The sequence below is a fragment of the Pseudomonas sp. UBA6323 genome (genome assembly GCF_002439135.1).
GTDB lineage: Bacteria > Pseudomonadota > Gammaproteobacteria > Pseudomonadales > Pseudomonadaceae > Aquipseudomonas.
On record NZ_DJSX01000015.1, the window covers coordinates 57,135 to 114,805 of the forward strand.

General features: G+C 64.3%; 48 protein-coding genes and 1 pseudogene (2 of these 49 cut by a window edge). 21 read left to right on the top strand and 28 right to left on the bottom strand.

Features of this window, described 5'->3' with window-relative positions:
• Together B3P22_RS04300 and B3P22_RS04305 are read left to right on the top strand one after the other, a co-directional pair.
• A protein-coding gene (locus B3P22_RS04300) for a PQQ-dependent sugar dehydrogenase (protein WP_296270030.1) crosses the window boundary here: on the top strand, nucleotides 1-137 show its end. The gene continues 964 nt to the left of window position 1, outside the view; only the last 137 of its 1,101 coding nucleotides appear in the window; its start codon lies beyond the left edge, outside the window; the stop codon is at nucleotides 135-137.
• A gap of 39 nt (nucleotides 138-176) precedes the next feature.
• Nucleotides 177-677, top strand: a complete 501-nt coding sequence (locus B3P22_RS04305) for a YgjP-like metallopeptidase domain-containing protein (protein ID WP_197858119.1) — start codon at nucleotides 177-179, stop codon at nucleotides 675-677.
• Between the two features lie 25 nt (nucleotides 678-702).
• Here the strand turns inward: B3P22_RS04305 and B3P22_RS04310 are convergent, their stop codons facing one another.
• From B3P22_RS04310 to yccS, 4 genes are all read right to left on the bottom strand, one after another.
• Nucleotides 703-936, bottom strand: a complete 234-nt coding sequence (locus B3P22_RS04310) for a DUF2789 domain-containing protein (RefSeq protein WP_197858030.1) — start codon at nucleotides 934-936, stop codon at nucleotides 703-705.
• Between the two features lie 62 nt (nucleotides 937-998).
• Complete coding sequence (locus B3P22_RS04315) at nucleotides 999-1,481, bottom strand: transcription elongation factor GreAB (protein ID WP_296270031.1); 483 nt, start codon at nucleotides 1,479-1,481, stop codon at nucleotides 999-1,001.
• A gap of 43 nt (nucleotides 1,482-1,524) precedes the next feature.
• Nucleotides 1,525-3,330: a diguanylate cyclase gene (locus B3P22_RS04320; RefSeq protein ID WP_296270032.1), complete on the bottom strand. Its 1,806-nt coding sequence runs from the start codon at nucleotides 3,328-3,330 to the stop codon at nucleotides 1,525-1,527.
• A 57-nt stretch (nucleotides 3,331-3,387) separates the two neighbouring features.
• On the bottom strand, nucleotides 3,388-5,559 hold the full coding sequence (gene yccS / locus B3P22_RS04325; protein ID WP_296270033.1) for a YccS family putative transporter: 2,172 nt from the start codon (nucleotides 5,557-5,559) through the stop codon (nucleotides 3,388-3,390).
• Nucleotides 5,560-5,842: 283 nt separating this feature from the next.
• On the opposite strand from yccS, the gene B3P22_RS04330 reads away from it, so the two are divergent.
• The 6 genes from B3P22_RS04330 to ald all read left to right on the top strand — a co-directional run bounded on the left by B3P22_RS04330 (nucleotide 5,843) and on the right by ald (nucleotide 11,209).
• A complete protein-coding gene (locus B3P22_RS04330) occupies nucleotides 5,843-7,159 on the top strand; it encodes an NfeD family protein (RefSeq protein ID WP_296270034.1) in 1,317 nt (438 codons plus the stop codon).
• Nucleotides 7,159-7,920: a slipin family protein gene (locus B3P22_RS04335; protein WP_296270035.1), complete on the top strand. Its 762-nt coding sequence runs from the start codon at nucleotides 7,159-7,161 to the stop codon at nucleotides 7,918-7,920. The genes B3P22_RS04330 and B3P22_RS04335 overlap by 1 nt, the downstream gene beginning before the upstream one ends.
• A gap of 91 nt (nucleotides 7,921-8,011) precedes the next feature.
• A complete protein-coding gene (locus tag B3P22_RS04340; RefSeq protein ID WP_296270036.1) occupies nucleotides 8,012-8,551 on the top strand; it encodes a TetR/AcrR family transcriptional regulator in 540 nt (179 codons plus the stop codon).
• A 62-nt stretch (nucleotides 8,552-8,613) separates the two neighbouring features.
• Nucleotides 8,614-9,315, top strand: coding sequence for a glutathione S-transferase family protein (locus tag B3P22_RS04345; protein ID WP_296270037.1), 702 nt, complete (start codon nucleotides 8,614-8,616; stop codon nucleotides 9,313-9,315).
• Entirely contained in the window at nucleotides 9,312-9,995 is a 684-nt protein-coding gene (locus B3P22_RS04350; RefSeq protein WP_296270038.1) for a glutathione S-transferase N-terminal domain-containing protein, read from the top strand. Before B3P22_RS04345 ends, B3P22_RS04350 begins: the two co-directional genes overlap by 4 nt.
• A 92-nt stretch (nucleotides 9,996-10,087) precedes the next feature.
• Complete coding sequence (gene ald / locus B3P22_RS04355; RefSeq protein ID WP_296270039.1) at nucleotides 10,088-11,209, top strand: alanine dehydrogenase; 1,122 nt, start codon at nucleotides 10,088-10,090, stop codon at nucleotides 11,207-11,209.
• A gap of 33 nt (nucleotides 11,210-11,242) precedes the next feature.
• On the opposite strand, the gene B3P22_RS04360 is transcribed toward ald, so the two are convergent.
• Together B3P22_RS04360 and B3P22_RS04365 are read right to left on the bottom strand one after the other, a co-directional pair.
• Nucleotides 11,243-13,054 carry an SLC13 family permease gene (locus B3P22_RS04360; protein WP_296270040.1) on the bottom strand — a complete coding sequence of 604 codons (1,812 nt, stop codon included), beginning with the start codon at nucleotides 13,052-13,054 and terminating at the stop codon, nucleotides 11,243-11,245.
• 111 nt (nucleotides 13,055-13,165) lie between these two features.
• On the bottom strand, nucleotides 13,166-14,350 hold the full coding sequence (locus tag B3P22_RS04365) for an NAD(P)/FAD-dependent oxidoreductase (RefSeq protein ID WP_296270041.1): 1,185 nt from the start codon (nucleotides 14,348-14,350) through the stop codon (nucleotides 13,166-13,168).
• A gap of 203 nt (nucleotides 14,351-14,553) precedes the next feature.
• Here B3P22_RS04365 and B3P22_RS04370 point away from each other — a divergent pair, with 203 nt between their 5' ends.
• Complete coding sequence (locus B3P22_RS04370; protein WP_296270042.1) at nucleotides 14,554-15,285, top strand: substrate-binding periplasmic protein; 732 nt, start codon at nucleotides 14,554-14,556, stop codon at nucleotides 15,283-15,285.
• Here the strand turns inward: B3P22_RS04370 and B3P22_RS04375 are convergent, their stop codons facing one another.
• From B3P22_RS04375 to mdtD, 3 genes are all read right to left on the bottom strand, one after another.
• Nucleotides 15,286-16,521 (bottom strand): diguanylate cyclase domain-containing protein, encoded by a 1,236-nt coding sequence (locus tag B3P22_RS04375; protein ID WP_296270043.1) that lies wholly within the window; start codon nucleotides 16,519-16,521, stop codon nucleotides 15,286-15,288. It abuts the gene before it with no gap.
• A gap of 100 nt (nucleotides 16,522-16,621) precedes the next feature.
• On the bottom strand, nucleotides 16,622-17,998 hold the full coding sequence (dbpA, locus tag B3P22_RS04380) for an ATP-dependent RNA helicase DbpA (protein WP_296270044.1): 1,377 nt from the start codon (nucleotides 17,996-17,998) through the stop codon (nucleotides 16,622-16,624).
• 49 nt (nucleotides 17,999-18,047) lie between these two features.
• Nucleotides 18,048-19,472 carry a multidrug transporter subunit MdtD gene (mdtD, locus tag B3P22_RS04385; protein WP_296270045.1) on the bottom strand — a complete coding sequence of 475 codons (1,425 nt, stop codon included), beginning with the start codon at nucleotides 19,470-19,472 and terminating at the stop codon, nucleotides 18,048-18,050.
• 419 nt (nucleotides 19,473-19,891) lie between these two features.
• Between mdtD and B3P22_RS04390 the strand changes: the two genes are divergently transcribed.
• A complete protein-coding gene (locus B3P22_RS04390; RefSeq protein ID WP_275545538.1) occupies nucleotides 19,892-20,356 on the top strand; it encodes an REP-associated tyrosine transposase in 465 nt (154 codons plus the stop codon).
• 74 nt (nucleotides 20,357-20,430) lie between these two features.
• Here B3P22_RS04390 and betA read toward each other — a convergent pair whose 3' ends face one another.
• The 10 genes from betA to B3P22_RS04440 form a co-directional block, all read right to left on the bottom strand.
• Nucleotides 20,431-22,128: a choline dehydrogenase gene (gene betA / locus B3P22_RS04395; protein WP_296270046.1), complete on the bottom strand. Its 1,698-nt coding sequence runs from the start codon at nucleotides 22,126-22,128 to the stop codon at nucleotides 20,431-20,433.
• Nucleotides 22,129-22,273: 145 nt separating this feature from the next.
• Nucleotides 22,274-23,746, bottom strand: coding sequence for a betaine-aldehyde dehydrogenase (gene betB / locus B3P22_RS04400; protein WP_296270047.1), 1,473 nt, complete (start codon nucleotides 23,744-23,746; stop codon nucleotides 22,274-22,276).
• Between the two features lie 195 nt (nucleotides 23,747-23,941).
• Nucleotides 23,942-24,532: a transcriptional regulator BetI gene (gene betI / locus B3P22_RS04405; protein ID WP_275545535.1), complete on the bottom strand. Its 591-nt coding sequence runs from the start codon at nucleotides 24,530-24,532 to the stop codon at nucleotides 23,942-23,944.
• A gap of 84 nt (nucleotides 24,533-24,616) precedes the next feature.
• Nucleotides 24,617-24,973 (bottom strand): hypothetical protein, encoded by a 357-nt coding sequence (locus B3P22_RS04410; RefSeq protein ID WP_296270048.1) that lies wholly within the window; start codon nucleotides 24,971-24,973, stop codon nucleotides 24,617-24,619.
• 10 nt (nucleotides 24,974-24,983) lie between these two features.
• Nucleotides 24,984-25,343 carry a hypothetical protein gene (locus B3P22_RS04415; protein WP_296270049.1) on the bottom strand — a complete coding sequence of 120 codons (360 nt, stop codon included), beginning with the start codon at nucleotides 25,341-25,343 and terminating at the stop codon, nucleotides 24,984-24,986.
• 148 nt (nucleotides 25,344-25,491) lie between these two features.
• Nucleotides 25,492-26,343: a glycine betaine ABC transporter substrate-binding protein gene (locus B3P22_RS04420; RefSeq protein ID WP_296270050.1), complete on the bottom strand. Its 852-nt coding sequence runs from the start codon at nucleotides 26,341-26,343 to the stop codon at nucleotides 25,492-25,494.
• Between the two features lie 349 nt (nucleotides 26,344-26,692).
• Nucleotides 26,693-27,637: a choline ABC transporter substrate-binding protein gene (locus B3P22_RS04425; protein WP_296270051.1), complete on the bottom strand. Its 945-nt coding sequence runs from the start codon at nucleotides 27,635-27,637 to the stop codon at nucleotides 26,693-26,695.
• Between the two features lie 29 nt (nucleotides 27,638-27,666).
• Nucleotides 27,667-28,545 carry an ABC transporter permease gene (locus tag B3P22_RS04430; protein WP_197858007.1) on the bottom strand — a complete coding sequence of 293 codons (879 nt, stop codon included), beginning with the start codon at nucleotides 28,543-28,545 and terminating at the stop codon, nucleotides 27,667-27,669.
• Complete coding sequence (locus tag B3P22_RS04435) at nucleotides 28,538-29,743, bottom strand: quaternary amine ABC transporter ATP-binding protein (RefSeq protein WP_197858006.1); 1,206 nt, start codon at nucleotides 29,741-29,743, stop codon at nucleotides 28,538-28,540. Before B3P22_RS04435 ends, B3P22_RS04430 begins: the two co-directional genes overlap by 8 nt.
• A gap of 956 nt (nucleotides 29,744-30,699) precedes the next feature.
• Complete coding sequence (locus tag B3P22_RS04440) at nucleotides 30,700-31,596, bottom strand: glycine betaine ABC transporter substrate-binding protein (protein WP_197858005.1); 897 nt, start codon at nucleotides 31,594-31,596, stop codon at nucleotides 30,700-30,702.
• Nucleotides 31,597-32,224: 628 nt separating this feature from the next.
• Between B3P22_RS04440 and B3P22_RS04445 the strand changes: the two genes are divergently transcribed.
• A complete protein-coding gene (locus tag B3P22_RS04445) occupies nucleotides 32,225-33,322 on the top strand; it encodes a GlxA family transcriptional regulator (protein WP_197858004.1) in 1,098 nt (365 codons plus the stop codon).
• 162 nt (nucleotides 33,323-33,484) lie between these two features.
• On the opposite strand, the gene B3P22_RS04450 is transcribed toward B3P22_RS04445, so the two are convergent.
• The 8 genes from B3P22_RS04450 to B3P22_RS04485 all read right to left on the bottom strand — a co-directional run bounded on the left by B3P22_RS04450 (nucleotide 33,485) and on the right by B3P22_RS04485 (nucleotide 43,109).
• Entirely contained in the window at nucleotides 33,485-33,736 is a 252-nt protein-coding gene (locus B3P22_RS04450) for a hypothetical protein (protein ID WP_275545528.1), read from the bottom strand.
• Nucleotides 33,737-33,813: 77 nt separating this feature from the next.
• Nucleotides 33,814-34,587: an electron transfer flavoprotein subunit beta gene (locus B3P22_RS04455; RefSeq protein ID WP_275545527.1), complete on the bottom strand. Its 774-nt coding sequence runs from the start codon at nucleotides 34,585-34,587 to the stop codon at nucleotides 33,814-33,816.
• 116 nt (nucleotides 34,588-34,703) lie between these two features.
• A complete protein-coding gene (locus B3P22_RS04460) occupies nucleotides 34,704-35,933 on the bottom strand; it encodes an electron transfer flavoprotein subunit alpha/FixB family protein (RefSeq protein WP_296270052.1) in 1,230 nt (409 codons plus the stop codon).
• 85 nt (nucleotides 35,934-36,018) lie between these two features.
• On the bottom strand, nucleotides 36,019-37,980 hold the full coding sequence (gene dgcB / locus B3P22_RS04465) for a dimethylglycine demethylation protein DgcB (RefSeq protein ID WP_296270053.1): 1,962 nt from the start codon (nucleotides 37,978-37,980) through the stop codon (nucleotides 36,019-36,021).
• Between the two features lie 101 nt (nucleotides 37,981-38,081).
• Complete coding sequence (gene dgcA / locus B3P22_RS04470; protein ID WP_296270054.1) at nucleotides 38,082-40,142, bottom strand: dimethylglycine demethylation protein DgcA; 2,061 nt, start codon at nucleotides 40,140-40,142, stop codon at nucleotides 38,082-38,084.
• Nucleotides 40,143-40,226: 84 nt separating this feature from the next.
• Nucleotides 40,227-40,757, bottom strand: a complete 531-nt coding sequence (locus B3P22_RS04475; protein WP_197857998.1) for a 4-vinyl reductase — start codon at nucleotides 40,755-40,757, stop codon at nucleotides 40,227-40,229.
• Between the two features lie 189 nt (nucleotides 40,758-40,946).
• Nucleotides 40,947-41,924, bottom strand: coding sequence for a dipeptidase (locus B3P22_RS04480; protein ID WP_013713683.1), 978 nt, complete (start codon nucleotides 41,922-41,924; stop codon nucleotides 40,947-40,949).
• Between the two features lie 240 nt (nucleotides 41,925-42,164).
• Nucleotides 42,165-43,109, bottom strand: coding sequence for a GlxA family transcriptional regulator (locus tag B3P22_RS04485; RefSeq protein ID WP_296270096.1), 945 nt, complete (start codon nucleotides 43,107-43,109; stop codon nucleotides 42,165-42,167).
• A gap of 280 nt (nucleotides 43,110-43,389) precedes the next feature.
• On the opposite strand from B3P22_RS04485, the gene choX reads away from it, so the two are divergent.
• From choX to B3P22_RS04505, 4 genes are all read left to right on the top strand, one after another.
• A complete protein-coding gene (gene choX / locus B3P22_RS04490; RefSeq protein ID WP_296270055.1) occupies nucleotides 43,390-44,322 on the top strand; it encodes a choline ABC transporter substrate-binding protein in 933 nt (310 codons plus the stop codon).
• A gap of 99 nt (nucleotides 44,323-44,421) precedes the next feature.
• Nucleotides 44,422-45,306: a 3-keto-5-aminohexanoate cleavage protein gene (locus tag B3P22_RS04495; RefSeq protein ID WP_296270056.1), complete on the top strand. Its 885-nt coding sequence runs from the start codon at nucleotides 44,422-44,424 to the stop codon at nucleotides 45,304-45,306.
• A gap of 124 nt (nucleotides 45,307-45,430) precedes the next feature.
• On the top strand, nucleotides 45,431-46,396 hold the full coding sequence (locus B3P22_RS04500; RefSeq protein WP_296270057.1) for an L-carnitine dehydrogenase: 966 nt from the start codon (nucleotides 45,431-45,433) through the stop codon (nucleotides 46,394-46,396).
• 184 nt (nucleotides 46,397-46,580) lie between these two features.
• A complete protein-coding gene (locus B3P22_RS04505) occupies nucleotides 46,581-47,054 on the top strand; it encodes a thioesterase family protein (RefSeq protein ID WP_296270058.1) in 474 nt (157 codons plus the stop codon).
• Between the two features lie 20 nt (nucleotides 47,055-47,074).
• On the opposite strand, the gene B3P22_RS04510 is transcribed toward B3P22_RS04505, so the two are convergent.
• A complete protein-coding gene (locus tag B3P22_RS04510) occupies nucleotides 47,075-47,470 on the bottom strand; it encodes a YkgJ family cysteine cluster protein (RefSeq protein ID WP_061238470.1) in 396 nt (131 codons plus the stop codon).
• Between the two features lie 226 nt (nucleotides 47,471-47,696).
• On the opposite strand from B3P22_RS04510, the gene B3P22_RS04515 reads away from it, so the two are divergent.
• The 6 genes and pseudogenes from B3P22_RS04515 to B3P22_RS04545 form a co-directional block, all read left to right on the top strand.
• Entirely contained in the window at nucleotides 47,697-51,293 is a 3,597-nt protein-coding gene (locus B3P22_RS04515) for a DUF2339 domain-containing protein (RefSeq protein WP_296270059.1), read from the top strand.
• Nucleotides 51,290-52,639, top strand: a complete 1,350-nt coding sequence (locus B3P22_RS04520) for a DUF3999 domain-containing protein (protein ID WP_296270060.1) — start codon at nucleotides 51,290-51,292, stop codon at nucleotides 52,637-52,639. The genes B3P22_RS04515 and B3P22_RS04520 overlap by 4 nt, the downstream gene beginning before the upstream one ends.
• Nucleotides 52,640-52,862: 223 nt before the next feature.
• Nucleotides 52,863-54,506 carry a histidine kinase N-terminal 7TM domain-containing protein gene (locus B3P22_RS04525; RefSeq protein WP_296270097.1) on the top strand — a complete coding sequence of 548 codons (1,644 nt, stop codon included), beginning with the start codon at nucleotides 52,863-52,865 and terminating at the stop codon, nucleotides 54,504-54,506.
• A gap of 90 nt (nucleotides 54,507-54,596) precedes the next feature.
• Nucleotides 54,597-56,441 carry an esterase EstP gene (gene estP, locus B3P22_RS04530; protein WP_296270061.1) on the top strand — a complete coding sequence of 615 codons (1,845 nt, stop codon included), beginning with the start codon at nucleotides 54,597-54,599 and terminating at the stop codon, nucleotides 56,439-56,441.
• Between the two features lie 157 nt (nucleotides 56,442-56,598).
• Nucleotides 56,599-57,496: pseudogene (locus B3P22_RS23715) on the top strand (class 1 fructose-bisphosphatase).
• Nucleotides 57,496-57,671 carry the beginning of a DUF924 family protein gene (locus B3P22_RS04545; RefSeq protein WP_296270063.1) on the top strand. 427 nt of this gene lie beyond the right edge of the window, so only the first 176 of its 603 coding nucleotides appear in the window; the start codon lies at nucleotides 57,496-57,498; its stop codon lies off the right edge, out of view. The pseudogene B3P22_RS23715 and the gene B3P22_RS04545 overlap by 1 nt, the downstream one beginning before the upstream one ends.

Sequence of the window (57,671 nt, forward strand, 5' to 3'; positions counted from 1 at the left end):
TGCTGGCCGGCGAGGAGGCGCTGTTCGAAGAGCTGGACGAGCGCATTCGCGACGTGCGCGGTGGGCCGGACGGCGCCCTCTACCTGCTTACCGACAACCCGCACGGGCGTCTGTTGCGTGTGGTGCCCAGCGAGTGATGCGCCATCCGGTACACTGACGGTCCAGATGAAAGCGGGATCGTATCGTTGAAGTATCTACAGGGTTATCCGGTTGCCGTGCAGCAGCAGGTTCGCCAGCTGATCGCCGATGATCGGCTGGGCGGTTACCTGGCGCAGCGTTATCCGGGGCGACACGAAGTGCAGAGCGACAAGGCGCTGTACGGCTACGTGATGGCGCTCAAGCAGGAACACCTGAAGAACGCACCGGCCATCGACAAGGTGCTCTACGACAATCGCCTCGACCTCACCCATCGCGCCTTGGGGCTGCACACGGCGATCTCGCGCGTGCAGGGCGGCAAGCTCAAGGCCAAAAAGGAGATCCGCGTCGCTTCGCTGTTTCGCGACGCCGCGCCGGCCTTTCTGCAGATGATCGTGGTGCACGAGCTGGCGCACCTGAAGGAGGCCGAGCACAACAAGGCCTTCTACAAGCTTTGCGACCATATGCTGCCGGGCTACGCGCAGATCGAATTCGACCTGCGCATGTTCCTGACCTGGCGCGAGATGACGGCGGCTAACTGAGCCGCCGGTGCGCTGCCCCGCGAGCTCAGCCGTGCAGGCGCACGTTGAGCTGGTCGACCACTGGCGCCCAGTCGGCGTCCTCGAGAATCTCGTCGCGCAGCAGCGCGGCCTGCGCAGGCGTCCAGAACGGGGCTTCGGACAGCTTGCAGGCGTCCGGCAGCGGCGAATGGGTGCTGATGAAGGCGTTGATGCTGGCGGCATCGTCGGGCAGGCCGAGCTGCTTGAACAGGGCGGGCAGGCTGTGCACGGGGTTTTCCATGACGAACTCTCCAAACGTAAGGGTCATCGATAATTACCCTGCTTTGGCCCGGATAGTTCCGCTCACTCGACCATCACGACCTCGAAGGTCTGCAGCCGCTGGCCCATGGGCAGGGTGATTTCGTCGCCGGGGTGCTTGCCGAGTAGCAGGCGCCCCAGCGGCGCAGCATTGCCCAGTACCTGGATGCTCTGCCCGGCATGCTGCAGCTTCATGCTAGCGCCCTGCGGGCCGAGAAACAGCCACTGCTGGTGATCGTCTTCGCTGGCAAGCAGAATCAGCGCACCCAGTTCGATGCCTTGCGCCTCGTCGAATGGCCGCGGGCGCAACTGGCGCCAGGTGATCAGGGTCTGGCGCAGTTCTTCGACTCGGCGTGCCTGGCCGCTGGCCAGATAAGCGGCCTCCAGGCCCAGGGTGTCGTACTTGTTCTCGGCGACGTTCTCCTCATGGGTGGCCGCTTCATGTGCGGTGAGGGCGGCGAGGCTGGCCTGTTCGAGGTCGGCCAGCAGATGGGTAAGCACGTCTTGCAGCAGCAGATTCTTGTCCATGGAGCGTTATCGGTTCGGGTGAGGAGATGGGGCATTCCCATCTTCAAGGATGCTGGGTAGCCAGCTGTACACGGTTGCGCCCTTCGGCCTTGGCCCGGTACATGGCCGCGTCGGCCAGGCGAATCAGCGTGGTGGCATCGTCGCCGCCGCGGGTCAGGGCGATGCCGATGCTGGCACCGACGCGTACGGCACGATCTTCTAGATACATCGGCGTGTCCAGCCCTTCCAGCAAGCGCTTGGCCAGGTCCTGGGCATCCTCGGCCGACTGCACGTTCTCGCAGATCACCACGAACTCGTCGCCGCCCAGGCGCGCCGGCAGGTCGGCGTCGCGGATGTACTGGCGCAGGCGTCTGGCGATCTCGGCCAGCACTCGGTCGCCAAAGCCGTGGCCGTGCTGATCGTTGATCGGCTTGAAGCCGTCGAGGTCGATCAGCATCACGGCGAGCAGTTCGTCACGGCGCAGGCTGCGTGCCAGGGCCTGGTCCAAGTGCTGCTGCAGTGCGGTGCGATTGGCCAGGCTGGTCAGCGGGTCCTGCAGCGCCAGTTCGCTGAGGCGCTGGTTGGCCTGCTCCAGCGCCACGGTGCGTTCGGTGACGCGCTTGGCCAGGACCTGCTCATTGAGTTGCAACGCCGCCTCGCGCTGGCGCTTGAGTTCGTTGAAGCGCGCAGCCAGGGCGAAGGACAGCAGGATCATCTCCAGCCCCGAACCGATCTGCATGGCGTACAAGGTGAGGAAGTTCGACGGGATCAAGGCGAAGTTGCGCAGCGCCAGCAGCACAGCGCCGGTCAACAGCATCAGCCAGGCCAGGGCGAACAGGCGCGCACCGGGCACCCGGTAGCCAACGCAGACGAAGCTGGTGACCAGCAGCGTCAGGGTGGCGACCAGGCCGGTCAGCGACATCAGCTGCAACGCGCGCTGTACCGGCAGCAGCAGTGTCGCCACCACGGCGGCGCCGATAGCGATGCACAGTATCAGCAGGCCCCTGTCCCAGCGCGGCAGCCACTGGCGGGTATCGAGGAAGCTGCGGGCGAAGATCACCGACAGCAGGGCCGCCGACGTCAGGCTGACCGGCAGCATGCGGTTGCTCCAGGGCGCGGCGTCGGACCACAGATACTGCGCGCCAAGGCCGTTGAGCGAGAGCACGCTGAGGGCGAAGGCGCACATGAACAGCACGTAGTTGAGGAAGGGGCGTTCGCGCAGGGCGAGAAATAGCAGCAGGTTGTACAGGCCCAGCGCGATCAGGACGCCGAAGTAGATGGCATGCACCAGGTAACCGTTCTGGCTGTGCTGCTCGAATTCGCGCGCGGGCATCAGCGCACCGCTGAGGGTCATGCTGCCGCGCGAATCGACGCGCAGGTACAGCGTGCGCAGCTCGCCAGGTTGCAGGGTGATCTCGAATACCGGATAGCGATGACCGACGGCGCGCTCGGCGTAGGGCACGGTATCGCCGCTGCGTGACTCGCGCACGCCATCGGCGCCAACGTCGTACAGGCGCACTTCATCCAGCGAGGCGTAGTTCAACTCCAGGCGCCAGGCGCGTGTCTGCTGGGCGTCCGATTGCAGCGCCAAGCGCAGCCAGATCACCCCCGGCACGTAGCCGAAGCTCAGATCGCGGCGCTTCAGTGAGGACTCAAATGGCGCGTCGGCGGCGCGAACGTCGTCCAGGCTCAGGGTGCCCTGAGGATCGGCGAGAAAATCCACCAGGCCATGAAGATCCTGCGCCGCGCTGTCATCGCCCAGACGCGTGGCTGCGAAGGAGAGCTGGCTGGCCAGCAGCAGGCAGCACACCAGCAGCAGACCCGGCAACGAGACCGGAAAGGCGAGGGCGGCGTGTCGGTTGGCTGGCATGGGCAAGGCCTGGGAAATAGGCGTCGTCAGATAGTGGCAGAAAGCCCCATGAGCCTGCTAGTGGCGATCCTTCTGCAGGTGCGCCGCCAGGGTGCGCAGCGGCGCGAGCTGGCGGCAGATCAGCGCCAACTGCGTTTGCACCAGACGCTGGCGCTCATCGACGTCATCGGCGATCTGCTCCAGGCTTTGCGCCAGGGCCTGTTCCTCGTCGCTGTGAATGGCCAGCGGTTGCTCCCCGCGCAGGCCAGTGGCGATTTCATCGAGACTGCTCGCCAGCGCTTCGGCCTGTTCCAGCAGCTGTGCCTGGGCCGCCTGCGGCAACTGCTCGCCGCGATGTGCGCCGAGTGCGGAGAGGTAGCTGAGCAGGGTGTGCGACAGCACCAGGAAGCGAAAGCCGAGGTCGGCGTCCTTACGGAAGTGGCCCGGCTCCATCAGCATGTTGCCGAGGGTGGTGGACAGCGCCGCGTCGGCGTTGTGCGCGTTGCGTCGGGCCAGGCGGTAGCCGAGGTCGTCACGCTTGCCGCGCGCATACTGGGCGATGATCTGCCTCAGGTAGGCACTGTTGCAGCTCAGCGTGCCGGCGAGCATGCGGCCCAGGCGCCGGCCTTGCCAGTCCGGCAGGATCAGGAACACTGCCAGCCCGGCGATCATGCCGCCGAGCAGGGTGTCGACCAGGCGCGGCAGGAACAGGCCATAGCCATCGCCGACCTGGTTGAAGCAGAACAGCACCAGCAGGGTGATCGCCGCCGTGGCCAGGGTGTAGCGGGTGGCGCGTGTGGCGAAGAAGGCGACCCCGGCGACCACGGCGAACAGCGCCTGGATACGCGGATCGGGGAACAGGTCGAACAGCGCCCAGCCGATCCCCAGGCCGAGCAGGGTGCCGACGATGCGCTGCACCAGCTTCAGGCGCGTGGCGCCGTAGTTCGGCTGGCAGACGAACAGGGTGGTCAGCAGAATCCAGTAGCCCTGGGTCGGGTGAATCAGGTGCAGCAGGCCGTAACCGGCGGCCAGGGCGATGGACAGGCGCAGCGCGTGGCGGAACAGCAGCGAGGTGGGCGTCAGCTGCTGGCCGATGCGCTCGGCGACTTCGCGCAGCGAATGCGGTTCGCGATCGAGCAGGCTGCTGTCCTGCTCATCGGCCAGGGCATCGGGATTGCTGGCGTTGCCCAGCAGCAGGTCGAGGCTGGCGAGGTTGCCGGCCAGCGCGCCGAGCGAGCGCAGCAGGCGGCGCCAGGCCGGGTTGCTTTGCAGATGCAGGTGGTCGAGCGACGCATGCAGGTCTTCCAGCGCCTGGCTGCACAGTTCGCGATACTCGAACGGCTGGCGCAGCTCGATGGCGCTGCCCAGGCGCTGGCAGGCTTCACCGTGCAGACGCAGCAGGCGCTGGCAGCGGAACAGCACGTCGCTGTGGAAGAAGGCCTCGGCCAGCTCGTTGTAGGGGTAGTGCGAGGAGCTGGCGCGTTCGTGAATGTCCTGGGCGAGGAAGTACAGCTTCAGGTAGCGATTGACCTTGGGCCCGGGACGGCCATTGCCGACCCGGTGCAGGATGATCTCCTTGGCCGCGTTGAGCGCCGATACCACGCGCCCGTTCTGCTGCGCCAACTCCAGGCGGCGCTGCTCGACATCCAGCTGGCGTACGGGTTCGAACAGTGCCGCCTTGAGCTTGAGGTACTTACCCAGTTCGCGAAACAGCCTGGCCAGACTCTGCTGCACCGGCTGATGGGCGAACAGGCCATGCCAGATCACCGACAGCAGGCCGTACCAGGCGGCGCCAGCGACCAGCAGCAGCGGCTCCAGCCATAGACCGGCGACGCCGCCGCGCTGCTCGACGCCGATCATGCTGTACACGGCGAGGATCAGCGTGCCGGAGCCGAGCGTGGCGAAACGCTCGCCCAGGGCGCCGAGCAGCGTCAGGCAGAACGCCGACAGCGCCAGGGCGATGACGAACAGCCAGGGGTAGGGAAAGAGAAACTCCACAGCGTAGGCCGCTGCACTGAAGCAGCCCAACGTGACCAGCACCGCGCCGAGGCGGCCCTGCCAGCTGTCGTCGGTCTCGGTCAGCGCACTGGCGATAATGCCGAGAAACAGCGGGATCAGCCCGTGCGTCCAGCCCTGCCACCAGCACAACGCCAGGGCTCCGGCCAGGGCGATGAATACCCGCAGGCTGGCACTGAACTTGTCCAGCGCCCAGAGACGGCGCAGCGAGTGGCGAAGGCGAGAGCGGTGCATAGGTGACCTGGTGGAAGTAGACGCGAGCAGCCTACCGGAACTGCATGACCGCTGGGTATCCGTCTCCATCCAATAGCCATGCCTGGCGCCTCGCTTCACCTGCTCGTACATGCTCTGTAGCACATCCGGTCGCCCGGTCGAGGGAGTCGCAGAAGGCCTGGACTATGCTCAGTAAGGTCCCGCTGCCACATCTTCGGTACCACCGCGGGCCTGGGAGTCGAACGTGTCACCTGGCTGGTTGCGTCTGTGTCTATGCGCTCTGATCCTCTGCGGATCGGTAGGGGTGAGTGCGGCGCCGGGCGCGGTGGTGCGCTTGCAGGTGGACGGGGTGATCGGTCCGGCAAGCGCCGATTATCTGGTGCGTGGCCTGGCCAAAGCGGTGGACCAAGGCGCGCAGCTGGTGGTGATCGAGATCGACACCCCCGGCGGCCTGGACAGCTCCATGCGCGCCATCATCAAGGCGATTCTCGCCAGCCCCATTCCGATCGCAACGCATGTCGCCCCCGGTGGCGCGCGGGCGGCCAGTGCCGGCACCTACATTCTCTATGCCAGCCATGTGGCCGCGATGGCGCCGGGGACCAATCTCGGCGCCGCCACGCCAGTGGCCATCGGCATGCCGGGCTCGCCCGAGGGAGACGGCAAGGGCGATAGGAACAAAGCGACACAAGGCGAAAAGGGCTCGGACGACGCCATGACCGCCAAGCAGGTCAACGACGCCGCGGCCTACATTCGCGGGCTGGCCAATATGCGCGGACGCAACGCCGAATGGGCCGAGCAGGCGGTGCGCGAAGCCGTCAGTCTGTCTGCCGAGGAGGCGCTGGAACGCAAGGTGATCGACTATCTGGCCGGCGATACCAGCGATCTGCTGCGCCAGCTGAATGGCAAGACCCTGCAGGCGGCAGGCGTCGAGCAGACCCTGGCCACGGCCGGCGCGCCGCTGATCAGCCATGCACCGGACTGGCGCACCCGCCTGCTGGCGGTGATCACCAACCCCAGCGTGGCGCTGATCCTGATGATGATCGGCATCTACGGGCTGTTCTTCGAATTCGCCAACCCCGGCAGTGGCGTTGGCGGCGTGCTCGGCGGCATCAGCCTGGTGCTCGCGCTCTACGCCCTGCAATTGCTGCCGGTGAACTACGCCGGCGTGGCGCTGATTCTGCTCGGCATCGCCTTCATCACCGCCGAGGCCTTCCTGCCCAGTTTCGGCGTGCTCGGCATCGGCGGGGTGGTGGCGTTCGTGTTCGGCGGGCTGATCCTGATCGATACCGATGTACCGGGTTTCGGTATTCCGCTGGCGCTGATCGTCACCCTGGCGCTGATCAGCGCTGCACTGGTGCTGGCCATCGTCGGCATGGCGCTCAGGGCTAGACGCCGTCAGCAGGTAGCCGGTGCCAGCGGTCTGGTGGGCAGCCTGGTGGCGGTCGCTGCGGTGCGCGACGACGATCCGCACGCCGGTTGGGTAGCGCTGCAGGGCGAACGCTGGCAGGTGCAGGGCACCGCGCCGTTGCGCCCTGGGCAGCGGGTACGAGTCACAGCGCGCGACGGCGTGCATCTGCAGGTCAGCGCGGTGGATGAGCCACCGCCTCAAGGAGGTCACTGATGGGTTTCGAATTGAGCTTCATTGCACTGGTGATCATCGTTCTGGGGTTGCTCGTCTCATCCTTTCGCATCCTGCGCGAATACGAGCGCGGCGTGGTATTCCAGCTCGGCCGTTTCTGGCGGGTCAAGGGCCCGGGGCTGATCCTGATCATCCCCGGTCTGCAACAGATGGTGCGGGTGGACCTGCGCACCATCGTCCTCGACGTACCGCCGCAGGATGTAATCTCCCGCGACAACGTCTCGGTCAAGGTCAACGCGGTGATCTATTTCCGTGTGCTCGACCCGCAGAATGCGATCATTCAGGTCGAGGATTACATGGTCGCCACCAGCCAGCTGGCGCAAACCACGCTGCGCGCGGTGCTCGGCAAGCATGACCTGGACCAGATGCTCGCCGAGCGCGAGCAGCTCAACTCCGACATCCAGCAGGTGCTGGACGCGCAGACCGACGCCTGGGGCATCAAGGTCGCCAATGTCGAGATCAAGCACGTCGACATCAACGAATCGATGGTGCGCGCCATCGCCCGCCAGGCCGAAGCCGAACGCGAGCGTCGGGCCAAGGTGATTCACGCCGAAGGCGAGCTGCAGGCCTCGGAGAAACTGATGCAGGCCGCCGAGATACTCGGCCGGCAGAGCGGCGCCATGCAACTGCGCTACATGCAGACGCTGAGCAACATCGCCAGCGACAAGAACTCGACCATCGTCTTCCCGCTGCCGGTGGAACTGCTGCGCGGCGTCGTCGACCTGAAAGACCCCAGGGCTTGAGTTTTGAACCGTTCGGTTCTAAATTGCGCGCATGACGACAACACGTGGACGCCCCAAGAGCTTCTGCCCGGACCGGGCCCTGGAAAACGCCATGCAGCTGTTCTGGCAGCGCGGCTACGAGGCCGCATCGCTGCAGGACCTGCAGGCGGCCACCGGGCTGTCCAAAAGCAGCTTGTATCTGACCTACCCTAGCAAGCAGGCCTGGTTCGTCGCTGCGTTCAGCCGCTACGTGGCGCAACGCCGCGCTTTGCTGCTGGAGCAGTTGCAGGCCAGCGCCTCGCCGCTTGCCTTCATCCATGAGCGCCTGCTCAGCGTGCTCGAAGATGACGGCCCCGGTGGTGTGCCGCGCGGCTGCATGCTGGTCAATGTGGCCAACGAGTTTTCTCTTTCGGAACCGGCGCTGGTACCGGTGCTGCAGCAGGCCACGGCGGGCGTCTGCCGGGTGTTCGAAGAGGCGTTGGCGCGCGCCGTGGCCTGCGGAGAACTGCGCAACGGTCAGGACCTCGCGGCCCGAGCCGGCTACCTGCAGTGCGTGATGAGCGGGCTGCGCACGCAGGTGAAATCCGCGGTGCCGGCGGACTCGATCCGCGCCACCGTGGCCGTGGTGATGGCCAGCCTGGATTGCCAGTGAGCAATCCTGCGCTGGTTTTTCTTCGCTTTATTCTGGACCGAATGGTCTTTAAAGGAGGTGATATGCGGGAGTTGTTCGAACTGTGCGGCGCCGATCGCGAGCTGCTGTTCTCGCCCTACTGCTGGCGCGTGCGTCTGGCGCTGGCGCACAAGGGGCTGGACTGGCAGAGCCGGCCGATACGTTTCACCGACAAGGAACTGATCGCCTTCTCCGGGCAGAAGCTGGTGCCTGTGCTCACCGACGACGGCGAAACGCTGCACGACAGCCTGGCGATCTTCGCCTATCTGGACCAGCGCTACCCGCAACGCCCGCTACTCGGCGACGGGCTGGCGGCCGAGCGCGCACGCCTGGTCGAGCGCCTGAGCTTTCATATGGTGCGTGTGCCGCTGTTGAAAATACTCATACCGCGCGTCTGGCAGGTGATCGACCCGGCCGACCGCGAGTACTTCCGCAGCAGCCGTGAGAAGGTGCTGGGTATGAGCCTGGAAGCCTTCGCCGATCCGGAAGGTGGCGAGCGCCTGTTCCGCGAGGGAGTGGCGCCGCTGGAGATGTGGCTGCGCGAACAACCCTACCTCGAAGGCCAGGCACCTGGCGGCTGCGACTATCTGTTGGCCGGCATGCTGCTCTGGGCCTGGTGTTTGGGCGCGCAGCCCTGGGCCGACGACTCGGCTCTGGGCGCCTGGTTCGCGCGTATCCTGCAGGCTTACGAATCCACCCACGGCCCGGTCAAACGGGCCGAGATTCGGATGGAGGCAGGCAGATGATCGACCTCTATTACTGGACCACGCCGAACGGGCACAAGGTCAGCATCTTCCTCGAAGAGGCCGGGCTGGAGTACCGCATCGTCCCGGTGCATATCGGCAAGGGCGAGCAGTTCTCCCCTGCGTTTCTCAGGATCGCGCCGAACAACCGGATTCCCGCTATCGTCGATCATGCGCCGGCCGATGGCGGCGAGGCCATCGCCCTGTTCGAATCCGGGGCGATACTCGAGTATCTGGCCGACAAGAGCGGGCAGTTTCTGCCGCGAGAGACGCGAGCACGCTTCAGCGTGCTGCAGTGGCTGTATTGGCAGATGGGCGGCCTCGGCCCGATGGCCGGGCAGAACCATCACTTCCTGCGCTACGCGCCGGAGCCAATCTCCTATGCCATCGACCGCTACGTGAAGGAAACCGCACGTCTCTACGGCGTGCTGGATCGCCAGTTGGCCGGGCTTGATTACGTGGCGGGCGACTATTCCATCGCCGACATGGCCATCTATCCCTGGGCCCGGGGCTGGCAGATGCAGCAGCAGAAGCTGGAGAGTTTTCCCAACATGGCCGCCTGGCTCGAACGCATCGAGGCGCGGCCGGCCGTGCAGCGCGCCTACGCGCTGGTGGAGAAGGTCAATGCCGACCCGCAGGCGCTGCTCAGCGCCGAAGCGCGGCGGCTATTGTTCGGGCAGTGACGGACGGACAGCTTTTCTCACGGATTTCCCGGTCAGGCGCGTGGCCCTTTCCTAGACTTCAGAGTGTTGACCCTGAATGCCGGGAGAGAGTCATGCGAATCGGCGTACCCAAGGAAATCAAGAATCACGAGTACCGTGTCGGCCTAACGCCGCAGTCCGTGGCCGAACTGACCGCGCTGGGGCACGAGGTATGGATCGAGACCCAGGCCGGCGCCGCCATCGGTTTTGCCGACGAGGATTATCGCGAGGCCGGGGCGCAGATTGCCCAGAGCGCGGGCGAGGTGTTCCAGCAGGCGCAGCTGATCGTCAAGGTCAAGGAGCCGCTGGCGGTGGAGCGGGCCAAGCTGCGCGAGCAGCACACGCTGTTCACCTACCTGCACCTGGCGCCGGACCGGCCGCAGACCGAGGAGCTGATGGCTGGCGGTGCCACCTGCATCGCCTACGAGACGGTGACCGATGCGCAGGGCCGCCTGCCGTTGCTGGCGCCGATGTCGGAGGTGGCCGGGCGTATGTCGATTCAGGCCGGTGCCGGCTGCCTGGAAAAGGCCCGCGGCGGCCGCGGCGTGCTGCTCGGCGGTGTGCCTGGGGTGGCGCCGGGCAAGGTGGTGATTCTCGGCGGCGGTGTGGTCGGTAGCCATGCCCTGGCCATGGCAGTCGGCCTGGGCGCCGACGTCACGGTGCTGGACAAGAGCGTCGATGCCCTGCGCCGGCTCGATGCGCAGTACGGCAACCGCATCACCACGCTGTACTCCACGCATGCGGCGGTACGCGAGCAGGTACTGGCGGCCGATCTGGTCATCGGCGGCGTGCTGATCCCCGGGGCGGCTGCGCCCAAGCTGATCACCGCGGACATGGTGCGGCAGATGAAGGCCGGCGCGGTGCTGGTGGATGTGGCCATCGACCAGGGCGGCTGCGCCGAAACCTCGCGTGCTACCACTCATGCCGAACCCACTTACGTGGTCGACGATGTGGTGCATTACTGCGTGGCCAACATGCCCGGTGCGGTGGCCCGTACCTCGACCCTGGCGCTGAACAACGCCACCCTGCCATTCGTCGTGGCCCTGGCGCAGAAGGGTACGCGGCGAGCGCTGGAAGAGGATCCGCACCTGCTGGCCGGCCTCAACGTCGCGCGTGGAGTCATCACCTGTGCCAGCGTTGCCGAGGCCCACGGGCTGCGTTTCCAGGCGCCGGACGGCGTGCTCGAGCAACTCTAGGCAACGAATGGTTGTGGCCTCTGTTCCCCATTTTTACAGCGGCCACACCCAAAGCAGCAGAGGCACGCTGATCAGCACCACGAGTATTTCCAGCGGCAGGCCCAGGCGCCAGTAGTCGCCGAAGCGAAAGCCGCCGGGGCTGAGGATCAGCGTGTTGTTCTGGTGGCCGATGGGCGTGAGGAACGAGCAGGAGGCGCCGATGGCCACCGCCATCAACAGCGCGTCCGGGCTGACGCCCAGCTGGCTGGCGGCGCTAAGGGCGATGGGGCACATCACCGCAGCGGTCGCCGCGTTGTTCATGAAGTCCGACAGGGTCATTGTGACGATCAGCAGCAGGGTCAGGGTGATGATGGCGTTGCCCTGGGCCAGGTGTTCCATCAGCACCCTTGCCAGCAGGTCGGCAGCACCGGTCGAAGACATCGCTCCGGCCACCGGGATCAGGGCGCCGAGCAGCACGATAACCGGCCAGTCGATGGACTCGTAGACGGCGCGCAGCGGTATCAGGCGCAGCAGCATGTAGGCCAGCACGCCGCTGGCGAAGGCGATCGCTGCCGAGAGCAGGCCGAAGGCGGCCGCAGCGATGGCCAGCAGCATGATGCCGAGCGCGAGGTTGGCCTGGCTAGGGTCGGGAATGTTGATCGCCCGCGCGGCCAGCGGCACGCAGTCATAATCGTTGGCGAACTCGCCGATATCCTCGGCGCTGCCCTGCATCAGCAACACGTCGCCGCCCTGGAACTGGGTCGAACGCAGGCGCTTGATGGAGCGATGGCTCTGCCGGGAGATGGCCAGCAGGTTGATCGAGTAGCGGCTGCGCAGGCGCGTGCTGCTGGCGGAGCGGCCGATCAGCGAGGAGTCGGGTTTGACCAGCAGCTCGAGCATGGCGCGCTCCTCGCTGTTGCTGACCTTCTTCTCCGTTTCGCCATCCTTGTCTTCCTTCTGTTCGGCTTCCTCGGCCTCGCGCTCGGCCTCCAGCAGCAGATCGAGCTGGCCGAGCACCTCGCCCAGCTCCTTTGGGTCGGCCTCGATCACCAGCACGTCGTCGGCCTGCAGCACGCGCCGCGGGTTTGGCGCGGTCAGGCGCAGCTTGTTGCGCACCATGGCCACCACCTGGGCGTCGGCTTCGTCGAGCAGTTGCTCGATCTCGCGCAGGGTCTTGCCCTGCGCCTTGCCGCCTTCCTTGACCCGCGCCTCGGTCAGGTAGTGGCCGGTGTCGAAGCTGGCGGCGTTGCCCACCTCGCGTTTCGGCACCAGTCGCCAGCCGAGCAGGGTGATGAACAGTACGCCGGCTAGGGCCACGGCCACGCCGACCGGGCTGAAGTCGAACATGGCGAAGGGGCCACCGCCATGCTGAGCGCGGAAGCTGGAAACGATCAGATTCGGCGGTGTGCCGATCAGAGTGGTCATGCCGCCGAGAATGGTGCCGAAGGCCAGCGGCATCAGCACGCGCCCCGGCGGCAGTTCCAGGCGTGCGGCGATCTGCAGGGCGATGGGCATCAGCAGGGCGAGGGCGCCGACGTTGTTCATGAATGCCGAGAGCAGCGCGCCAAGGCCGGTCAGGGCAGCGATGGACAGCAGCACGCCGGCGCCGCTGGGCAGCAAGCGTTGCGCCAGCCGGCTGACCGCGCCGGTGCGTTGCAGGCCGTGGCTGAGCACCAGCACGCAGGCGACGGTGATCACCGCCGGGTGGCCGAAGCCGGTGAAGGCTTCGCGTTCGGGTACCAGACCGACGATCACACAGGCCAGCAGGGCGCCGAGCGCCACCACGTCATGGCGCCAGCGGCCCCAGATGAACAGGCCCATGCTGGCCAGGAGGATGATGAAAATCTGACCTTGTTCGAGGTTCATGCGTGGGACTGTCCCTGTGGTACGCAACTTCGCGTCTGCTGTTCATAGCAGAGTCTGCGCCGCGCTGGCAGTTCCCGTCGCGCCAGCGGATGGTGCGCAATATTTCGCGCCTCAGACGTATTGCGCGGCGGCGTACCCCGAAGCCCAGGCCCACTGGAAATTGAAGCCGCCGAGGTGGCCGGTGACGTCCAGCACTTCGCCAATGAAATACAGCCCCGGCACCTTGAGCGATTCCAGGGTTTTCGACGACACCTCGTCGGTATTTACCCCGCCCAGGGTCACCTCGGCGGTGCGATAGCCCTCGGTGCCGGCCGGCACCAGCTGCCAGTCGGACAGGCGCTCGGCAATCGCCTTGAGTTCGCTCGGCGTGTACTGCTTCAGTGGTTTGTTGGTGAACCAGCTGTCCACCAGCAACGTCGCCATCTTCCTGGTGAACAGCTCGGCCAGCAGGGTTTTCAGCTCGCTGTTGCCGCGCTCGCGCTGCTGCGTGGCCAGCCACTCGGGCAGGTCGATATGCGGCAGCAGGTCGATATGCACGGTGTCGCCCGGCTGCCAGTAGGATGAAATCTGCAGGATCGCCGGGCCGGACAGGCCACGGTGGGTGAACAGTATGTTCTCGACGAAGCTCTGGCCGTTGCAGCTAACCCGGCAGTCTTCCACCGAGGTGCCGGACAGCTCCGTGCACAGCGCCTTCAGCTGTGGGTCGGTGATGGTGAAGGGCACCAGGCCTGCACGGGTCGGCAGCAGTTCGTGACCGAACTGGCTGGCGACCTGATAACCGAAGCCGGTGGCGCCAAGGGTGGGGATCGACAGACCGCCGGTGGCGACGACCAGAGACTGGCAGGTTATCTGGCCGAGGTCGCTGTGCAGCAGGAAGCCACTCTCGGTCTTGTCGATAGTCTGCACCGCCGTGTCCAGGCGAATCTGCGCGCCAGCCTCGGCACATTCGGCCAGCAGCAACTCGAGAATGTCGCTGGACTTGTTATCGCAGAACAGTTGGCCGAGCTTCTTCTCGTGGTAGGGCACGCCATGTTTGGCCACCAACCCGATGAAGTCCCATTGGGTGAAGCGCGCCAGGGCGGACTTGCAGAAGTGCGGGTTGCCGGAGAGGAAGTTGCCCGGCTCGCAGTACATATTGGTGAAATTGCAGCGACCGCCACCGGACATGAGGATTTTCTTGCCGGCCTTGTTGGCGTGGTCGAGCACCAGCACCCGGCGGCCACGGGCGGCGGCCGTGGCAGCACACATGAGGCCGGCGGCGCCTGCGCCGATGATCAGTACGTCGGTTTGCAACACGAGAGGCCCTCGGGTGGATCGCAGGCATGGACGGGCTGCGCGAAAACCGGCGAAGTTTACCCGAAGCGACCCTCGTCCGCCGGTCTGCCTGCACTCTTTACGTGAACCATCAACGCCTGGTTGGTTGTCTCAAACTGGAGACAGTGACGGGTAAGGCTGAGCCTGCTATCACTACACCGAATAATTCCAATGGGTCGTCGCCAATGCCCGCTGTACGCGTCTGGCTTTTTTTCCTGCTGCTGTCCTCGGCGCTGGCTTCAGCCGAGTCGTTACGTCTGGTGGCCGACCCATGGCCGCCCTTCACCGATCAGCGGCTACCGGGCAAAGGCCTGGCCAGCGACCTGGTTGAGCAGGCGTTCAAGCGCGCCGGCTACCGCACCAGCTACGTGGAAGTGCCCTGGGAGCGTGCGGTGCGGGGACTCAAGCGGGGCGACTACGATGTGCTGATCAACGCCTGGTACAGTCCCGAGCGCGCCGAATACGGGTACTACTCCCGGCCTTATCTGTTCAATCGCATCCGTCTATTGCAGCGCAAGGGCGACAACATCCATTTCGAACGCCTGGCCGATCTTTACCCGCACAGCATTGCGGTGGTCAGGGGGTATGCCTATTCCAGGGAGTTCGACAACGACCGGCATTTGCGCAAGGTCGGCGTCGGCAGCTTCGAGATCGCTGCGCGTATGCTGCATGCCGGGCGGGTGCCCCTGGCGCTGGAGGACGAACTGGTGGCGCGCTACCACCTGGGTCGAGAGCTGAGTTCGATGCGCGACGAGCTGGAGTTCCTGCCCCTGCCGCTGAGTGAAAACGGGCTTTATGTCCTGATCAGCCGCAGCCGTAGCGACCACGGCGAGATCGCCAGCCGCTTCGACCAGGCGATCCAGGCCATGAAGGACGATGGCAGCTACGCCGCCACGCTGCAGCGGCACAGTCCCTGATCAGACCACGACCGTACGTGCGCGGCCCTGCTGCTTGGCCCGATACAGGCGGATGTCGGCTTCATGCAGCAGGCTTTCCAGGTCTTCCGGTTCGCCCTGATAGAGTCCGGCGCTGAACGACAGCGGCGGGGCGCCTACCGTGTAGTGCAGCCCGGCGCACTGGCGACGCAATCTCTCCAATGCCTGAGCGACGTGCTCTGCGCCATGCAGGGTGAGCAGGGCGAATTCCTCGCCGCCCAGGCGGCCGAGCAGCATGTCGGGGAAGGCATTGCTCATTGCCCGGGCGAACACCACCAGGGCGCTGTCGCCGCTGGCATGGCCGAAGCCATCGTTGATCTGCTTGAAGTGATCGAGGTCGAGCATCGCCACGCTGACTTCGCGGCTTTCCCGTTGCGCCTGCTGCAGCATCTGCAGGCCCTGTTCGTAGAAGGCGCGGCGGTTGTTCAGGCCGGTTAGGGCGTCGAACTGCGCCGCCTTCTTCAGCGCGCGCAACAGGTCGCGGCGCTCCAGGGTGGACATCACCCGGCAGTTCAACTCTTCCGGGCAGAACGGCTTGCGCAGGAAATCGTCGGCACCGTGCTTGATGAACTGGGCGCTGAGCGAGCCCTTGGGGTCGGCGGAAACGCCGATGATGATCAGGTCATTGAGGCGCAGCTTCTGTCTTAGCAGCTTGACCAGCTCGAAGCCGCTGACGCCGGGCATGGCATGGTCGAGCACCAGCAGGTCGAGGTCGGGGTGCTCGTTCAACTGGCGCAGGGTTTCCTTGCCATCGCTGGCTTCGATGAGCTGATAGTGATGCGGTTCGAGAATATGGCGGATGTAATGACGCTGCGCCGCGGAGTCGTCGGCGATGAGAATCTTGATATGGCTGTTCTGATCGAGCCGGTGCAGCAGGCGGAAGGCGTACTCGTAGGAGTGCTGGCTTTCCTTGAGCACGTAGTCGACCACGCCTTTCATCAGCAGATCGTCGCGCCGCTGCTCGTTGTAGCTGCCACTGAGCACGATGCACGGCAGCTGATAGCGCATCACCAGATCGACGCTTTCGCCGTCCGGTGCGTCCGGCAGGTGCAGGTCGACGATGGCAGCGAAGAACAGCGAAGCGGAGGTCTCCAGCATCACCTCGGCCTCAGCCAGCGAGGCGCAGAAGATCGGCTCCAGATCGGTTTCCTGGCGGAACAGATGCTCGAGGATCTTCAGGACCAGCGGGCTGTCTTCGATGACCAGAATATTGCGCATGGGTAACTCCGGCCCAGGCCGTTTGATCCTTTATATCAGCCCCGGAAGTCGTGCGCGATCTTGCGAGGCAGAGCGAGTGCGCTCGATCACGAGCAACTTCTTATAACAGACGTACGCGCAGCGTTCTGCCCTTGATCTTGCCTTCGCTCAGGCGTTTCAGAGCCTGGCGCGCCACGTCACGCTGCACGGCAACCAGGGCCTGGTAATCGAACAGGGCGATCTTGCCGACCTGATCGCCCGGGATGCCGGCATCGCCGGTCAGGGCCCCGAGAATGTCGCCGGGGCGCAGTTTCTCCTTGCGTCCGGCACCGATGCACAGCGTATGCATCGGCGGCAGCAGCGGTTCGCCAGCAGACTTGGCGGCAGGCAGCGGATACCAGGCCAGCTCCTTGCCCTGCAGGGTTTCGATGGCCTGGGCTCGACCGGCTTCGGCTGGCGCCACCAGGCTGAGCGCCAGGCCTTTGTCACCGGCGCGTCCGCTACGGCCGATGCGGTGAATATGCACTTCGGCATCGCGCGACAGCTCGACGTTGATCACCATCTCCAGCCCGGCGATATCCAGGCCACGGGCAGCGACGTCGGTGGCCACCAGTACGCTCAGGCTGCGGTTGGCGAACAGGGCGAGAATCTGGTCGCGCTCGCGTTGCTCCAGATCGCCATGCAGCGCCGCGGCAGAAATCTTCTCGGCCTCCAGCTGCGCGGCCAGCTCGTCGCACTGCTGGCGCGTGGCGCAGAAGGCCACCACCGGCTGCTTGCGAAAATGCCGCAGCAGGGTGCTGACCGCCTGCATGCGCTGGCCGGGGGCGATTTCGTAGAAGCGTTGCTCGATCTGATCATCGTCGTGCAGCGCCTCGACTTCGACCCGCTCGGGCGTGCGCAGAAAGCGCGCGGCGAGTTGCTCGATGCCGGCTGGGTAGGTGGCGGAGAACAGCAGGGTCTGCCGGCGCGCCGGAGTCTGTTCGATGATCTCGCTAATGCTGTCGACGAAACCCATGTCGAGCATGCGGTCGGCCTCGTCGAGCACCAGGGTGTTGAGGCCGTCGACCTTCAGCGTGCCCTTGCGCAGGTGCTCTTGCACGCGCCCCGGTGTGCCGACGATGACGTGGGCACCATGCTCCAGCGAGCCGATCTGCGGGCCGAAGGGCACACCGCCACACAGGGTCAGTACCTTGATGTTGTCGGCGGCGCGCGCCAGACGGCGGATCTCCTTGGCGACCTGGTCGGCCAGCTCGCGTGTCGGGCACAGCACCAGCGCCTGGCAACCGAAGTAGCGCGGGTTGAGCGGGTGCAGCAGGCCGATGCCGAAGGCGGCGGTCTTGCCGCTGCCGGTCTTGGCCTGGGCGATCAGATCCCGGCCCTTGAGAATCAGCGGCAGGCTGGCGGCCTGGATCGGCGTCATCTCGGCATAGCCGATGGCGGCGAGGTTGGCCTGCATGGCGGCGGAAAGGGGCAGGCTGGCGAAGGCGTTGGCGGTCACGGCAGGAGCTCGGGCATGGAGAAACAGGCCGGCAGTGTAGCAGGCCCGCTCATTCGTCCGCTGAAACCTCGATGCTGCGCCCGCCTCGACCCTCTTTCGCGTCCAGTTGCAGAAAGATCGCAGCGGCCAGCATCGACAGCAGGCCGACGCACAGGTAGGTGGCCTGGAACGCCTGCAGCACGTGCTCGCTGCCGCCCAGCTCACGGCTGAAACCACTGAGCAGCGCCGCCGCCGAGGCGACGCCAAGGCCCATCGCCAGTTGCACCACCACCGACAGCAGGCTGTTGCCGCTGCTGGCGTCACGGTTGTCCAGGTCGATCAGGGTCACGGTGTTCATTGCGGTGAACTGCAGTGAGTTGCAGGCACCGATCAGGCTCAGCTGGATGATCAACTGCAGCGTCGAGGTGTCGCCGTCCACCAGCGCCAGGCTGGCGATCAGTGCACCGAGCAGCAGGGTGTTGCTGGTGAGGATGTTGCGGTAGCCGAGGCGTTCGATCAGCGGCCTGGCCAGCGGTTTGGCCGCCATCGCTGCCAGCGCCAGCGGGATCAGGCTCATGCCGGCCTGGGCGGGCGAATAGCCCATCGCCAGTTGCAGCAGCAGCGGTGTGAGAAAGGGCAGCGCACCGCTGCCGAGGCGGGCGAACAGGTTGCCGATGATGCCCACGGCGAAACTGCGGGTGTGAAACAGCCTGGGCGCGAACAAGGGGTGTTCGATGCGCCCGGCGCGCAGCCAGTAGGCGGCCAGGCAGGCCATGCCACCGAGCAACAGCAATACCACGCGCATGGTCGGCAGGTGCAGTTCGCCGAGACCTTCCAGGGCCACGGTGATCAGCAGCATGGCGGCGCCGAACAGCAGGAAACCGGCGGTATCGAAGCGGCTGCGTTCCGGCCCGCGCAGGTCGGGCATATGCCGCAGCGCCGCCCAGCAGCCGAGCAGCCCCACCGGCAGATTGATCAGGAAGATCCAGTGCCAGCTGGCCACTTCTACCAGCCAACCGCCAAGGCTCGGGCCGATCAGCGGGCCGAGCAGGCCGGGCAGGGTGATGAAACTCATGATCCGCACCAGCTCCGAGCGCGGATAGGCGCGCAGCACCACCAGGCGCCCGACCGGCATCATCAGCGCGCCGCCGAGGCCCTGGATGACCCGCGCACCAATCAGCATGCTCAGCGATTCCGATATCGCACAGAGCAGCGAGCCGAGGCTGAACAGGGCGATGGCACCGAAGAAGATGCGTCGCGTACCGAAGCGGTCGGCGATCCAGCCCGAGGCGGGGATCAGCAGGGCGACGGTGAGCATGTAGGCGATCACCACCGACTGCATGCGCAAGGGATTTTCGCCGAGATCGCTGGCCATGGCCGGTAGCGCAGTATTGAGAATGGTGCCGTCCAGCGTCTGCATGAAGAAGGCGATGGCGACTATCCATGGCAGCAGGCGGGCGGTGCGTGGGTCGAGTTGGCTGAGCGTGGGTTGCATGAGGCGTCCGGCAGTGAAGGGCGGCAGTGGCCGCTCCGCCATTATCGCGGGAAGTGCTCCCGTTCGACGGCGCTGGCACGAATAAATTCGATCCGACATGCAAGGCAGTTCGGCTCGGGCCCGCTAGGGTTGGGCGGCGATCAGTAGGAGCGGATTTATCCGCGATAGGGTATGGCTCCGGTGCTGGCGGATCGCGAATGAATTCGCTCCTACATGCGGGAGCGGCGGCTGGCAGTGCGTAGGGTTGGACGGCGATCGGTAGGAGCGGATTTATCCGCGATAGGGTGTGGCACCGATGCTACGAGGATCGCGAATGAATTCGCTCCTACAGGGTGGGGCTTGCGGGGGCGACCGTTCTGGTCGCCATGTCGGCGGGACTGGTCTAGGGTGTTACGAACGAAGGATCAGGAGGCAAAGGAATGCCGGACGATATCTACCCTCATGCGCGCAGCTTGCGCGTCGGCCGCTTTTCCGAGGCCGGGCGCAGCTACATGATTACCACCGTGACGGCCGGGCGCCGCCCGCTCTTCCTGGATTTCGTCACGTCCCGCCTGTTGATTCAGCAGATGCGCCATTGCGAGGCAGAGGGGCTGGCCCGTTCGTTGGCCTGGGTGGTTATGCCGGATCATCTGCATTGGCTGGTGACCCTAGATCACGGCGGATTGGCCCGCTTGGTCAAGCACCTGAAGGCGCGCAGTGCTCAGGCGATCAACCGCGAGCATGCCGTGCAGGGCCGGGTATGGCAGCCGGGCTATCACGACCGGGCGGTTCGCCAGGAGGACGACGTGCGCGCCCTGGCACGCTACATGGTGGCCAATCCGCTCAGGGCCGGATTGGCGCAACACGTGGCGGACTATCCGCATTGGGATGCAATCTGGCTGTAAGCACTGAGCGCGATTGAATATGTAGGAGCGAATTCATTCGCGATAGGGGCCGCAGGCCCCTCCGATGTTGGATGTCAGGCCGCCGAGGCCGCCCGCTGTGGTTGCCCGCGCACGGGTCGCTCGCCGGCGACGAAGTAGGGCGCGGTGCTGCGCGGCAGCGCCTGGCGCCCGCGAATCCGGTCGGCGATCTTCTCGGCCATCATGATGGTGGTGGCGTTGAGGTTGCCGGTGATGATCTCCGGCATGATCGAAGCATCCACCACACGCAGACCTTGCAAACCGTGCACGCGACCCTGGCCGTCGACCACCGACATGTCGTCCTCGCCCATTTTGCACGAGCACGAGGGGTGGAAGGCGGTTTCCGCATGTTCGCGGATAAAGGCGTCCAGTTCGGCATCGCTCTGGCAGTCGATGCCTGGGCTGATCTCACGGCCGCGGTACGGATCGAGTGCCGGCTGGCTCATGATCTCGCGGGTGATGCGGATGGCATCGCGGAACTCCTGCCAGTCCTGATCGGCGCTCATGTAATTGAACAGGATGCTTGGGTGTTGGCGCGGGTCCTTCGACTTGAGCTGGATACGCCCGCGGCTGGGCGAGCGCATGGAGCCGACGTGGGCCTGGAAGCCGTGCTCGTTCACCGCGTTGCTGCCGTTGTAGTTGATCGCCACCGGCAGGAAGTGAAACTGGATGTTGGGCCAGGCGAATTCGGGGCGGGTGCGGATGAAACCACCAGCCTCGAACTGATTGCTGGCGCCGATGCCGTGGCCGGTGAATAGCCACTGCGCGCCGATGCCCGGCTGGTTGAGCAGCTTGAGCGCCGGATACAGCGACACCGGCTGGGTGCAGGCGTACTGCAGGTACATCTCCAGGTGATCCTGCAGGTTCTCGCCGACGCCCGGCAGTTCGTGCACGACATCAATGTCCAGGCTGCGCAGCAGCTCGCCCGGGCCGACGCCGGAACGCTGCAGGATCTGCGGCGAGGCGATGGCCCCGGCACACAGCAGCACTTCGCGACGGGCACGGGCCACGGAGGCGTCATTGGCGTTGCCGATCAGGTAGCTGACGCCGCTGGCGCGCTTGCCGTCGAACAGGATGCGGTCGGTGGTGGCATGGGTGACGATGGTCAGGTTGGGCCGCCCCCGCGCCTGATCCAGATAGCCACGGGCGGTGCTGGCGCGACGACCTTCGGGGGTCACGGTGCGATCCATCGGACCAAAGCCTTCCTGCTGGTAGCCGTTGAGGTCGTCGGTACGCGGATAACCGGCCTGCACGCCGGCCTCGACCATGGCGTGGAACAACGGGTTGTTGCCGACCTTGGGCGTGGTCACGCTGACCGGGCCGTCGCCGCCGTGGTAGTCGTTGGGGCCGATGTCGCGGGTTTCCGCCTTGCGGAAGTAGGGCAGGCAGTCGTGGTAGGTCCAGTCTTCCAGGCCCTTGGCCTTGGCCCAGTTGTCGAAGTCCAGCGCGTTGCCGCGGATGTAGCACATGCCATTGATCAGCGACGAGCCGCCCAGGCCCTTGCCGCGTCCGCACTCCATGCGGCGGTTGTTCATGTGCGGCTCGGGGTCGGTCTCGTAGGCCCAGTTGTAGCGCCGGCCCTGCAGGGGGAAGGCCAGGGCGGCGGGCATCTGGGTGCGGAAATCGAGGCGGTAGTCGGGGCCGCCGGCTTCGAGCAGCAGCACGTTGACGTCTGCATCCTCGGTCAGGCGGGTGGCCAGAACATTACCGGCCGAGCCGGCGCCGATGATGATGTAGTCGAATTCCTGAGTCATGGCTCCTCCTGCTGCCCGGTTGCGATCCGGGAAAACGCGGTGACTATTCCCGGATTGCATCCAGGCTACGGGGGGACGTTTTTGTAGGAGCGGATTTATCCGCGAAAGGCATCGCGGATAAATCCGCTCCTACATGGCATGGCTGTCAGAACACCGAGGTGTAATCGCCCATTTCCAGCTGCACCGACTTGATGCGGGTGTAGTGGCCGAGGGTGACCAGGCCGTTCTCGCGGCCGACGCCGGACTGCTTGTAGCCGCCCACCGGCATCTCGGCTGGCGATTCGCCCCAGGTGTTGATCCAGCAGATACCGGCTTCCAGCTTGTGGATCACCCGGTGCGCACGGTTGAGGTCGCGGGTCACCACGCCAGCGGCCAGGCCGTAGTCGGTGTCGTTGGCGCGGCGGATCACTTCCTCTTCATCGTCGTAGATAAGGATGCTCATCACCGGGCCGAAGATTTCCTCGCGCACGATGGTCATGTCGTCCCGGCAATCGGTGAACACGGTCGGCGCAACGTAGGCGCCGTTGGCGTACTCGCCGTCGGTCACGCGCGCACCGCCGATCAGCAGGCGTGCGCCTTCGCTGCGGCCCTTGTCGATGTAGCCGAGCACGTTCTCCATGTGCGCGTAGCTGACCAGCGGGCCGAAGTTGGTGGCGTCATCCAGCGGATCGCCAAGGCGTATGCGCTTGACCCGGTCCAGAACCTTGGCCTCGAAGCGTGCCTGCAGCATGCGCGGCACGAACACGCGGGTGCCGTTGGTGCAGACCTGGCCGGAGCTGTAGAAGTTTGCCATCACCGCGATGTCGGCGGCGCGATCCAGATCGGCGTCCTCGAACACGATCAAGGGCGACTTGCCGCCCAGCTCCATGGTCACTTCCTTGAGGCTGGAACTGGAGGCGCTGGCCATCACCTTCTTGCCGGTGACGGTGCCGCCGGTGAAGGAGATTTTCTCGATGCCCGGATGCTCGGTCAGCCACTGGCCGACCTCGCGGCCGCTGCCGGTAAGCACGTTGAACACGCCGGCGGGCAGGCCGGCCTCGGTGTAAATCTCGGCCAGCTTCAGCGCGGTCAGCGAGGTGACCTCGCTGGGCTTGAAGATCATCGCGTTGCCTGCAGCCAGGGCCGGGGCGGATTTCCACAGGGCGATCTGGATCGGGTAGTTCCACGCGCCGATGCCGGCGACCACGCCCAGTGGCTCGCGACGGGTGTAGACGAAAGAGGTCTCGCGCAGCGGGATCTGCTCGCCTTCGATGGCCGGGATCAGGCCCGCGTAGTACTCCAGCACGTCGGCACCGGTAACGATATCGACGTAGCGGGTTTCGGAAAGCGGCTTGCCGGTGTCGAGGGTTTCCAGCTCGGCAAGCTCGTCGTTGCGCTCACGGAGAATATCCACCGCCTTGCGCAGAATGCGCGAGCGCTGCATGGCCGTCATCGCCGCCCATACCTTCTGCCCTTCGGCGGCGCTGGCCACGGCACGATCCACGTCCGCCTGGCTGGCGCGCTGCACCTTAGCCAGCACCTCACCGGTAGCCGGGTTGATGCTGTCGAAGGTTTCTCCACTGCTGGCGGCGACGTACTGGCCGCCGATGTAGAGCTGCTGTTCGGCGAAACGGGGCATGGGCTGTCCTCTGAACTCGGTCAATCTGCTTGGAGAACAGCCTATTTTATTTAAATTGAACGATCAATCAATAAAAACGACAAGGCGCAGCCAAACGCGACATACCAAGTGAGCAACCCACGCAGCCGTAGGGTGGGCTTTAGCCCACCAGGGTCAGGAAGGATCGAGCTTCTGAGGTCTCGCCGCCGGCAAACCCTAACGGGCCTTGGCCAGCTGCAGGTCGAGGTAGTCGTAGGCGATGCGGCGCGCCTGGTCGGTGTCGAAGGCTTCGCCGGAGAGCGCACCGCGCAGCCACAGGCCATCGATCAACGAAGCCAGGCCGCGAGCGGCAAGGCGCGCCTGGTCTTGCTCCAGGGCGCGATGGAACTGGCCGCAGAGGTTGGAATACAGGCGGTGGTCATTGACCCGCTGCAAGCGCTGCAGGGCCGGCTGGTGCATGCTGCTGGCCCAGAACGCCAGCCAGGTTTTCATCGCCGGGCCGCTGACCTGACTGTCGTCGAAGTTGCCATCGATCATCGCCTTCAGGTGCGCGCGCGGGCTGTCGTCGTCCAGCGCCTGGCGCCTCTGGGCGACGGCATCACGCAACGCCTGCATCAGGTGGCGCATGGTGGCTTCGAGCAGACCGTTCTTGTCCTTGAAGTAGTGGCTGATGATGCCGTTGGAAACACCGGCCAGGCGGGCGATATAGGCGATGCTGGCGTCGGCCATGCCGACCTGGTCTACGGCTTCCAGGGTGGCGGCGATCAGTTGCGAACGGCGAATGGGCTGCATGCCGACCTTGGGCATGGGGCTCTCCATGAGGGGCAAGGAGCCGAAGTCTAGGCAGTTTTTGACTGAGCGATCAATCAATGCGTGCTGCGGTGTCTGCAGTCAGCGGCCTGTAAGCAGAAGATGTGGCAGAAACAGGGCGGTGCTCAGGCCCAGCCCCTGCAACAGGTGGCTGAAGAAGAGCCTGGTAACGCTACGTGCGTCCCCGACGTACAGCACGCCAGTCAGCGTACGCTCGTTGCAACGAATGGAATACAGGGCGACCGTCAGGCAAATGAACATGCCAAACGCGCCGGCACCAATTCCCCAAAGGCCCCAGGAAGCTGGCGCAAGCCAGGCAGGAAGATAGGGCAGAAGCAGCAGCTTATAGCCCTCCGGCCGGTTGGTAACGGCCTGTATCCAGCGCTCCAGTTCGTTACGAGCCGGCCGCCTGTGAAGGTGTCGGAGCTTCTTGCTCATACCGCGTCGATCAAGGCTGTTGAGACTCCTCGGCGGCTTCCGAGGGCAGGGCGGTGCATTCGATCAGCGCGGCGACGTACAACAGTCCGACCGCCATGACGGTATACAGATCGAAACCGAACAGAAACTGGGTGATCAGTGCCGTAAGCAGCAGGACGGCGATGGCCAGCCCCGAGGTACCGGGCTTGCCGGCCGCCAGCAGAGCCGCCCCGAAGATGGCTGCGATCATCAGCCCGGCGCAGATGGCCAGATAGCGGTAGGTCTTTGCGTCCCAGATCAGGAAAATGTTGATCGAGCTGGTGTAGACGAACAGGAATGTCAGCAGGGTAAGACAGCCAATAGTGGCGAAGACGACGGCGGTACTTTTCATTGCGTTCTCGGTCTGTTCGTTTTCGGGGGGGCGAGAGTCTAGAGGGCATGCCGTCCATGTCCCAGTGGTGATGTCCGAAAACTTGAACTGACCCGGCAGAACGACAAAGCGGGCCGAAGCCCGCTTTATGGTGTTGCAGGTGCGTGGCTTACTTCAGCCAGCTGTCGACGCGATCCGGGTTCTTGGCGATCCAGTCCTTGGCAGCCTCATCCGGCTTGGCGCCTTCACGAATGGCAAGCATCACCGAACCGACTTCTTCGCCGCTCCAGGAGATCTTGCTGAGGAAGGCGGCAGCGTCGCCGGCCTTGCCCTTGAGCTGCGGGTTGGCCACGGTGTCGACGCGCTCGTCGTCGCCGAAGACCTTCTTCGGATCTTCGAGGAAGCGCAGTTTCCATTTGGCGAACATCCAGTGCGGAATCCAGCCGGTGACCACGATCGGCTTCTGCGCCTTCTCGGCACGGGTCAGGGCGGTGGCCATGGCCGGGCCGGAGCTTGGCATCAACTTGATGCTGTCCAGGTTGTATTCCTTGATGGCGTCCTCGGTGCGGCGCATCACGCCGGCACCGGCGTCGATACCGGTGATCTTGCCGTCGAAGTCCTTGGCGTATTTCTCCAGGTCTTCGATGGTCTTGGCCTGAACGTAGTCCGGCACGATCAGGCCGATCTTGGCGCCGGAATAATTGGTGCCGAGGATCTCGACCTTGTCCTTGAGCTTCTCGTAGTACTCGCCGTGGGTGGCTGGCAGCCAGGCGGAAAGGGTGGCGTCGAGGTCGCCGCGGGCGACGCCCTGCCACATGATGGCGGGTTCGACCGGTTTCAGCTCGACCGTGTAGCCGAGGCGGCTTTGCAGGATTTCACCTGCGACATGGGTAACGGCAACGCTGTCGTCCCAGCCGTTGACGTAGCCGATCTTCAGGGTGGGTTTGTCGGCGGCCAGGGCGCTGCCCATGCCGATGGCCAGGGCGGCGGCGCCGAGGCAGAGGTGTTTGAGTACGCGCATGTTATTAGTGCTCCGTCAGTTGAGAGCAAGGCTACAAACTTCTGTGCTCGGCCATGCTGCGTTGAAATCAGCCTCAAAATGCTCATGTACGGCTCGTACATTGCGCTTTCTCGGCCCATTTCGCCTTGCCTGGCCGTCGCTCGCTGGGTTTGTAACCCTCCTCTAGAGTGGCAGTTGCAAAGTGTTGACTGGCTCGTTCTCATTGCGGGCCTTGCGAACCGTGTTGCGTTGCAGATTGCCGGTTCGCGGGCAAAACCTCACCGTCGCGGCCAAATTGGCCGCTATCGTTCAGCGAGGAGGTTTCCAGGCCCGAACCGCGAGGTTCGAGCCCGAATCGAGTCGGGTGCGGTTACAGCCCGACGTGTTTCTTCACGGCAGCGACGCCGTCCTGGCCGTCGAAGGTGGTCACGCCGCTTAGCCACTGGTCGAGGATCGCCGGGTTGGCCTTGATCCACTCCTTGGCGACGTTCTGCGGGTTTTCCTTCTCGAGTACCTTTTCCATCAGCTGGCTTTCGATATCGACGGTGAACTGCAGGTTGTTCAGCAGTTTGCCGACGTTCTCGCAGCGCGCCTCGTAATCCGGCGGTACCACGGTGTAAACCTTGGCTGCGCCATAGTCGGGGCCGAACACGTCGTCACCACCGGACAGGTAGGTGATATCGTGCTGAGTGTTCATCGGGTGCGGCGCCCAGCCGAGGAAGACCACCGGCTCCTTCTTCTTGATGGCGCGCGACACCTGTACCAGCATGCCGGCTTCGCTGGACTCGACCATACGGAAGTCGCCCAGGTCGAACTGGTTGTTCTTGATCATGCCGTCGATCAGCAGGTTGCCGTCGTTACCCGGTTCGATGCCGTAGATCTTGCCGCCCAGCTGATCCTTGAACTTGGCGATGTCCTGGAAGCTCTTCAGGCCGGCTTCGGCGGCGTAGGTCGGTACGGCCAGGGTGTACTTGGCGCCTTCGAGGTTGGCCTTGGGCAACACCTTGACGCCGTCGCCCTTGAGGAACGGCTCGATCACCGAATCCATCGAGGGCGCCCAGTAGCCGAGGAATACATCGACCTGCCCGCTCTTCACGCCAGTGAATGCGATCGGTACCGACGCCATGACCTTGCGCGGCTGGTAGCCCAGGCCTTCGACCAGGGTCATGGCCACGCCGGTGGTGGCGGCGATGTCGGCCCAGCCGATCTCGGCGAAGCGCACCTGTTTGCAGCTCGCCGGCTCCGCGGCAATGGCGCCCTGCATCAATGCGCAGGACAGCAGGCCAATGGCGGCGGTGGTCTTGAACGATTTCATCTGCGGTTCCCTGTGAAGTGAAAAAGTAGTTATTGGCGCTGCAGTTTGCCGCTGAACCAGGCGAACACGCCGCGCTTGGCAGTCTGTTTGGTGCCGAAGCTTTCGGTGATGCGATCGAGGATGATCGCCAGCAACACCACGGCCATGCCGCTTTCGAAGCCTAGACCGATATCCAGGCGCTGGATACTCGCCAGCACGTCGTTACCCAGGCCGCCCGCACCGACCATCGAGGCGATGATCACCATCGACAGGGCCATCATGATGGTCTGGTTGACCCCGGCCATGATCGACGGCATGGCGTTGGGCAGTTGCACCTTGAACAGCAGCTGGCGGCTGGTGCAGCCGAACGACTGACCGGCCTCGACGATTTCCTTGTTCACCTGGCGAATACCCAGGCTGGTCAGGCGCACTGCCGGTGGCATGGCGAAGATCACCGTGGCGATGATGCCGGGCACGCGACCCAGGCCGAAGAGCATCGCCGCCGGGATCAGGTAGACGAACGCCGGCATGGTCTGCATGAAGTCGAGAATCGGCCGGATGATGGTCGCCACGCGCTCGCTGCGTGCGGCCCAGATACCCAGCGGGATGCCCAGCAGCAGGCTGATCAATGTCGAGGAGAAGGTCAGGCCGAGGGTGACCACGGTCTGCTCCCAGAAGCCGGTCAGGACGATGAGGATGAACGCCACCGCCGTGAAGATCGCGAAGCGCACGCCGATGCGCCACAGGCCGAGGCCGACGAAGATGGCGATGAGCAGCCAGGCCGGCGGCAGCATCAGCAGGTTCTCGATGCCCTCGGAGAAACCGCTGACCAGTTGGCCGATGCTGTCGAACACACCGCTGTAGTTGTCCAGCAGGTGCTGGACCACGTCGTTGACCCAGCTGCCCAGGTCCAGTTTCTTGTCACTCATTGGATTCCCCCTGCAGGCGGGTCAGCAGACGCCCCTTGCTGATGGCGCCGCAATAATGACCTTCGGCATCCACCACCGGGATCGGCCCTTCGTTGTCCACCAGACGGGTGATGACGTCTTCCAGTGGCATGTTTTCAGGAACCGGAACCACCTGCTTGAGCGCATCGGAATCCAGCGGCCGAGGCTCGTCGCCGTCGACCATCAGGGCGATCTTCTCGAGGCTGATGGAGCCCTGGAAGTTGTTCTGCTCGTCGACGATGAAGGCGTAGTGCTTGTCCAGCGCCTGCAGCTCCTTGCAGATCTTCGCCGCGTCCGGCGCCTTGCCGTTGTGCACGTAGGTCGGCACGCTGTCGGCCTTGAGCTGGCCGGCGGTGAGATAGCGGCTGGTGTCCACGGTGTCGAAGAAGTTGCGCACGTAGTCGTTGGCCGGCTTCTCGATCAGTTCCTGCGGGGTGCCGACCTGGACCAGCTTGCCGCCTTCCATGATGCCGATGCGGGTACCGATGCGCATGGCCTCTTCGATGTCGTGGGAGACGAAGATGATGGTGCGGCGGTGGGTTTTCTGCAGCTCCAGCAGCACGTCCTGCATCTCGCGGCGCTTGAGCGGGTCGAGGGCGGAGAAGGCCTCGTCCATGATGATCATCGACGGGTTCACCGCCAGGGCGCGGGCCAGGCCAACGCGTTGCTGCATGCCGCCGGAGAGCTCGTGCGGATACTTGCTGGCGAAGGGGGCGAGGCCGACCTGTTCGAGCACTTCCATCGCACGCTGCTCGCGCTCCTTGCGCCCGACGCCAGCGACTTCCAGGCCGAAGGCGGCATTGTCCAGCACGCTGCGTGAGGGCATCAGGGCGAAGGACTGGAAGACCATGCTCATGTCGCGACGGCGTAGTTCGATCAGCTGCGATTGCGGCAGCTTGGCCACGTTCTGGCCGTCGATGTAGACATCACCGGCGCTGGGTTCGACCAGGCGGTTGATCAGACGAATGAGGGTGGATTTGCCGGAGCCGGAAAGGCCCATGAGGACGAAGATCTCGCCCTCCTCGACGCTGAACGACACGTCGCTGACTCCGATTACCGCGCCTTTCTCGGCGAGGATCCTTTCCTTGCTCCAGCCTTCCTTGAGTAAGCCAATGGCTTCTTGTGGGTTTGAGCCGAAAACCTTGTACAGGTGTTCGACCACGATCTTTCCAGACTGCATGGGACATTTCCCCTTCAATCGGCATCCAGTGGGCGCTGGCACGGCTGGGTACGCATCATCGAAGCGTAGAACCGCAGTGACAGACCTCTGATATCTGTGGGTGTTTTCTGAAAGTCGAGGTTGGCGAACGTTTCGCTGCGCTGGCGGGAGCCTGAACTCGGGCACGTTCAGACGAAACGCAGACAGTTGTCATAGACCGTCGCGCCGTTGAATCGTGTAGATGAGTGATCGTTGCCTTGCCGTGCTGCAAACCGCTTTCCAAACCCTCTGGCAGTGTTTCGAAATCCAGTCCCTTGGGGGTTCATGCTCCGTCCTGGAACATGCGTACATCCGAAATTTCTTGTTGGGCCGGCGCCCGTGGTGGTGGGCCAGCGCTTATCTGTTCTTCGGTCCGGGGTTGTGGGGCCCCAGTCTGCCGCTCCTCTGAGGAGTCGGCAGCGACGTCATCGGCTGACTCAACGATATAGCCTTGGAGGCTGCGCAATTATCGGTTTGCGACTCTGACATGTTGGGCGACGACATGGCGCTGTCCGCTGCGTGTTTAGCGATTTTCCACATGCTATCGAGCTGGCGGTGTGGGATGAGTCCACGATTTTTAATCCCTCCCTTGGTGAGGTTTCGAATGAGTGGTGCGGCACACGCGTTAAAAACCTTAACAGACTTTTTTACCCTCAGGCCAACCCTGAAACCCGCGTGCGGCGCGGTTTCCCGCTCGCTGATCGGGCTGCAGGCGCCGTAGGACGGGGGCTGCGCTTGTGTTGAAAAAAATTGACAGCGGCGAGTTGAAAAAGATCATTTTGCGTCGAAAAGGTTCGTGCGCGGCCCGATGGTTACTGGCAGCCGATGCAATCATCAAAACAGGAGGGAAACGATCGCCTCGAGTTTTGTATGAACGAGCAAGATGCCGATTTTTTATCGTCTTGAACCGGATTTTTCCGGATTTTTTTATGCATTTCTCAGGGGCGTCTGCTTACGCCGACGAGCCAGCCGTTGACCAATTCGGGATTCTTGTCCAGCCACTGTTTGGCCACGCGCCGTCGGTTGGTATTGCCTTCGAGTACGCCACTCATCAACTGGTTTTCCGCTGCGATGGTGAAAACCATGTTGCGAAACAGCTGGGCCACGTTCGGGCATTCGTTGGCGAAGCCGCCGCGTGTGACGGTATTGACCTGCGCCGCGCCATAGTTGGGGCCGAAATACTGATCGCCACCGGAGAGGTAGAACATACGTAGCCGGTCGTTCATCGGGTGCGGCTCCCAACCGAGAAACACCGCGGAACGGCCCATCTGCTGGGCGCGCTCGACATGGTTGAGCATGCCCTTCTCGCTGCTTTCCACCAAGGTGAAATCACGCAGACCGAAGACGTTCTCACGAATCATGGTCTTGACCATTTCGTTGCCTTCGTTGCCAGGTTCGATGCCGTAGATCTGGCCACGCAGCTCGTCCTTGAAGCGATGGATATCGGCGAAGTCCTGCAGGCCGGCCTTATGCGCGGGTTCCAGTACGGCGAGGGTGTAGCGCACGCTGGGCAGGTTGGTTTGCAGCTTTTCTATGCGTCCGCTTTGCAGATGGGGCTCTGCCAATTGGCCTTGTGCCGGCATCCAGCTGCCGAGAAAGACATCGACGTTGCCGTCGGCGAGCGCCTGATAGGTCTCGGGCAGTGACAGCCGCTTTACCTGGGTGCGATAGCCGAGATCGGTCAGTACCAGGCGGGCGACGGCTGTGGTCATGGTGATATCGGTCCAGCCGACATCGGCGAGGGTGATCAGCTCACAGCGTTCGGCCTCGGCGGCCTGCAGGCCGGAGCCGTAGAACAGGCTGAATGCGATTAGCCAATGAGCGAGTTTGTTCATGGATCACACCTGCCTGTTCGAAAGAGAAATTGAGTTGCTGACTAGAAAGCAAATGGCGGGCCGCCTGCATGGTGAAAAACGACCTCCGCATACCCAGGATGGCCGCTTGCCATTCCTTACCTGTTACCTCTGCGGATGGGGTGGGAACGCAGCGGGCATCGAAAGAAATTGGCGATCGTTTACGGCGCCACTTTCCATCCGTGAATGTACGGATGCCGGGGTTGCGAATTGCCCATTTCAAGGCAAACCGCATTTGAGCCGGGCTGGGGCGAACGCAGTGTTTTTCGCCAGCTTTTGGTGCGTTCCAATCCAGTCTGGAACGACCGTCTCAGGGTGCTGTTACCGCCCATCCGTTACTCCCTATGAACCTCTGAGTGGGGGTTATCCTCGTAGTGCTACCGAAATGCACAGAGGCCCTTGAGAACGGCCCTCCTGGCTCATTTGCAGGTGCAGTGTCGAGCCTTGGAAAGCCCAGTTGGCGAGGGCATGATTTTTTATTGAAGGCTTGATCAATTTCGGCATGGGCTTTGCCTGATTTATATGACCAGCTGGTCTCGAATCAGCACATAACAAAACTACGGTCCGCCACTGTCGGGCCGACACCGTGCTTAGCGTGAGGGTTTCATCGATGTCGCAGTCCAGCCAAGGGGCGCAACCCCAGAACCGTGCCGTCCAGTCCATCGGCTTCCTGCTTTTGGATAATTTCACTCTGATTTCCCTTGCCTCGGCGGTGGAGCCCCTGCGCATGGCCAACCAGCTCTCCGGCAAGGAGCTGTATCGCTGGCACACGCTCACGCTCGATGGCCTGCCCGTCAGCGCCAGTGACGGCCTGCAGATCACCCCGGATGCCGCCATGCAGAACGCGCCGGCACTGGATGCGGTGATCGTCTGCGGTGGTGTGGACATCCAGCACAGCGTCAAGCGTGAGCATGTCAGCTGGCTGCAATTGCAGGCACGCCAGGGCCGTCAGGTTGGCGCCGTATGCACCGGCAGTTGGGCGCTGGCCAAGGCCGGGCTGCTCGATGGTTACGATTGCAGCGTGCACTGGGAGTGTCTCGCTTCGATGCAGGAAGCCTTCCCGCGCGCGGCCATCACCACCCGCCTGTTCTCCATCGACCGCAATCGCAACACCTCGTCCGGCGGCACCGCGCCGATGGACATGATGCTGCACCTGATCGGCCAGCAGCACGGGCGTGAACTGGCTGCGGGCATTTCCGAGATGTTCATCTACGAACGTATCCGCAACGAGCAGGATCATCAGCGCGTACCGCTCAAGCACATGCTCGGCAGCAATCAGCCGAAGCTGCAAGAGATCGTCGCCCTGATGGAGGCCAACCTGGAGGAGCCGATCGACCTCGATGAGCTGGCCTGTTTCGTCGACATTTCCCGTCGCCAGCTCGAGCGTCTGTTCCAGAAGTACCTGCACTGCTCGCCGTCGCGCTACTACCTCAAGTTGCGTCTGATTCGTGCGCGTCAGTTGCTCAAGCAGACCAGCATGTCGATCATCGAAGTGGCCTCGGTATGCGGCTTCGTTTCCACTCCGCACTTCTCCAAGTGCTACCGCGAATACTTCGGCATTCCGCCGCGCGACGAGCGTGCCGGCCAGCAGGGGCACAACCTGGTGGTGCTGCTGCCGATTCCCGAACAGCAGCAGATCAACTCCAGTGCGGTATTGGCGTTGAGTCGCGCCCAGGGCGAATCGACCTTCGCCAGTGTGCGGATCTGATACGAGACGCAATGAAAAACGGGGCGCCACTGGCGCCCCGTTTCGTTTTGAGTGGTGGTCTGTGTTGGCTGTTTGTGGTGGGCTGAAGCGGATCGCCGCCCGGCCCACCCGGCGCGGTGCATTGTAGTCGTTGTAGGGTGGGCTTCAGCCCACCGATCTAAGTCAGGCCTGCTTCGGTACCAGTGCCGGCAGCAGGTGCCGGCTGATGGCTTCGCGCACATTGGGCAGCAGCGTGGCGTTGCCGCCGAGCAACTCTTCCACCAGGCGGCGCAGGGCCACGGCACGCTCCGGGCTGAGGCCGCTGACGGCCAGCTCGCAGGATTGCTCCGGCGTGGCGCCCGAGGGAATGCTCAGCCCCAGTGCAACCAGGCGTTCGCGGAAATCTTCCTGGTCGATCAGGTCGGCGTGCATCATGGTCATGACTCCTTGTGGCAAAGCTGGTTTTAACAGCGTAGGCGAAGCGGCAATGCAGGCGGTTTTCCAACCGCCCGTTAGCGCAGGACGCCTTCTTCGATCAACAGCTTGAAGATAGCCTCCGCGCCGTCCTGTGGCGAGACATCCTTGAGCACCTGACCGCCGCCGCCACTGGCTTTGGCCGTCGCCGCCTTCATCCGTTCCGCACCGGTCTTGGCCTTGATCACCTTCAGGCGTTTTGGCCGCGGCTTGGCCGGCTGCAGGCTGGCCTCAGCCAGCAGCGGATCGTCGATCACGGTGACTTCGTGGGCTTCGACCTGGCCACGGCGAGCCGGGCCGAAGGCGCTCTGGCGTGCGACCGGGGCCGCATTATCGACGCTGGCAACACACGGCAGGCGTACCTTGAGGCGACGGCGCTGGCCACGTGGCAGGGCTTGCAGCACTTGGGCCACGCCGTTCTCGACCTTCTCCACTTCGGCCAGGCCGACCACCATCGGCCAGCCCAGACGTTCGGCCAGCAGGAACGGCAGCATGCCCGAGCCTTCGCCGGTTTCCGCCTGGCTGCCGGTGAGTACCAACTGCGTGCGACTGCCTTGCAGGTAGTCGACCAGCAGCGGCAGGGCGTCTGCGCCTTCCGGCTGTTCCAGCACGTCGAGCTGTTCCAGGCCCATGCCCAGGTAACCGCGCAAGGCTTCGGCCTGCGGGTCGCCGGCATGCAGCAATTGCAGATTCTGCCCGGCCAGGCGCAGGCCGAGTTCCACCGCGCGGGCGTCCTGCTCGGCGCGGCGTGCGCGAGCGGAGGTCGGGTGGGCGCCGACCGAGACCAGGGCGACGATATTCAGATCAGTCATTTGGGCAACCTCGAACAGTGGGAGCGGCTGGGCGGCACTCCGCTTTAGCCGCGATATGGCCATGCGCGCGATCTGTCGCGGCTGAAGCCCCTCCCACGAGAGAGTATTCGTGAGGATCAGGCCGCTTCACGCTTGCTCTCCTGGCGCCAGGCGGCGACACGCTCTATCAGCGCGCGAAGGATCGCCGCCGAGTCGCCGATCACCGAGAGATCGGCACGTTTGATCATGTCGCAGCCGGGATCCATGTTCACCGCCACCACCTTGTCGCAGGCGCCGATGCCTTGCAGGTGCTGGATGGCGCCGGAAATACCGACGGCCAGGTAGACGCGAGCGGTGACCCAGGTCCCCGTGGCACCGACCTGACGATCACGCGGCATGAAGCCATCGTCGACCGCCACGCGCGAGGCGCCTTCGGTGGCGCCAAGGGCGACGGCGGCCTGGTGGAACAGGTCCCAGTCCTTCACGCCGTTGCCGCCGGAAAGAATGAATTCGGACTCGGCCATGGGAATCTGTGCCGGGTCCACGGCAACCGGGCCCAGGTCCTCGATGCGCGGCAGGCTGTGGGCGACTTTCTCGGCCAGCTCCAGCGGACGGACTTCATGGCGGGTTTCGCTGACCGGCTCGGCGCATTCGGCGGCAGCAAGGACCAGGCGAGGCAGCGCGCGCTGGAGATCCTGCTGACCATTGCCAGCCCGGCCGATGGCCTGCTCGCCTGCGACCTGCCAAACACGGGTGGCAGGGCGCTCACCGAGCTTGGCGGCTAGGCGCCGGCCCAGTTCTCCGCCGCCGGTGCGGCTGTCTGGCAGCAGCCAGTGGCGTGGCGCCAGTTGGCTTTCCACAGCGCTCAGCGCCAGTACGCGGGCTTCCGGCGCGTAGCCGTCGAAGGTGTCGCCGACGATGCGCAGCAGACGGTCGACGCCGGCCGTGTCGAAGGCGCTTTCCTTGTCCTCGCCGAACACCACGGCCACTACAGCGCCACTGTCGCCGGCCAGTTTGCGGGCCAGGCCGAGCAGGTCCTTGTCATGGCTGGACAGACGGCCGCCGACCATGTCCGGCACCACGCAGATGTGGAAGGCCGGTTGCTCGATGACGTGCAGCGGCAGCTGGACCTCGACGCTGGCGCTGCTGCGTTTGCCGGCAGTGCCCTGCTGGGCACCGCTGCGGTCGATACGCTTGAGCCCGGCCGGACCGATGAACCCGGCAGCGATGGCGTGCGGGTTCTTGCGGATGATGCCGTTGGGGCCCATCCAGCTGGTTTCGGCCTTCTGCATCGACGCATGCAACGGGTGCAGGCGGTTGCGGGCGATCCACTCGGCGCGTGGGTCACGGCGGATGATGTCGCTCATTCCAAGGCCTCCAGGCTGTGTGTAGGGCGGGTACAACCCGCCGGGCAGATGCTGGCGGGTTGCACCCGCCCTACGTCGGTCGCGTTCACTGCACCTCCGCCAGTTCGCGTTTGGCGTTCGGTCGCTTGGCCGCCACCTCGGTAGCCTCGATCAACACTTCAGCCACCAGCTCGGCGATGTCCTTGATTTCCGGGCGTGGAGCGACCACGCCTTCGAGCATCGCGGTGCACTGTGGGCAACCGACGGCCACCAGCTCGGCGCCGGTTTCCTTGATGTCGACCATGCGCATGTCGGGGATACGTTGCTTGCCGGGGATGTCGGTGATCGGCGCGCCGCCACCGCCGCCGCAGCAGCGTGAACGGAAGCCTGAACGTTCCATCTCCTTGACCTCGATGCCGATGGCCTTGAGTACCGCGCGCGGCGCTTCGTACTCGCCGTTGTAACGGCCGAGGTAGCAGGGGTCGTGGTAGGTGACGCTGGCGGCCTTGCTCTGGCCGAGATTCAGCGAGCCCTTGCGCACCAGCTCTTCGATGAAGGTGCTGTGGTGCAGAACCTGGTAGTTGCCGCCGAGGGCGCCGTATTCGTTCTTCAGCACATGGAAGCTATGCGGGTCGCAGCTGACGATGCGCTTGAAGCGATACTTGCCAAGGGTGGCGATGTTGCGCTTGGCCAGGTTCTGGAAGGTCGCTTCGTCACCCAGGCGGCGCGCTACGTCGCCGCTGTCGCGCTCTTCCAGGCCGAGTACGGCGAAGTCGACGTCGGCAGCCTTGAGGATCTTCACGAAGGCCCTCAGCGTTCTTTGATTGCGCATATCGAAGGCGCCGTCACCGACCCAGAACAGCACGTCGGTCTCTTGCTTGTCGGCGAGCAGCGGCAGGTTCAGGTCGGCGGCCCAGTTCAGGCGACCGCCGGGATTGAAGCCGCCGGGGTTATCGGTGGCGATCAGGTTGTCCAGCACCTCGGCACCCTTGTTCGGGGTGGCGCCCTTTTCCAGAGTCAGGTGGCGGCGCATATCGACGATGGCATCGACGTGCTCGATCATCATCGGGCATTCCTCGACGCAGGCGCGGCAGGTGGTGCACGACCAGAGGGTCTCGGCATCCACCAGCGCCTTGCCCTGCAGCGACACGATCGGCTGATGCGGGCCGCCGCTGTGTTCGCCGAGCGGTTTGCCGGGGTAGGGCGAACCGGCGAATTTGGCGTCATTGCCACCGGCCAGGCCGATGACCATGTCCTGGATCAGCTTCTTCGGGTTCAGCGGCTGGCCGGCGGCGAAGGCCGGGCACATGGCTTCGCACTTGCCGCACTGCACGCAGGCGTCGAAGCCGAGCAGCTGGTTCCAAGTGAAGTCGGTGGGCTTTTCCACGCCCAGCGGGGCTTTCGGATTGTCCAGGTCGAGGGCTTTCAGGCCGGTCGAGCGACCGCCGCCGAAACGTTCGGCGCGGCGGTGCCAGGCCAGGTGCAGTGCGCCGGCGAAGGCGTGCTTCATCGGGCCGCCCCAGGTCATGCCGAAGAACAGCTCGGACACGCCCCAGGCCACGCCAACGGCGAGGATCGCCGCCAGCGCCCAGCCGCCAAAGTCCGCGGGCAGAATCCCGGCAACCGGCAGCGTGGCGATGAAGAAGCTGGCCGCGAACATCAGCAGGCTTTTCGGCAGGCGCATCCATGGGCCTTTCGACAGGCGCGAGGGCGGATCCAGACGACGCTTGGCGACGAACAGGGCGCCGACGAACATCAGCACCGTGGCGCCCAGCAAGGCGAAGCCGAGAATACGGTTATGCAAGCCGAAACCGTGCACGACGATGGCCAGCACGGCTGCGAGAACGAAGCCACCGGCGGTGGCCACGTGGGTCTTGGACATGTACTTGTCGCGCTCGACCACATGGTGCAGATCCACCAGGTAGCGGCGCGGCATCTTCAGTAGGCCGCCGATCCAGTCGACCTTGGCAGGACGACCGCGACGCCACATGAAGAAGCGCTTCAGCGCGCCCAGCACGGCAAGTGCCAGGGCCGCGAAGAGCAGGATGGGAAGAATGGTGTTCAGCATGAGAGCCCCCGAGGGGCAGCTACAAGCTTCAAGCTGCAAGCCTCAAGCTAAAGGCGACGGGCGCCCCTGCTTGCAGCTTGCGGCTTGCGGCTTGCGGCTGCTTAAAAGTCCTTGCACAGGCGCAGGGCGTCGTAGATCGCCGCGTGGGTGTTGCGCTGGGCCACGCAGTCGCCGATGCGGAACAGCAGATAGCCATCGCCCGGCTCGGACAGGCAAGGCTGCGGCTTGATCGCGAACAGCGCCTCCACGTCGATCTGACCCTTGTTGCGCGAACCCTGCTTGAGTGCGTAGTAGATGCTTTCGTCCGGACGGACGCCGTTCTCCACCACCACCTGGTCGACCACGCGCTCTTCCTTGGCGCCGGTGTATTCGTTCTCCAGCACGGCGACCAGCTTGTCGCCTTCGCGGTAGACCTTCTCCAGCATCAGGTCCCCGGTCATGATCACTTCTTTCGGGTACAGGCTGCGGTAGTAGGTCGGGAAGCTGGTACCACCGATGGCTACGCCCGGCTTGATATCGTCGGTGACGATCTCGACCTGCGCGCCCTTGTCGGCCAGGTAGTCGGCCACGGACATGCCGGTGAATTCGCAGATGGTGTCGTACACCAGCACGTTCTTGCCCGGTGCAACCTTGCCCGAGAGCACGTCCCAACTGCTCACCACCAGGCCTTCGTCAGCGCCCCAGTGTTCGTTCTGCTCGAGGAACGGATGGCCGCCGTTGGCCAGCACCACGATGTCTGGACGCAGGTCGAGGATGCTCGCCGCGTCAGCGCCGGTGCCCAGGCGCAGGTCGATGCCCAGACGCGCCAGCTCCAGCTGGTACCAGCGGGTAATCCCGGCGATCTGATCGCGCTGCGGAGCCTTGGAGGCCAGGGTGATCTGCCCGCCCAGTTGTTCCTGCTTCTCGAACAGGGTCACGTCATGGCCACGTTCGGCGGCCACGCGCGCGGCCTCCATACCGGCCGGGCCACCGCCGACGATCACCACCTTGCGCTTGGCGCCGGTGGTCTTCTCGATGATGTGTGGCACGCCCATGTATTCGCGGCTGGTCGCGGCGTTCTGGATGCACAGCACGTCCAGGCCCTGGTACTGGCGGTCGATGCAGTAGTTGGCGCCGACGCACTGCTTGATCTGGTCGATCTGGCCCATCTTGATCTTGGCGATCAGGTGCGGGTCGGCCATGTGCGCGCGGGTCATGCCGACCATGTCGACGTAGCCGCCTTCGAGAATGCGCGTGGCCTGGTTCGGGTCCTTGATGTTCTGCGCGTGCAGCACCGGCACCTTGACCACTTCCTTGATGCCGGCCGCCAGATGCAGGAAGGGCTCCGGCGGGAAGCTCATGTTGGGGATGACGTTGGCCAGGGTGTTGTGGGTGTCGCAGCCCGAGCCGACCACGCCGATGAAGTCGAGCATGCCGGTGGCGTCGTAGTACGCCGCGATCTGCTTCATGTCCTCATGGGACAGACCGTCCGGGTGGAATTCGTCACCGGTGATGCGCATGCCGACGCAGAAATCGTCGCCGACTTCCTTGCGCACGGCCTTGAGCACTTCCAGGCCGAACTTCATGCGGCCTGCGAGGGTGCCGCCCCATTCGTCGGTACGCTTGTTCACGCGCGGCGACCAGAACTGGTCGATCAGGTGCTGGTGCACGGCGGACAGCTCGACGCCGTCCAGGCCGCCCTCTTTGGCGCGACGTGCGGCTTGCGCGTAGTTGTCGATGATGCGCCAGATTTCCTCGATCTCGATGGTCTTGCAGGTGGCGCGGTGTACGGGTTCGCGGATACCGGACGGCGACATCAGGGTCGGCCAGTTGAAACCGTCCCAGCGCGAGCGACGCCCCATGTGGGTAATCTGGATCATGATCTTGGCGCCGTGCTTGTGCATGGCGTCAGCAAGATTCTGGAAGTGCGGAATGATGCGATCGGTGGACAGGTTGACCGAACTCCACCACTCCTGCGGGCTGTCGATGGCGACCACGGACGAACCGCCGCAAATGGCCAGGCCGATGCCGCCCTTGGCTTTCTCTTCGTAGTATTTGACGTAGCGCTCGGTGGTCATGCCGCCGTCGGTGGCGTAGACCTCGGCGTGCGCGGTGGAGAGCACGCGGTTGCGGATGGTCATTTTGCCGATCTGGATCGGCTGGAACATTGCTTCAAAAGCCATTGCGGCACCCTCACGGAAAGCGGCCTGGGGTCTCTGGTTGGAGGTGCTTCAGTGGCGTGAAGCCCTCCCTCCTGTCTTTATTGTTTAGAGCGGTTTGACGCGGAACAGACCGTGGTCATGGCCTTCCTGCGAGGCGCCATAGACCTGCTCGGCGACGGTACGGATGCTGCTGCCCTGAGCCTGCAGAATCTGATCCATGGCGCCGGCGAACCAGCCGGTGAACATGTAGTCGACCGGGCGCCCGCACTTCCCGTAGACGTAAACGAAGGCCGAGTGATCCAGGCGCACTTCGCAGGTACCGGCGTCGAGGTCGATCGACTCAATCTTGAACAGGCCCCAGCCACGCTGCGACAGGCGCTTCATGTAGTGCTCGAATACCGCTACGCCGGACAGGCCATGGCACTCGGCTTCCTTCTCGCACCAGTGCCAGGCGGACTTGTAGCCGGCCTTGTAGAGAATCTCGGCGTACTTCTCGGCGCCGAGCACTTCCTCGATGCCGATATGGTTGTTGACGAAGAAGTGCCGCGGTACGTAGAGCATCGGCAGGGCGTCGGTGGTCCATACGCCGGTTTCGTCGTCGACCAGGATGGGCATTTCAGGGGCGTGGGTGGCCATGTGTTCTAACTCCAGAATTCATTATCTTGCGTGTTTAAAAATGCGGGTGAATGCCTGTGAAGCCGTAGCGAGCACGCCGAGAGCAAGGAGACCCGCAGCGACAAGCGAGAGCAGTACGCATGTACGGCGAGCTTGTCGCGAGGACGCGACGCAGCTATCGGTGGGCGCAGTAGGCTCCGCAGGTATTCATCATTCGCCCCAGACGTCGGCCAGTACGCGCACCCAGTTCTCGCCCATGATCTTGCGCACCACACGCTCGGAATGGCCGCGTTTGAGCAGGGTTTCGGTAAGGTTGGGGAACTCGCCCACGGTGCGGATGCCCAGCGGGTTGATGATCTTGCCGAAGTTGGTCAGGCGACGGGCGTAGCCCTTGTCGTGGGTCAGGTACTCGAAGAATTCCTTGCCGTGGCCCTGGGTGAAGTCGGTGCCGATGCCGATGGCGTCTTCACCGACGATGTTCATCACGTACTCGATGGCTTCGGCGTAGTCGTCGATGGTCGAGTCGATGCCCTTGGCCAGGAACGGCGCGAACATGGTCACGCCGACGAAACCGCCATGGTCGGCGATGAACTTCAATTCCTCGTCGGACTTGTTGCGCGGGTGCTCTTTCAGGCCGGAAGGCAGGCAGTGGGAGTAGGTCACCGGCTTCTTCGATTCGAGGATGACTTCCTCGGAAGTCTTCGAGCCGACGTGCGACAGGTCGCACATGATGCCTACGCGGTTCATCTCGGCGACGATCTCGCGACCGAAGCCGGACAGGCCGCCGTCACGCTCGTAGCAGCCGGTGCCGATCAGGTTCTGGGTGTTGTAGCACATCTGCACGATGCCCACGCCAAGCTGCTTGAACACCTCGACGTAGCCGATCTGGTCTTCGAACGCATGGGCGTTCTGGAAGCCATAGATGATGCCAGTCTTGCCCAGCTCCTTGGCCTTGCGGATGTCGGCGGTGGTGCGTACCGGCATCACCAGATCGCTGTTCTCGCGAATCAGCTTGCTGCTGGCAGCGATGCTGTTGACGGTGGCCTGGAACCCTTCCCATACCGACACGGTGCAGTTGGCGGCGGTCAGGCCGCCCTTGCGCATGTCTTCGAACAGTTCGCGGTTCCACTTGGCGATGATCAGACCGTCGATGACGATGCTGTCGGCGTGCAATTCGGCTGGGCTCATCAGGCTTGTCCCCTAATACTGATGCGCCGAGACGGCTGTCGGCGCTTTGGGGAGAGCTTATCCCTGGGGGGCTGGCCGACCCGGTACAAAAACGACTGGGGGTTTGCCGAAAGCGTCAAGCCGAGGTCGCGGACGGATATGTTCGCCCTGCGCACCTCGTCACCTGTAGGAGCGGCTTCAGCCGCGATGTCGCGACGGCAAGCTTCGCGGCTGAATCCGCTCCTACGGGCAGCTGTGCATTCAGTCCAGCCGCTCGCGGCGATCCTGGCTGGGGCTGGCGGCGAAGCGCCTGCGGTAGCAGCGCGAAAAGTAGGAAGCCGAGTCGAAGCCGCACGCCAGGCCCACCTCCAGCACGCTGAGGTCGCTCTGGCGCAGCAACTGGCGCGCCTTGTCCAGGCGCAGGTCGAGGTAGAAGGCCGATGGCGTGGTGTCCAGATGATGGCGAAACAGGCGTTCCAGCTGACGCACGCTGATGCCCACCTGCTCGGCCAGCGCCTCACTGGACAGTGGTTGCTCGCACTGGCGTTCCATCTCACCGATCACTCTGATCAGTTTCTTGTTGTGCAGGTCGTAGCGGCTGGCCACCTGCATGCGCTGGTGATCCAGGCGCGTGCGGATACGGCTGACCACGAACTGTTCCGAGACCTGCACCGCAAGCGTCTCGCCGTGTTCCTGGCCGATCAGCCCCAGCATCAGGTCCAGACTGCTTGTGCCGCCTGCGCTGGTGATGCGCTTGCCGTCGATCTCGAACAGCTCCTGAGTAACCAATAGCGCCGGGTAGCGTTCACGAAAGGCATCGATGGCTTCCCAATGCAGGGTCAGGCGCTGATGCTGGAACAGCCCGGCCTCGGCCAGTACGAAGCTGCCGGTATCGATGCCACCGAGCACCGCCAGCTCGGCGTCGCGCCGTTGCAGCCAGTGCGCCAGGTGGTGATCGTAGTGAGCCAGCGGCTCGAAACCGGCCACCACGAACAGCGCGCGGGTTGCCTCCGGCAGTTCCAGCGCACCGTCGACGTTCAGCGACATGCCGTTGCTCGCCTGCACGGCGTTACCGTCCTGGCTGAGCAGGCGCCAACGGTACAGCTCGCCGCGAAAGCGGTTAGCCACGCGCAACGGTTCGATGGCTGACATCAGGCCCATCATGGAAAAGTCGGGCAGCAGCAGGAAGCAGAAGGTCTGGGGCATGTAGGTGGCGAACAGGGTTGGTGGTAGCCCGGATGCAAGCCGGGGTGGATTTCCGCAGTGCATGCGGGCTCCGACGAAATCACAGCCTAGCAACCGAATAGCGTCCTGTGAAAAAAATAGTCGGTATGGGTCAATTAACGGTCGGCAGAGTGCGGGTAATACAGCGTGTCCCGGCGTAAGGTGTCTTCATCGGGCGACTACGAACCCGAGCACGGTGGGGGCCGTCATGGCCTCTAGAAAAACGAAATAAAACCGCTGTGACACGATAAGGAGCACCCAGATGAAAGGTCTTACCGCACTGGCCGCGTGCTGCACCCTGAGCCTGTTCAGTACCTCCCTGCTGGCCGATGACGCCAGCTGCAAGAATGTTCGCCTTGGCGCCGTCGGTTGGACCGACGTGGTCGCCACCACCGCCGTCGCCAGCGAGTTGCTGCAGGGGCTCGGCTACGACACCAAGCAGACCCAGGCTTCGCAACAGATCATCTTCGCCGGCATCCAGAAGGGGCAAATCGATGCCTTCCTCGGTTATTGGAAGCCGATTATGGACGACAACATCAAACCCTTCCTCGATGCCGGCGCGGTCAAGGTCGCAGCCGAACCGTCGCTGGATGACGCCGTGGCCGTGCTCGCCGTGCCCAGCTACACCGCCGACAAGGGCCTGAAAACCCTGGCCGATATCGCCAAGTTCAAGGATGAGCTGGACGGCAAGATCTACGGCATCGAGGCCGGCTCAGGCGCCAATACGGCGATCCAGAAGATGATCGACTCCAACCAGTTCGGCCTCGGCGGCTTCAAGCTGGTGGAGTCCAGCGAAGCCGGCATGCTCGCCGCCGTTGGCCGTGCCGTGCGCAATGAGAAACCCGTGGTGTTCTTTGGCTGGAAACCACACCCGATGAACCTGTCGATGCAGATCACCTATCTGACCGGCACCGAGGAAGTGTTCGGCCCCAACGATGGTGCCGCCACGGTTTCCACCGTTACCGCGCCGGACTACGCCGAGCGCTGCCCCAACGCCAATCGGCTGCTGACCAGCCTGCGCTTCACCAGCGCGCAGGAAGCCGAGCTGATGCAGCCGATCATGGATCGCAAGCAGCCTGCGCAGGTGGCGCGCGACTGGATCAAGGCCAATCCGCAGGTGGTCGAGGCCTGGCTCGATGGCGTCACCACCCTGGACGGCAAGCCCGCCAGCGCGGCGCTGGTCGCCGGCAACTGATACACGAGCGCCGGTTCGACCGGCGCTGCCCCCCCTCTTTGCACAACGCCTGCGGCAATGCCGTCGGCTTCCGTTCGCCCCCGGAAAGGACAGTCGAAAATGAACTACGAGGTTATCGTCACCTGCGCGGTGACCGGCGCTGGCGACACCGTCGGCAAGCACCCGGCGATCCCGGTCACGCCCAAGGAAATCGCGGCGGCTGCCATCGAGGCGGCCAAGGCCGGCGCCACCGTCGCCCACTGTCATGTGCGTGATCCGCAGACCGGCAAGCCGAGTCGCGATGTGGCGCTGTACCGCGAGGTGGTCGAGCGCATCCGCGAGAGCGACACCGACGTGATCATCAACCTCACCGCCGGCATGGGCGGCGACCTGGAAATCGGTCGCGGCGAGCAGCCGTTGGAATTCGGCGTCGGCACCGACCTGGTCGGGCCGATCACCCGCCTGGCGCATGTCGAGGAACTGCTGCCGGAAATCTGCACGCTGGACTGCGGCACGCTGAATTTCGGTGACGGCGACTTCATCTACGTCTCTACCCCGGCGCAACTGCGCGCTGGGGCCAAGCGCATCACCGAGCTAGGCGTGAAGGCCGAGCTGGAAGTTTTCGACACCGGCCACCTGTGGTTCGCCAAACAGATGATCAAGGAAGGCTTGCTGGACGATCCGCTGATCCAGCTTTGCCTGGGCATCCCCTGGGGCGCGCCGGCCGACACCACGACCATGAAGGCCATGGCCGACAACCTGCCGCCTGGCATCACCTGGGCCGGCTTCGGCATCGGCCGCATGCAGATGCCCATGGTCGCCCAGGCCATGCTGCTCGGCGGTCACGTGCGGGTCGGCTTGGAGGACAACATCTGGCTGGATCGCGGCGTGCACGCCAGCAACGGCCAACTGGTCGAACGTGCCATCGAGATCATCGAACGCCTCGGCGGCCGCGCCCTGACCCCGGCCGAAGGGCGGGAGAAGATGAAGCTTACGCGTCGCTAGCGATTTTCTCCCCTCTCCCGCTTGCGGGAGAGGGGCCGGGGAAGAGGGCGCTGTTCGACACGTTTTCTGCTAATCATTTCTCTATGCAGATCCCGGATTTCATCCGGGCTACCGGAGTTCAACCATGACCTTCGTTACCGATATCAAGACTTTCGCCGCACTCGGCACCGGGGTGATCGGCGCCGGCTGGATCGCCCGTGCCCTGGCCCATGGCCTCGACGTGATCGCCTGGGACCCTGCGCCCGGCGCCGAGGCTGCGCTGCGCACGCGCCTGGCCAACGCCTGGCCGGCGCTGGAGAAAAAGGGTCTGGCGGCAGGTGCCTCGCTGGAGCGCCTTCGCTTCGTGAGCACCATCGAAGACTGCGTACGCGATGCCGACTTCATCCAGGAGAGCGCCCCCGAGCGCCTCGAACTCAAGTGCGAACTGCACGCGAAGATCAGCGCCGCCGCGCGTCCGGATGTGTTGATTGGCTCCAGCACCTCGGGTCTGCTGCCCAGCGAGTTCTACGAAGGTGCCACGCACCCTGAGCGTTGCGTGGTCGGCCATCCGTTCAATCCCGTGTACCTGCTACCGCTGGTGGAGGTGGTGGGCGGGGTGAAGACCGCGCCCGAGGCGGTGAAGGCCGCCATGCAGGTCTATGAATCTCTGGGCATGCGCCCCTTGCACGTGCGCAAGGAGGTGCCGGGTTTTATCGCCGACCGCCTGCTCGAAGCGCTATGGCGCGAGGCGCTGCATCTGGTCAACGACGGCGTGGCGACCACCGGCGAGATCGACGATGCGATCCGTTTCGGTGCCGGCTTGCGCTGGTCGTTCATGGGCAGCTTCCTGACCTACACCCTGGCCGGCGGCCCGGCCGGCATGCGCCATTTCATGGCCCAGTTCGGCCCGGCCTTGAAACTGCCCTGGACCTATCTGCAGGCACCCGAGCTAACCGAGGGGCTGATCGACGCCGTAGTCGAAGGCACCACTGAACAGCAGGGCGAACGCAGCCTGGATACCCTGGAGCGCTACCGCGACGACTGCCTGCTGGCGGTGCTGGAGGCGATCCGCCAGACCAAGGCCAAGCATGGCTTCGCGTTCGCCGACTGAGTGTCGAAGTTTTGAGGCTATCGAGCTGTTTGTGGGAGCGGACTTGTCCGCGAAAAAGACCTGGCACAGTGCCAAACCATTCGCGGACAAGTCCGCTCCCACAGGTCCGCTCCCACCAGTTCGAAACCGAGTTCCTCCGATACAGATCAAACTGCCCAGCGGGCCTGACCATGGGAGACAGTGCATGTCCCTTGTCACTTACCAAACCAGCATCCAGAACGACTGGGTCGACTACAACGGCCACCTGCGTGACGCCTTCTATCTGCTGATCTTCAGCCATGCCACCGATGCGCTGATGGACGTACTGGGCCAGGACGAAAGCGGCCGCGTGCGTACCGGGCATACGCTGTACACCCTGGAATGCCATCTCAACTTCCTGGCGGAAGTGAAGGAGGGCGAGCGGGTGGAAGTGCGCACGCAATTATTGGCGCATGACGCCAAACGCCTGCATATCCACCATGCGCTGTATCGACCTGGCGAGAACGCCAGCCTCGCGGAGAGCGAGCAGATGCTGATGAACATCGACAGCGCCGCCGGCCGCGCGGCGCCGTTCGACGCGCAAGTGGCCGACAAGGTCGCGCGACTGGCCAGCGAGCATCAGGGGCTGCCACAGCCGGCCTGCATTGGCCGGGTCATTGGCCTGCGCCGCGGTTCCTAGGATAGTCCGCGTCGCAACCCTTATTTCGGTTTGTATGCGCAATACCCCGGCCGCGGGCCGACCTTGGGGTGATGACGGCAGGTGTCCGGGCGCTTCTCGTAGACCGTGCACAGGCGCGTCTTGCGATCGAGGAACAGGCAGTCGTTGTTGGACATGCGCGTCAGGGTGAAGATGCCCGACTTCTGGTTGAAGCGTTCGACCACTCCATCCTTCTGCAGGCGCTTGGCGATGTTCTTCGGTGGCTCGCTGCGTTCGAACTCGTCCACCAGTTCCAGGCGGATCAGATCGTTCAGGCGCACTTCTACCGGCAGGGTGCAGCAGCTGGAGATGCAGCTGTGGCACATGTCGGCCGTATATTTGGCCCAGGTTTCCAGGCGGTCGATCTCGGCGGCGGCTATCAGGCGGGGCTTCATCATGGTTGGCTATCGTGCGGTCTGCGCCGCTGCTGTCACGGGGCGGCGATAATAGCGGGCGCGTGGCGTTTGTGAAGCACCGGCTGGCAGTTGGCTACTTTGCGTTGTGCCTGTGACCTGTGTGGCAGTCGTCTCTCTGTGGCTGGACGCTCGCTGCTCCTATACTGGCAGCCACCTCGGGCTACCGGCAGGGACGCGAGGACATTTCCACAGCGGTAGGACATAACGCATGCAATGGATCTTCATGCTGGTCGGTTTGGTGCTCGGCATGGGCGCCAGCGAATCGGCCACGGGCGCAATTCTTGGGGGCTTGATGGGCCTCAGTCTGGGCCAGGCGCTGCGCCTGCAAGGGCTGGAGTCGCGCAACGCGCAACTGGCCGCGCAGCTCAAGGACTTCGCCGAGCGCTTCGACCGCGGTACCCGCGCGATCCACGAACGCCTGGTCAAGGTGGAGCAGGGCGAGCGCAGCGAGCCGGAACCTTTCCCGGCCGCAGCACCTGCCGAAGCCGAAGCCCCGTCCGAGCCGGAGGTGCAGCCTGAGCCGGTCGTTGCCGAAGAGCCCGTGCCGGAGCTGGACTGGACGCTACCGGAGTTGGAGGCGCTCCCAGCCGAACAGCCTGCACCGCTTGCCGCACAGGTCATCCCCAAACCGCAGCCGGCTCCCCAGCAAAGCCCTTGGCGTGAACAGGCGCAGCGTGAACCGAATCTGATCGAGCGTGGCATTGCCGCCGCCAAGGCCTGGTTGTTTGGTGGCAACACCGTGCTGCGCATTGGCGTGGTGCTGCTGTTCCTCGGCCTGGCCTTCCTCCTGCGCTACGCCACTGAGGGCGTCGAGGTGCCGGTGGAGTTTCGTTACATGGGCGTTGTGGCGAGTGCCCTGGCCTTGCTGGGCCTGGGCTGGTGGTTGCGTCGGCGTAACCGCAACTACGCCCTGGTGCTGCAGGGCACCGGTATCGCTGTGCTGTACCTGACGGTGTTCGCCGCCATGCGCCTGCATCCGCTGCTCGACCCTGGCATGGCGCTGGGGCTGTTGGTCGCGGTCACACTGTTCTCGGCCATTCTTTCGGTGCAGCAGAATGCCCTTGGCCTGGCGGCTGCGGCGGCTCTGGGGGGCTTTGCCGCGCCGATCCTCACATCGACCGGCAGCGGCAGCCATGTCGCGCTGTTCTCCTATTTCGCCCTGCTCAATGCCGGCATCTTCGCCATCGCCTGGTTCAAGGCCTGGCGCCTGCTCAACCTGATCGGTTTCGTCGGCACCTTCGGTATCGGTTTCGCCTGGGGCCTGCGTTCCTACACGCCCGAGCTGTTGTGGAGCACCCAGCCCTTCCTGATCCTGTTCTTCCTGATGTACGTGGTCATCGGCCTGCTGTTCGCCCGCCGTACCCTGCGTGACGCGGCCGATGCGCCCGAGGCGCGTGACGAGCTGCTGCGCTGGTCGCTGCGCCGTGGCGACTATGTCGATGCCACCACGCTGTTCGGCCCGCCGCTGGTCGGCTTCGGCCTGCAGGTGGCGTTGGTGCGCCATATCGAGTTCGCTGCGTCGTTCAGCGCCCTTGGTCTTGGCTTGTTCTATCTGCTGCTGGCGCGCGTACTCAAGGCGCGTGCCGGCGAACGAGCGTTGCTGCTGGTGGAAACCTGCCTGGCGCTCGGCGTGGTATTCGCCAGCCTGGCCATCCCGCTGGGTCTGGATGCGCGCTGGACGAGCGCTGCCTGGGCGGTGGAAGGCGCCGGTATCTACTGGCTCGGCCTGCGCCAGGGCCGACCGCTGGCGCGTGCCTTCGCTCTGTTGTTGCAGGTGGGCGCGGCGTTGGCTTTTCTCAGTGGTCTGGATTTCGGCTACGACAGCCTGCTGGCCGGGTCGCCGCTGGGCGCGCTGATGCTCGGCGTGGCGCTGCTGTTCAGCTACTGGCAACTGCGCCAGGCGCCGCAACTCGCCAATGCCTGGGAGAACCGACTGCTGCCCTGGCTGGGCATTGCCGGTCTGGCGTTCCTCTATCTGATCGCACCGCTGCTGTTCGAGGCGCCCGGTACGGCGATTGCCTGGGCGCTGGCCGGGCTGGCGACCTTGTTCGTCGGGCTGCGTATTGCCGCGCCGAGCTTCGTCTACAGCGCCTTCGCCATCCAGTTGCTCGGTGGCCTGCTGTTCCTCAGTCAGATGGCGCTGGATTCTCTGTTTGGCGGCGGAGGTTTCAGCGCCGGATGGTTCGGCCTGCTGGCTGCGTCCATGGTCGGTTTCGGCCTGATTGCCGGCATGCTGCTGGCGGCGCGTGATCCGCACATCCGCGAGAACCGCCGGCTGCTCGGCGCACTGTCGGCGGTCATGCTGGTGGGTCTGGTGTTCATCAATCTGGCCGTGCTGTTCGTTCTGCCCTGGGTCGCAGCCGCGGCGGTATGGGGCGGTACGGGGCTACTGATTCTCTGGTTGGGGTTGTATCTGCAGCAGCGTGCGGCCTTCCTGTTCAGCCTGGTGCTGCAGGTATTCGCCGGCCTGGCCTTTCTTGCTGCGGGGCCGCTGTTGTTGGCGGGGATCAGTGGTGACGGTCTTTCGCCCTTGGCGCATACCGGCTTCTGGACGCCTGCCGCGCTGGGGCTGGCCGCGCAAATCGGTGCCTGGCGCCTGCATAGCCTGGCGCGCGGCGGTCGTGAGACGGGCATCGATGGCGTCAGCCTGCAGCGCCTGGGCCAGCTGCTGCTGGCCTGGGGCGCCGGTTGGTGGGCACTGGCTGTGAGCAGCGAAGTGCTGCGCTTCGTGCCGCCGGATCCGCAAGCCAGCGCGTTGCTGGTGCTGGTGGCACTGTCGGTGCTGATCTGGATGCTGCTGGCCTTGCGCACCGGTTGGCGCGAGCTGGCGGTACTGTGCAGCCTGCTGGCCCCGGTAGCCGGGTTGATCCTGATTCATGCCTGGCATCCGCTTTACCATCCGGCCGCGAACTTTGGCTGGCTGGGGTGGACTGCGGTGATCGCGGTGCATCTGCTGGCACTGCGGCGCCTGACCGATCTGCTGCCGAGCCAAGTGGCCAGTGTCGCCCATGTGCTTGGCTGCTGGCTGCTGATCGGCGTGCTGGCTTTGGAACTGCGTTACCTGCTGCTGAGCCTAGCCGATCATTACAATGCCTGGCGCTGGCTGGGCTGGGCGCTGCTGCCGACGGCCTATCTCTGGGTCATGGCGCAGGCGCGTCGCCTGCCCTGGCCGGTGGCCGGCTTCGAGCGCGAATACCGCCTGTGGGCAGCGGCGCCGCTGGCCGCGCTGATGCTCGTCTGGTTCTGGCTGGCCAACGCCAACAGTGCCGGCGACAGCGACCCGCTGCCCTATCTGCCGCTGTTCAACCCGCTGGAGCTGGGGCTGCTGTTGTGCCTGGGCGCGCTGGTCGTATGGGGGCGATTCGCCCTGCCGCGTTTCGGCCTGGAATCTGTGCGTGCACTGCAGATCACGCAGGGTGTGGCGGGACTGTCGCTGTTTGCCCTGCTGACGGTGATGGTGATGCGTACCGCTCATCACTGGGGCGGTGTCGCCTGGGACAGCCCGGCGCTGTTCGATTCGATGCTGGTGCAGGCCGGCTTGTCCATTGTCTGGACCCTGATTGCCCTGGCGCTGATGCTGTTCGGCCACCTGCGCGTGCGTCGCGAGCTGTGGCTGGTCGGCGCCGCGCTGATCGCTCTGGTGGTGGCCAAGCTGTTCTTCATCGAGCTGGGCAATCGTGGCGGGCTGGAGCGCATCGTGTCGTTCATCGGTGTCGGCGTGCTGCTCTTGGTCGTGGGCTATTTTGCCCCGCTACCGCCGCGCAAGAGCGATGAAACCCCTGCGAACAAGGAGTCGTTGTCGTGAGAATCATCGCCACCCTTCTGGCCCTCGGCCTGTCGCTGCTCTCCAGTGTACAAGCCGAAGAGCGCCCGCAGGATTATCGCCAGTTGCTGCCGCTGACGCTGGACGGGACCGGCCCCTGGTATCGGGTCGAGTTGCCGATGGCCGTGCACTACGCCGCTCGGCATGCCGATCTGCGTGACCTGCGCATCTTCAACGGTGCCGGTCAGGCTCAGGCCTATGCGTTGCTGCCAGGCCGGAGCGAGTCGCGCGACGAGGAACAGGAGCACGGGGTGCGTTGGTTCCCGTTGTATGCCGACGCGCAGCAGAACGATGCGCCGCGCCTGCGCGTGCAACGCAGCACTGACGGTACCTTGATCGAGTTGAGTGGTGACGAGCCGTCGCCCGCGCAGCGCCAGCTGCGTGGCTGGCTGCTCGACGCCAGCGCCATCGATGCGCCACTGGTGCGCCTCGATCTGAGCTGGAGTGGCGGCGAGGAGGGCTTTCAGCATTTCGCCATCGAGGCCAGCGACGACCTGCAGCAATGGCGCAGCTGGGGCGAGGGGCAGGTGGCGCGCCTGAGCTTCGCAGGCGACAGAATCGATCAGCGTCAGGTGGAACTGCCCGCTCGCTCGACACGCTACATCCGGCTGCTCTGGGACAGCCCGCGGCAGGCGCCGGAGCTGGACGCGGTGACGCTGCGCAGTCGCCGCCAGGCGAGCAGCCCGGCGCCGCTGGTCTGGTCCGAGCCGATGCAGGCGCAGGCCACGAACGATGGACATTACCAATGGCAATTGCCGCAAGCGCTGCCCCTCGAGCGTCTGCGCATCAACCTGGACGAGCCCAACGCCCTGGCCCCAGTCTCGTTCGAGGCGCGCGTGCTGGAGAAAGACCCCTGGCGGCCGCTTGCCAGTGGTGTGCTCTATCGGCTGCCACAGGATGGTCGCGAGGTGCGCCAGGATGAATTGGCCTTACCGGCCTGGCCGGTGCGCCATCTGCGCATGAAGATCGACGCGCGTGGCGGCGGCCTGGGCGATCAGGCACCGACCGCGGTCTTCGCTGTCCGCGCCACCCAGCTGGTGTTCCTGGCGCGCGGCGAGCCGCCCTACCGACTCGCGGTAGGAAAGGGCGATGTTACATCGGCCGCGCTTCCCGTCAGCACCCTGATCCCCGGATATTCGGATGAGCGTCTGGCTTCGCTGGCTGTAGCACAGGTCGATGTCGCTGCCGTGCAGTCGACTGAGGTGGATGTACCGATGACTGCGGCGATGGACTGGAAGCGTTGGGGACTTTGGGCTGTACTGTTGCTCGGCGTGGCATTGTTGGCTGCGATGGCGGCGAGCCTTCTGCGGCGCCCCGACAAAGGCTGAGTGCTATGGTCGGGAATGCATGTCATTACTGTTCAAGCCATGCTTTTGCAGTATCGTAAGCAGCGTTCACGGTTTCTTCGGTTGGGAAGTATCGCCGCGTTGTGAGTCGTGAGCAGTTTCGGGCGCCAGCGCCCTCTACTCTGGTCAGGAAGGCCCGCTTGCGTATCTCGACTCGCTTCATCGTTCCCTCCGTAAAAGGCTTTTGCCAACGGAGGCCCGGTTGATACAGGCCTGCATGGCGCCGGGCTGGTCACCGTCGCCCCCGGTTCTCGTCACCCTGCTGGTGTGCTTCGGCGTCATCCTGCTGGCGCACTGGATGACCCGCCAGCGCGATTTTCCAGGACGCGACAGCTTCATACTGCTGCACCTTTCCAGCCTCTGGTGGATGGCCTGCGCATCACTCGAACTGAGCGTGATGTCGGCAGAGTGCAAGATGTTCCTCTCCGGCCTCGCCTGGCTCGGCATCCTGTTCACGCCCACGTTCTGGGCGGTATTTCTCTGGCAGTACGTCAACAGCGTGCGCACACCGGTGCCGCGCGCCGGCGTGCTGGCGCTGAGCCTGATGCCCGTGCTGGTCTGGATCATTGCGCTGAGCAACCCCTGGCACGGCCTTTTCTACCTTGCCAGCACTGGCCCGATCGACGATAGCCCCGGGGCTCCGGTGCTTTATCGGCATGGTCCGCTGTTCTACGCCACCGCGGCTTATGTCTACCTGCTGATGGCGTTCTGCATGGGCGTGGTGGTGCGTGCAGCGGTGCTCAGCCACGGGCTGCATCGGCGACATTATCTGGGCTTCGTCCTAGTCACGGCAGCGCCCTGGACGGCCAACATCGCTTACGTGGTGTTCGGCTGGACGGTGTTTGGCGTCGACCCCACGCCGTTCTGCTTCGCCTTTACCCTGGTCGCCTTCGCCTGGCTGATTCACGGCGTGCGCCTGTTCGACCTGCTGCCGGTGGCGCGGCACCTGCTGCTCGAAGCGCTGATCGATCCGGTGCTGGTGGTCGACCCGCGCGGGCGGGTGATCGAGGCCAACCCGGCCGCACTCAAACTGGCCGGGCAGCAGCAGGGCTGGCAGGGTCAAGCGCTGGCCGACTGGCCGGTATTCGGCACCGACCTGCAGCGCTTGCTCGAACAGCACGAGGGCGAGGCGAGCGAGCAGATGCTCAGCCTGACCAGCGCCGCGCGCTACTACGAAGTGCGTGTGCGCGGGATCGAGCGCACGACGCGCAACGGCCCGGTTCTGCTTGGGCGCATGCTTTACGTGCGTGATGTCACGCAGCGCCATCTCGCCGAGCTCAAGCTGGCCGAGGCCCTGGCCGTCAGCGAGGAGCGCTTGCGCACCATTTCCGTTTTGCACGAGCAACTGCGTGAGCAGGCGTTGTGCGACCCGCTGACCGGACTCTACAACCGTCGCTATCTGGATGAGTTCTTCGACCGTGAACTGGCCAGGGCGCAGCGCGAAAATCTGCCATTGGCACTGGCGCTTATCGATCTCGACCATTTCAAGCAGCTCAACGACGAGTACGGTCACCTGGTCGGCGACGACGTGCTCAAGTCCGTGGCACAGCACCTCTTGGACAACCTGCGCAGCACCGACGCGGTATTCCGTATCGGTGGCGAGGAATTTCTGCTGATTCTGCCGGGGTTGAATGCGCAGGCTGCGCACGCTCGACTCGAATCGCTGCGCATGCAGCTGGCGAGCGTGGATCACCCGACGCGCATGGGTACGATGCCTGTGACCTTGTCCGCTGGCATTGCGGTATGGCCGGCCAATGGTGGACAACTCGATGCGCTGCTGCATGCGGCAGACATAGCACTGTATGCGGCCAAACGCGGCGGGAGGAATCGTATAGCTTTGGCTTCATAGAGTGAATATCGCAGCCAACTGGATGTTTTTCAGCGCAGGAGCCGCTACATTTTGTTGAGAAGTTCATTCCAACAACAATAAGGACTTGCCATGAAACGTCTGCTCAAACCGCTGGCGGCTGCTTGTTTGCTGGCTAGCGCCCATCCTCTTTACGCCGCCCCCTACAGCGCGTTGCACGTATTTGGTGACAGCCTCAGTGATGCAGGCTGGTTTACTGATGCTGATGGCCCAGCCGGTGCTACTACCCGTTTCACCAATCGAGTTGGCCCTACCTATCAGGACGGCAGTGGCGAAGCTTTCGGCCCGGTGGCGCCCATGCTGCTTGGCGATGCCCTTGGCTTGGGTGGAGCAGGCCTGGGGCCGGCGAATTCGGTTGAGGGTGGCAACAACTGGGCGGTTGGTGGCTATCGTACCGACGAGATCCTCAACACCATCAGCGGTCCAGGCGGGTACCTGGCCTCCAGCGGCGGGCGTGCCGATCCCAACGCGTTGTATTACCTCACCGGTGGTGGCAACGATTTTCTTCAGTTTCGTGTCATCGATACCGCCAGCGCTCAAGCGGCTGGCGGTAGGCTGGTCGACAGCGTCGAGGTTCTGCAGCAGGCAGGCGCGCGCTACATCATGGTGTGGCTGCTGCCGGATATCGGTCTGACACCGAATTTCTACGGTGGCGGACTGCAGGACTTCCTTTCCGGGCTGGGAAGCGACTTCAACCAGGAAGTGGTAAGTCAGTTGGCAACCATCAATGCCAATGTGATCCCGCTGAATATCCCGCTCAATCTTTCGGAAACACTGGCTGATCCCGGCCGTTACGGCCTGGTCGATGACCGTGACGCGGTAATCGGCAGCTGTTTCGATGACTGCACCAACCAACACCCGGTTTACGGGGTCAATGGCACCAATCCTGACCCGACCAAGCTACTGTTCAACGACAGCGTTCATCCGACGATCGCCGGGCAGCGTATCATTGCCGACTATGCCTACTCGCTTCTCGCGGCGCCTTGGGAGATCACGCTTCTGCCGGAAATGGCATTGGGTACGCTGCGTGGCCACCAGGACCAGTTGCGCGCTCAGTGGCTTGCCGACTGGGAAGCCTGGCAAGGGGTAGGGCAGTGGCGTGCCTTCATCAACACCGGCGGCCAGCGCCTGGATTACGATCTGCACGGTGGCGATGCCGATGGCAATGGCTACAGCCTCAACTTCGGAACCAGCTATCGAGTCAATGACGCCTGGCGCCTGGGCCTGGCTGCCGGGCTTTACCAGCAGAGCCTGGAAGCAGGCGCTGCAGATTCCGATTACGATCTGCGCAGCTACCTGGGCACTGCGTTCGCGCAGTATCAGCACAATCGCTGGTGGGGCGATTTGTCCGCCAGTATCGGTCGTCTCGACTACGACGACCTCAAGCGCAAGTTCGCTATCGGTCCTGCCACCAACTCGGAAAAGGGCGATACCGACGGTGATCTGTGGTCCTTCAGCGGCCGCTTCGGCTACGACATCGCTCAGCCTGGCAGCCAGTGGCACCTGAGCCCTTTCCTGAGCGCCGACTATGCGCGGATCGAAGTGGACGGCTATGCCGAGGATGGCCAACGCTCCACGGCCCTGAGCTACGGAGATCAGGTGCGCAAATCCAAGCGTCTCGGTGCCGGCCTGCAGGGGCTTTACGACCTCACGCCACAGACCCGTCTCTTCGCTGAGCTGGCGATGGAGCGGGAATATGAAGACGATCCAAGCGAAGTGCGCATGGCTCTTAACAGCCTGCCGGGGATCGGTTTCGAACTGCCTGGCTATCAACCGGACGACCGTATGTGGCGCGGCCATGTCGGTGTCAGCCATAACCTGGGGAACGGTTTGTCGCTACGCGGCAGCTATAGCTACCGGCATGCCGACGATGAAGCCCAGCATGGTTTGAATCTTTCCCTGTCACTGGAGCTCTAAGAGTCGTTCCGACGCCGGCGTAGTTCCTCTGAAGAGCGCTGGCAGCCGGTCCGAAGCGCGCTTCGTCATTTTCTCCTGCTCGTCGTGGCCTCAGGGAGGCGGCCATGGCGGGAACGGGTTAAACTGCGCGCGATTTTTCCCCTTTCCGGAGCCGTCCATGTCCCGCGTCACCCTGAGCCGCTACCTGATCGAGCAGACTCGCAGCCATAACACCCCGGCCGACCTGCGTTTCCTTATCGAAGTCGTAGCACGGGCCTGCAAGGCGATCAGCCACCAGGTTTCCAAGGGCGCCCTCGGCGGCGTACTGGGCAGCCTGGACAGCGAGAACGTACAGGGCGAGGTACAGAAGAAGCTCGACGTCATCTCCAACGAGATCCTGCTCGAAGCCAACGAATGGGGTGGCCACCTGGCCGGTATGGCGTCCGAGGAAATGGATAATGCCTACCAGATCCCCGGCAAGTATCCGAAAGGCGCCTACCTGCTGGTATTCGACCCGCTGGACGGCTCCAGCAACATCGACGTCAACGTTTCGGTCGGCACCATCTTCTCGGTGCTGCGTTGCCCCGAGCGCAACGGCGAGACCGGTGACCTGGGCGAGGAGGCTTTCCTCCAGCCGGGCACGCAGCAGGTTGCGGCCGGCTACGCCATCTACGGTCCGCAGACCATGCTGATGCTGACCCTTGGCGACGGCGTCAAGGGCTTCACCCTGGATCGCGAACTGGGCAGCTTCGTGCTCACCCACGACAACATCAAGGTGCCGGAGTCGACCAAGGAATTCGCCATCAACATGTNNGGCCGACGTGCATCGCATCCTTACCCGTGGCGGCGTGTTCATGTACCCGCGTGACGCTCGCGAGCCCGAGAAGCCGGGCAAGCTGCGCCTGATGTACGAAGCCAACCCGATGTCGATGATCATCGAACAGGCTGGCGGCGCTGCCACCGACGGTAGCCAGCGCATTCTCGATATCCAGCCCACCTCGCTGCACCAGCGCGTGCCGGTCTTCCTCGGCTCCAAGGAAGAAGTATTGCGCGTTACCGCCTATCACCGTAGCTGATGCACGCCTGGCAGCCGTTGCTCGACTGGTGGTTCGGTGCCGATCACGGCACCGCCACCGAAGTGGCAGCGGCGCGCCACGGTTTGTGGTTCGGCAAGCGTGACAGCCAGGATCGCGAGGCCGAGGTGCGTTTCGGCGCATTGGTCGAGCAGGCCCTTGCTGGCGAGCTGCAAGG

Coding starts and splice junctions, on each gene's coding strand:
- B3P22_RS04310 (WP_197858030.1), bottom strand. CDS start 936: ATGGAAAACCCCGTGCACAGCCTGCCCGCCCTGTTCAAGCAGCTCGGC.
- B3P22_RS04315 (WP_296270031.1), bottom strand. CDS start 1,481: ATGGACAAGAATCTGCTGCTGCAAGACGTGCTTACCCATCTGCTGGCC.
- B3P22_RS04320 (WP_296270032.1), bottom strand. CDS start 3,330: ATGCCAGCCAACCGACACGCCGCCCTCGCCTTTCCGGTCTCGTTGCCG.
- yccS (WP_296270033.1), bottom strand. CDS start 5,559: ATGCACCGCTCTCGCCTTCGCCACTCGCTGCGCCGTCTCTGGGCGCTG.
- B3P22_RS04335 (WP_296270035.1), top strand. CDS start 7,159: ATGGGTTTCGAATTGAGCTTCATTGCACTGGTGATCATCGTTCTGGGG.
- B3P22_RS04340 (WP_296270036.1), top strand. CDS start 8,012: ATGCAGCTGTTCTGGCAGCGCGGCTACGAGGCCGCATCGCTGCAGGAC.
- B3P22_RS04345 (WP_296270037.1), top strand. CDS start 8,614: ATGCGGGAGTTGTTCGAACTGTGCGGCGCCGATCGCGAGCTGCTGTTC.
- B3P22_RS04350 (WP_296270038.1), top strand. CDS start 9,312: ATGATCGACCTCTATTACTGGACCACGCCGAACGGGCACAAGGTCAGC.
- ald (WP_296270039.1), top strand. CDS start 10,088: ATGCGAATCGGCGTACCCAAGGAAATCAAGAATCACGAGTACCGTGTC.
- B3P22_RS04360 (WP_296270040.1), bottom strand. CDS start 13,054: ATGAACCTCGAACAAGGTCAGATTTTCATCATCCTCCTGGCCAGCATG.
- B3P22_RS04370 (WP_296270042.1), top strand. CDS start 14,554: ATGCCCGCTGTACGCGTCTGGCTTTTTTTCCTGCTGCTGTCCTCGGCG.
- B3P22_RS04375 (WP_296270043.1), bottom strand. CDS start 16,521: ATGCGCAATATTCTGGTCATCGAAGACAGCCCGCTGGTCCTGAAGATC.
- mdtD (WP_296270045.1), bottom strand. CDS start 19,472: ATGCAACCCACGCTCAGCCAACTCGACCCACGCACCGCCCGCCTGCTG.
- B3P22_RS04390 (WP_275545538.1), top strand. CDS start 19,892: ATGCCGGACGATATCTACCCTCATGCGCGCAGCTTGCGCGTCGGCCGC.
- betA (WP_296270046.1), bottom strand. CDS start 22,128: ATGACTCAGGAATTCGACTACATCATCATCGGCGCCGGCTCGGCCGGT.
- betB (WP_296270047.1), bottom strand. CDS start 23,746: ATGCCCCGTTTCGCCGAACAGCAGCTCTACATCGGCGGCCAGTACGTC.
- betI (WP_275545535.1), bottom strand. CDS start 24,532: ATGCCCAAGGTCGGCATGCAGCCCATTCGCCGTTCGCAACTGATCGCC.
- B3P22_RS04410 (WP_296270048.1), bottom strand. CDS start 24,973: ATGAGCAAGAAGCTCCGACACCTTCACAGGCGGCCGGCTCGTAACGAA.
- B3P22_RS04415 (WP_296270049.1), bottom strand. CDS start 25,343: ATGAAAAGTACCGCCGTCGTCTTCGCCACTATTGGCTGTCTTACCCTG.
- B3P22_RS04420 (WP_296270050.1), bottom strand. CDS start 26,343: ATGCGCGTACTCAAACACCTCTGCCTCGGCGCCGCCGCCCTGGCCATC.
- B3P22_RS04425 (WP_296270051.1), bottom strand. CDS start 27,637: ATGAAATCGTTCAAGACCACCGCCGCCATTGGCCTGCTGTCCTGCGCA.
- B3P22_RS04430 (WP_197858007.1), bottom strand. CDS start 28,545: ATGAGTGACAAGAAACTGGACCTGGGCAGCTGGGTCAACGACGTGGTC.
- B3P22_RS04435 (WP_197858006.1), bottom strand. CDS start 29,743: ATGCAGTCTGGAAAGATCGTGGTCGAACACCTGTACAAGGTTTTCGGC.
- B3P22_RS04440 (WP_197858005.1), bottom strand. CDS start 31,596: ATGAACAAACTCGCTCATTGGCTAATCGCATTCAGCCTGTTCTACGGC.
- B3P22_RS04445 (WP_197858004.1), top strand. CDS start 32,225: ATGTCGCAGTCCAGCCAAGGGGCGCAACCCCAGAACCGTGCCGTCCAG.
- B3P22_RS04450 (WP_275545528.1), bottom strand. CDS start 33,736: ATGATGCACGCCGACCTGATCGACCAGGAAGATTTCCGCGAACGCCTG.
- B3P22_RS04455 (WP_275545527.1), bottom strand. CDS start 34,587: ATGACTGATCTGAATATCGTCGCCCTGGTCTCGGTCGGCGCCCACCCG.
- B3P22_RS04460 (WP_296270052.1), bottom strand. CDS start 35,933: ATGAGCGACATCATCCGCCGTGACCCACGCGCCGAGTGGATCGCCCGC.
- dgcB (WP_296270053.1), bottom strand. CDS start 37,980: ATGCTGAACACCATTCTTCCCATCCTGCTCTTCGCGGCCCTGGCACTT.
- dgcA (WP_296270054.1), bottom strand. CDS start 40,142: ATGGCTTTTGAAGCAATGTTCCAGCCGATCCAGATCGGCAAAATGACC.
- B3P22_RS04475 (WP_197857998.1), bottom strand. CDS start 40,757: ATGGCCACCCACGCCCCTGAAATGCCCATCCTGGTCGACGACGAAACC.
- B3P22_RS04480 (WP_013713683.1), bottom strand. CDS start 41,924: ATGAGCCCAGCCGAATTGCACGCCGACAGCATCGTCATCGACGGTCTG.
- B3P22_RS04485 (WP_296270096.1), bottom strand. CDS start 43,109: ATGCCCCAGACCTTCTGCTTCCTGCTGCTGCCCGACTTTTCCATGATG.
- choX (WP_296270055.1), top strand. CDS start 43,390: ATGAAAGGTCTTACCGCACTGGCCGCGTGCTGCACCCTGAGCCTGTTC.
- B3P22_RS04495 (WP_296270056.1), top strand. CDS start 44,422: ATGAACTACGAGGTTATCGTCACCTGCGCGGTGACCGGCGCTGGCGAC.
- B3P22_RS04500 (WP_296270057.1), top strand. CDS start 45,431: ATGACCTTCGTTACCGATATCAAGACTTTCGCCGCACTCGGCACCGGG.
- B3P22_RS04505 (WP_296270058.1), top strand. CDS start 46,581: ATGTCCCTTGTCACTTACCAAACCAGCATCCAGAACGACTGGGTCGAC.
- B3P22_RS04510 (WP_061238470.1), bottom strand. CDS start 47,470: ATGATGAAGCCCCGCCTGATAGCCGCCGCCGAGATCGACCGCCTGGAA.
- B3P22_RS04515 (WP_296270059.1), top strand. CDS start 47,697: ATGCAATGGATCTTCATGCTGGTCGGTTTGGTGCTCGGCATGGGCGCC.
- estP (WP_296270061.1), top strand. CDS start 54,597: ATGAAACGTCTGCTCAAACCGCTGGCGGCTGCTTGTTTGCTGGCTAGC.